This is a genomic window from Streptomyces globisporus C-1027 (genome assembly GCF_000261345.2).
GTDB classification, from domain to species: domain Bacteria; phylum Actinomycetota; class Actinomycetes; order Streptomycetales; family Streptomycetaceae; genus Streptomyces; species Streptomyces pakalii.
The window spans coordinates 3,651,839-3,709,509 of sequence record NZ_CP013738.1; the positions used below are offsets into that span (position 1 = coordinate 3,651,839).

Below are 57,671 nucleotides of genomic sequence, written 5' to 3' on the forward strand. Positions count from 1 at the left end.
GGGCGGCGATGAGTTCACTGCTGCTTCTGACGAACGCACTCCAGCCGTCGACGGAGGTGCTCCCCGCCCTCGGTCTTCTGCTCCACAGCGTGCGGGTGGCCCCCGCCGAGGGCCCGGCCCTCGTGGACACCCCGGGCGCCGACGTGATCCTCGTCGACGGGCGGCGCGACCTTCCGCAGGTCCGCTCGCTCTGTCAGCTCCTGCGGTCCACGGGCCCCGGCTGTCCGCTGATCCTCGTCGTCACCGAGGGCGGTCTCGCGGCCGTCACCGCCGACTGGGGCGTGGACGACGTCCTGCTGGACACGGCGGGACCGGCGGAGGTGGAGGCGCGGCTGCGCCTCGCCATGGGCCGCCAGCAGATCACCTCGGACGACTCCCCGATGGAGATCCGCAACGGTGATCTCTCCGTCGACGAGGCGACGTACAGCGCGAAACTCAAGGGCCGGGTCCTGGACCTGACCTTCAAGGAATTCGAACTGCTGAAATACCTGGCCCAGCACCCGGGCCGGGTATTCACCCGCGCCCAGCTCCTGCAGGAGGTCTGGGGGTACGACTACTTCGGCGGTACGCGGACGGTCGACGTCCATGTACGGCGGCTGCGCGCCAAGCTCGGCCCCGAGCACGAGTCGCTGATCGGGACCGTCCGCAACGTCGGCTACCGCTTCGTCGTGCCGGAGAAGGTCGAGCGCGCGGCGGAGGAGGCGAAGGAGCGCGCGGGCGGACGGCAGAAGGCGGACGGCCCCGAAGCGCGGCCCGTCGCCCGATCGGAGCAGTCCTCTTCGGCCACGGCAGAGGAAGAAGCCCCGGTGGAGGCTGCCAAGAGGTAGGTCCATCCGCGTAGACTGCCGCGCGTGGCCAAGGTGACGCGGGACGATGTGGCGAGACTGGCGGGGACGTCGACCGCGGTCGTCAGCTACGTCATCAACAACGGACCCCGGCCGGTCGCCCCGGCCACGCGCGAGCGGGTGCTCGCCGCGATCAAGCAGTTGGGCTACCGGCCCGACCGGGTCGCCCAGGCCATGGCCTCGCGCCGCACGGACCTCATAGGCATGATCGTGCCGGACGCCCGGCAGCCGTTCTTCGCGGAGATGGCGCACGCGGTCGAACAGGCCGCCGCCGAGCGCGGGAAAATGGTGCTCGTCGGCAATTCCGACTACCGCGACGAGCGCGAGGTCCACTATCTGCGGGCCTTCCTCGGCATGCGGGTCTCCGGTCTGATCCTGGTCAGCCAGGGCCCCAGCGAGCGCGCCGCCGCCGAGATCGAGGCCTGGGACGCCCGGGTCGTCCTGCTGCACGAGCGCCCCGAGGCGATCGACGACGTCGCCGTCGTCACCGACGACGTGGGCGGCGCCCAGCTCGCCACCCGGCATCTGCTGGAGCACGGCCACCCGTACGTGGCCTGCCTCGGCGGTACGGAGGAGACCCCGTCGGTCGGCGACCCGGTCGCCGACCACGTCGAGGGCTGGCGGCGGGCGATGCACGAGTCGGGCCGCTCCACGGAGGGCCGGCTGTTCCAGGCCCCGTACAACCGTTACGACGCCTATCAGGTCGCCCTCGGTCTGTTGTCGGGCCCCGACCGGCCGCCGGCGATCTTCTGCGCCACCGACGACCAGGCCTTCGGTGTGCTGCGGGCCGCGCGTGAGCTGCGCATCGACGTGCCGGGCGAGCTGGCGGTGGCGGGCTTCGACGACGTGAAGGAGGCGGGTCTCACCGATCCGCCGCTGACCACGGTGTACTCCGACCGTCCGGCGATGGCCCGGGCGGCCGTGGACCTGGTGCTGGACGACGCGCTGCGGGTCTCCGGATCGCGGCGGGAGCGGCTGAAGCAGTTCCCCTCCGCGCTGGTGGTCCGGCGCTCCTGCGGCTGCGGGGAGCCCTCCGCGTCCGCCTGACCCGCTTGCCCGTATGCCCGCTGTGGTCTTTACAGCGGGCATACGCGGTTCTTCCGGGCTTCTCAGGACGTACTCAGGCCGTTCTCATCTTCGCCGACCAGCCTGATGGACATGACGGAGAACCTTCGCCCGAGCGGCGCGCACTCGACGGACCAGGACCCGACCTCGTACCCGTACTCCTCCCCGTCCGCGTATGACGGCACGGCGTACAACAGCGCTGCGGGCGGTTACCCGCCGCCCCCCGCGTACGCCCCCACCACCGGCCGGCGCAAGGCGAAGCGGCCGGTGGCGCTGCTGGCGGCGGTGGCGATCGCGGCGGGCGTGATCGGCGGCGGCACCGCCACCCTCGTCGGCCGGCTGAACGGCCAGGACGCCGCCGCCACCGGTTCGGGCGGCGCGGTCAACGGCACCACCGTCTCGCAGAGCAGCAAGGGCACCGTGGCGGGCGTCGCGGAGGCCGTCTCGCCCGCGATCGTGGAGATCGGCGCGGCCTCCTCGGCGGGCAAGTCCACCGGATCGGGTGTGGTGATCACCGAGGACGGCGAGATCGTCACCAACAACCACGTCATCTCGGGCGCCCAGCAGATCCAGGTCACCCTCTCCACCGGCAAGACCTACACCGCCGACGTCGTGGGCACCGACCCCGACAAGGATCTGGCGCTCATCAAGCTCCAGGGCGCGAGCGGCCTGAAGACGGCGTCGCTGGGCGACTCCTCCAAGGTCAAGGTCGGCGAGGAGGTCGTGGCGATCGGCTCGCCCGAGGGCCTCACCGGCACCGTCACCAGCGGCATCGTCTCCGCGCTCGACCGGGATGTGACCGTCGCCAAGGACGACTCCGGCAGCTCCGGCCAGGGACAGGGCCAGGGCCGGCAGGGCGGCGGCCAGGAGTGGCCGTTCGAGTTCGGCGGTCAGCAGTTCAACGGCGACACGGGCGAGGAGACCACCACCTACAAGGCGCTCCAGACCGACGCGTCACTCAACCCCGGCAACTCCGGTGGCGCGCTGATCAACATGGACGGCGAGATCATCGGCATCAACTCCGCGATGTACGCGCCGAGTTCCCCGGCCGCGGGCAGCGGCTCCTCGGCGGGCAGCGTGGGCCTCGGCTTCGCGATCCCGGTGAACACGCTCAAGGCCGACCTGGACACCCTGCGCGCGGGGAACGGCTCCTGACCGTGCAAGGCTGAGAGCGCCCCCGCAGGGCGGACGGACCCCGGTCGACACGAGAAGAGGACGAGACAGCGATGAGCCCCGCCGAAGACGATCCCCAGCGCATCCTGATCGTCGACGACGAGCCGGCCGTGCTCGAGGCACTGCGGCGCAGCCTCGCCTTCGAGGGGTACGGGACGCAGGTCGCGGTCGACGGGTACGACGCCCTGGCGATGGCCGAGGCGTACGCCCCCGACCTCATCGTCCTGGACATCCAGATGCCCCGGATGGACGGGCTCACCGCCGCCCGCCGCATCCGGGCCACCGGCTCGACCACGCCCATCCTGATGCTCACCGCCCGCGACACCGTCGGGGACCGGGTCACCGGACTCGACGCCGGGGCGGACGACTACCTGGTCAAGCCGTTCGAGCTGGACGAGTTGTTCGCCCGAATCCGCGCCCTGCTGCGCCGCAGCAGTTACGCGTCGGCAGCGGCGGCGGGCGCGGAGGCCCCCGACGACGACGTCCTGTCCTTCGCCGACCTGCGGATGGACCTGGCGACCCGCGAGGTCACGAGGGGCGAGCGCCGGGTCGAGCTGACCCGCACCGAGTTCACCCTGCTGGAGATGTTCCTCTCCCACCCCCGCCAGGTGCTGACCCGGGAGCAGATCCTCAAGGCCGTCTGGGGCTTCGACTTCGAGCCGAGCTCCAACTCCCTGGACGTGTACGTGATGTACCTGCGCCGCAAGACGGAGGCGGGCGGCGAGCCGCGCCTCGTCCACACGGTGCGCGGGGTGGGCTACGCGCTGCGCACGGGCGGGAGCGGGGAGGCGTGAGCGGGGATACGCCCGTCGCGGACGGGCGGGAGCAGGGTGGCGTCGGCGGGTCGACGGCGGTCACGGGCGGGCGGGGCCGGCGGGGCAGGGGTCCGCTGCGCCGGTTCCGGGCGCTGCCGCTGCGCTCCCGGCTGGCCCTGCTGGTGGCCACGGCGGTGGCGGTGGCAGTCGCGGCGGTCGCGGTCGCGTGCTGGTTCGTGACCCGGGAGCAACTGGAGGACCAGCTCGACGACTCGCTGCGCAACGCGAAGATGGACAACGCGCCGATGCGCGATCTGCTGTCCTCGTGCCTGAGCGGCGGGCAGTTGCCGGCCCAGGAGTTCCCCGGCCAGTACACCGTGCAGATCGTCGCGGCGAACGGCGACTACTGCACGGCCCCGAACACGACGCCCGTCCCCGCCCAGGCCAGCGACATCGCGGTGGCGGCGGGGCGGAAGGCGGACGCCCTGCACACGACGGAGAACGACCGCGGAGAGGACATGCGGGTCTACACCCGCAAACTGCCGCCGGTGGTCAGCTCCGGCCAGGCCAACAACGAGCTGGCCGTCTCGGTGGCCCGCCCGCTCAGCGAGATCGACGCACCGCTGTCCACGCTCGCCTGGGTGCTGGCCCTGGTCGGCGGCATCGGCGTCGTCGGCGCGGGCGCGGCCGGGCTGTGGGTGGCGCGGGCGGGGCTGCGCCCGGTGGACGAGCTGACGGAGGCGGTCGAACACGTGGCGCGCACGGAGGACTTGACCGTGCGCATCCCGGTCGACGGCGAGGACGAGATCGCCCGGCTGTCGCACTCCTTCAACTCGATGGCCGCCCAGCTCGCCTCCTCCCGCGACCGCCAGTCCCAGTTGATCGCGGACGCGGGCCATGAGCTGCGCACCCCGCTGACCTCGCTGCGGACGAACGTGGAGCTGCTGGCCCGCAGCGACGAGACGGGCCGGGTGATCCCGCCGGAGGACCGCAAGGCGCTGATGGCGTCGGTGAAGGCGCAGATGACGGAGCTGGCCGCGCTGATCGGCGACCTCCAGGAACTGGCCCGCCCGGATGCGGCCGAGCCGGGCCCGCTCCAGGTGGTGGCCCTGCACGAGATCACCCGCTCCGCCCTGCGCCGCGCCCGCCTGCGCGGCCCGGAGCTGACGATCACGGAGGACCTGGCCCCCTGGTACGTACGGGCGGAGCCGGCGGCGCTGGAGCGGGCGATCGTCAACGTCCTGGACAACGCGGTGAAGTTCAGCCCGTCGCGCGCCACGATCGACGTGCGGCTGCACCGGGGCGAGCTGACCGTACGGGACCGGGGCCCCGGCATCCCCGCCGAGGAACTCCCCCACGTCTTCGAACGCTTCTGGCGCTCCCCGACCGCCCGTCAGCTCCCCGGCTCGGGCCTGGGCCTCTCGATCGTGGCCCGTACGGTGCACCAGGCGGGCGGCACGATCGCTCTGCGCCCGGCCCCGGACGGGGGCCCCGGCACGGTGGCGGCGCTGACGCTGCCGGGAGCGCCGACGCCGCCGCCGGAGATGTGAGGGGCGGGGCTTCCGCCCTCGGGGCCGTTCCGCCCGCAGGCCCGCCCCGGCCACCGTGCGTGCGCCCCTGCCCCTTCGGGCGGTGGTCTCTGCCCCTGGGGACCTCGCCGTTCGGGGGGCCGTCCCTGTATCCAGAAAGGTACGTCGCTGATCGAGGGAAGGGCTCTTTGTGCGGGCACAGGGCAAGGACAGGGCAGGTCACTCCGACGACGGGCCGGAGCGGGCCGCCGTCGCCACCCCCGCGAAGGAGTCGGCGACGGCCCGGCAGGGGGCGGCCCCCTCGGGGGCTCAGCCGCTCCTCGCCCTCCAGTCCACCGTGGGCAACGCCGTCGCCGTCCAGATGCTGCGCCGGGCCGCGGTCCAGCAGCGGGAGCAGAGCCAGGAACAGGACCAGGAGCGGCAGCAGGGACAGGACCAGCAGCGGCATCGGCACGGCGCGGGCTGCGGTCACGAGGAGGCCCGGCGGTCCGCCGTGCAGCGCTCCGCCGTCCACGACGTCCTGCGGACCTCGGGCCGTCCCCTGGAGGACGCCGTCCGCACGGACATGGAGTCGCGTCTCGGCGCCGACTTCTCCGACGTACGCGTCCACGACGACAGCGCCGCGAAGGCCTCCGCGGCCGAGGTCGGCGCCCGCGCCTACACGTCCGGCAGCCATGTCGTCATCGGCGACGGCGGCGGGGACCGGCACACCCTCGCCCATGAGCTCACCCACGTCATCCAGCAGCGCCAGGGACAGGTAGCGGGCACCGACAACGGCGGCGGGCTGAGGGTCTCCGACCCCTCCGACCGGTTCGAGCGGGCCGCCGAGGCCAACGCGCGCCGGGTGATGGCCGCCCCGGCCCGTACGGACGTGCAGCGGGCGCCGGCCACGTCCGGCCGCCCCGCTCCGGCGACGGCGTCGGTGACGGCGTCGGTGACGGCGGTGCAGCGGGTGGGTAATCCTCAGGAGATGCTCGGGGCAGGTCACTGGAAGGGCGAGATGGAAACAGCGGGCCATCAGCTGCTTCCGCCGAAACAGAAGGGCAAGAAGAAGAAGGCGAAGGCGCCCGTTCGGAAGCTGGAGGACATCCTGGCCTCGGTGGGCCCCGGGCTCCTGGCGGAGCTGAAGGCACTCGCCGAGAAGGGCGAGACCGGCCGCCTGAAGCTCTACCGCACGATGATGGCGGAAGAAGCGAACGCCATCATGGAGTGGAAGGGCCTGGCCGCGCTCACCGAGGAGTGGATCACCTCCCAGGAGGACACCGCCGGAATCTCCAAACGCTTCCGGGGGGCCGTGGAGAAGGGCGAGGCCGGCATCATGCCGATCAGCAACCACCTGGGCGACGCGGGCCAGGCCGACGAGTACTTCACCAACGAGGACACCCAGGTGACCGTGGAGTTCACGCTCAAGCCCGGCGCCCACGAGCTCCTCTTCTCGCCGGACTACATGGCCATCTCCGGGGACAAGGGAACCCCGTACCACATCAGGAAGACGCGGGAGAGCGCCGACAACCCGTTCCCGGAGGCAGCCGGCGGCGAGGGCGCACTCGCGGGGTACATCGGCCTGAAGCCCGAGGAGAAGGAGCCGTTCAGCCTCTCCATCGGCAAGACCGACATCACGCGACTCCTCTTCCAGTTGTTCGTCGAGGACATGCGCGCGGTGCGGGGTGAGAAGAACCTGACGTCCGGCACCGCCTGACATTCCGCCCGGTGCGGCCGATGGGGACGGGCGCGCCGGGGCTCCGGCCCGCCCGCCCCGCACCTCACCCCACCGGGTTGTGCCGGATCAGCGACTCGACGAGCCCGGACCGCTGGTTCGGGTAGTCCAGCGGGACGATGCCGAGCCCGGTCCATCCGGCGGTCTCCGCGCGCTCCAGGAAGGAGTGCACCTGCGGGTTGAGCCGGTCGGCGTTCCAGCGGGGCGGCATCAGGGCGGCGGTGGAGACGTAGTTCATGTAGAACTTCCCCGGCTGCGCGGCCGCCTTGCGGAACTGGGCCTCGATCTTGGGGTACTTGGCGAACGGCTCCGCCATGTAGTCGTCCTGGATGTCGAAGAGCGCCGGGTCCGCGTACCGCACCCCGGGCAGACCGCCGTTGTCAGCGAGCAGCACCACTTTGCCCCGGGCTCCGCCGAGGTCGGGGAGGGTGGAGTCGAGACGGAACAGGGACCGCCAGCCCCGCCGGTCCAGGTAGTCGTCGAAGACCGCCCGGAACGCGGCGTCGCTCTCGGAGGAGTGCTCCTGCTTGACCCGCATCAGCACGGTCTCGGTCGGGCGGGTGGCGAGGAAGTCCCGGCAGGCGATGAGGACATCGCCGAACATCATGTTCTGGAACGACGCCCCGTGGTGGATCGCGAACGAGCCGTCGATGAGCCGGCACCGTACGTCGAGGAAGCGGATACCACTCGTCAACTGCTGGGCGATCGTGGTGTTCTGGCACTCCGACCAAGGCCCTCCGAACCGGGCCCCCGAGTCGTGCGTCCCCGGGATCGTCAGCCGCTGGAGCGCGGTGCCGTCGGGCAGGGCGGCCATCCAGTCCTGCGTCCCCCGGACCGCCCGGGCCTTCTCCCGGGTGGCGGCGACGGCGGGTGCCGTACCGACGATCGCGGTGGCGGACACGGCGAGGGCACCGGCCAGAAAGCCTCTGCGTGAGGGCCGGGACGGGGACGCAAACTCGGGCGTGCGCGCGGGGGTGGACATGCGGGTGCCTCCAAGGGCCGTGGGGGGGGGCCGGACCGGGCCGGGCCTGACCGGGCGGTAACCCTTGGATTCTGTCGGGTGCACGTCATCCAGAAAAGGGGGCGCCCGGGTCGTCCCACGGGACCACCCGGGCGCCGCCCCGGAGAACGCGCGCGCGGCCCCACCCCGGGTGCCGCCTCAGGCCGCCGCCCCCGCGAGCGCCCCCACCCCCGGCCCGTCCAGGTCGTCGAGCGCCACCCGGCGGCCGGAGACGGCCAGGAGCAGGGACAGGGCGGGGCCCGCCACCTCCGGCCCCTCCCCGATGGACAGGTCGGCGTCCGTCGCCGTCAGCCGGACGGACGCCACCGCCTCTCTCGCCCCGCCGAACGACGCCGGAGTCCGCACCTGGAGGCGCAGCGCCCGGACCACGGCCTCCTGCGGATAGGAGCGGACGAGGCCCACCGCCCGCCGGATGTCCTCGCCGTGCACGACCTCCTCGACCAGCCGGGTGTCGAGCGAGGCCGGGGGCGTGGTCGTCCGCGACACCACCCGGCGCAGCCGCTCCAGCGTCTCCGCGGGCGAGGCCCCGCGCCGGAGCTCCACACCGCGCGCGTTCTGCCGGTCGAAGTCGAACCGCGCCCGCACGAGCCCGGCGACGAAGCCGGTACGGGTCGTGAGCGCGGTGTCCACGAGATGGGCGGCCACATCGTGCACGGTCCACCCCGCACAGAGCGACGGCGTCGCCCACCGGTCGGCCTCCAGCCCCGCGAGGTCATCGACCAGCGCTGCGCGCTCGGCGTGCACCATGCGCCAGATCCCGCGCTTCTCGTCGCTCTTCACGGCTGCCTCCACTCGACTGCGTCCTGACCGGGTCTGCCGTATGAGACCCCGGACGCGCCCGGAACTCATCGCCACCGGCCACCGGGCGTCGGCCACCGGGCAACCGATCAATAAAGGTGATCTTGCCCCCCTGTGTCATGAATTCGTAACAGCGCGCAAACAGCACAACTCCTCCGCGTCACGACCTGTCCGACAGGGTGTGACTCACACCACTTCGCGGCGTGAGGAGCCGGGCGCCCGACCAGGCGTCACGCAGGGAACGCATCGAGAAACCGGGGAAACGACATGATCGACATCCGACGCGCGGCAGCCATCGGCGCCGCTGTCACCGCCACCGCCTGCGCAGCGGTCGCGCTCGCTCCGGTCGCCGTCGCGGCCGAGCCGGCCGCCCAGCGGGCCACCGCGGCACCGAAGGCCGCCGCCGCGCAGTACAACGGGGTCTGCGGCGGCGGCTACGCCGTGGTGAACTCCGCGCAGATCGGCACCAAGGGCACGGTCTTCCTCACGTACAACTCCGCCACCGGCAAGAACTGCGTGGTGACCATCCGCAACAAGCCCGGAAAGGCCGTGCACATGACGGCCTCGCTCGGCTTCGCCTCGCCCACCACGACGGTCACGGACACGGGGTACTTCACCACGTACGCGGGCCCGGTCTACCTCGACGCACGCGGCCTGTGCGTGACCTGGCGCGGCGAGATCTCCGGCGAGGTGGCGGGCAAGAACGGCACCAACTGCGGCTCCCGAGCCGCTGGCCGGTGACCATCCCGCACTGAACGTCAGCGGCCCGACGTGTGGTGTGCGCACACCACACGTCGGGCCGCAGCGCGTCACTCCCGGGACCGGAGCCGGGACCGGGTCGCCGTGGATGACGGACGAGGGGGCGACCGCGGCACGTCGTGAGGCCTCGTGGGCGACCCCGTCGGGACGCATGCTCCGGGAAGGTCCGGCGTGGCACAGCGGGGCGGGAGATCGGGGGTGAGCAGTTGGCGTGCGGTCATGGGTCCCACCTGCCGTACGAGGGGAGCCGGTCGTTCTCTCACCAGTGATTCGTAGCCGTACGGCAGGAGGATTGGGCCCGCCCCGCCCGTCCGGTCCCCTGTTCCGGACGGGCGGGGCGGGCCGGGCTCGGGCAACAGCCAGGCGCTGGGGCCCGGCGGCCTCAGGCGCTCATCAGCGAGATCCCCAGCATCCGCGCCCCCTTCTCCGTACGCGGGCGGTGTGCGCTGCCCGGCGCGAACACGACGTACGCCCCCGGCCCATGGCGCTCGCCGCCGTCGATGACCTCGCCGCTCAGGACGAAGTACCGCTCCTCCGTGGCGTGTTCGTCGACCTCGGGCCACTCCGTGCCCGCCGCGAAGTCGATCAGCCAGCCCCGGGCGTACGCAGTCGCCGGCAGTCTTCGGCGCACGATGCCCGGGACCACCTCCTGCGCCTCGACGTCGTCGACCTGGACCACGGTCTTCAGGTGACCGGCCTCGTCCGTCCGCGTGTCCTCGCTCATGACCCCACCGTCGCGCGGGGCGATCACCCGGGACGAGTGTCTGCACTGACATCCTCAGGTACTTTCCTGCCATGTCCGTATCCCGGCATCACCATGTGGTGGCACTGCTGAACGATCCGCAGTCGCCTTTCGAACTCGCCTGCGCGGCCGAGGTGTTCGGCTTCCACGCGGAAGTGCCCGCGCGCTACACCTTCGAGGTCTGCGCGCGGCGGCCCGGCCCCCTGCCGACCACCGCCGGTTACCCGCTGCTCGTCGAGAGCGGCCTCGAAGCCCTGCGGAGGGCGGACACCGTCGTCGTACCGGGCTGGCAGCCGCCCGGCGGGCCCGTGCCGGACGACGTCCTCGACGCGCTGCGGGCCGCCCACCGGCGCGGGGCGCGGACCGTGTCGATCTGCACGGGCGCGTTCGTCCTCGCCCGGGCCGGGCTGCTGGACGGGAGGCGCGCGACCACGCACTGGCGGCGGACCGGACAACTGGCCGACGCCTTCCCCGAGGTGAGCGTCGCCGAGGACGTGCTGTACGTCGACCACGGCGATGTGGCGACCAGCGCGGGAAGCGGCGCGGGCATCGACCTCTGCCTCCACCTCGTACGGTCCGACCTGGGCTCCTCCTACGCCGCCCAGGTGGCCCGGAGCATGGTGCTGCCGCCTCACCGGGACGGCAGCCAGCTCCAGTACGCGCCCCCGCCCGCCCCGACGGGGCCGGGCACCGACGCGTCGCTGGCCCCCGTCCTGGAGTGGGCCCTGACCCGGCTGGCGGCGGACCTCTCCGTCAGCCGGCTGGCCGCGTACGCCGGACTCTCCCCCCGCACCTTCGCCCGCCGATTCGTCCGCCAGGTCGGCGTCAGCCCCGGGCAGTGGCTGCTCCAGCAGCGCATCGACGCGGCCCGGTCCCTGCTGGAGCGGACCGATCTGCCCGTCGAGACGGTCGCGGCCCGGGTGGGCCTGTCGTCGGCGGTCAACCTGCGGCGGCGGTTCCGTACCGCTGTCGGGACGACGCCCGGGGCGTACCGCCGCCTCTTCGGCGAAGCGGGGACAGCCTGACTCCTGACGGAACGCCAGGCTCCGCCCGGCCCGCAGGGTCAGCCGCCGGGCGGAACGCAACGCTCCCGCATGGCCTTCGTCACAGCGAAAACACACAAAGCGTGGGCAACTGCACGCTTTGACGACGTCTGTCCGCTCCGCGTGACACCGTCCCGCCCCCGGCCCTCCGGATATTCACCCGTCACCATCACAGAATCCCCATACGATCAACGCAGGCAGCCCGCGTGATCCGTACCGCCGTGGCAGCCGCTCTTTTCCGTGCTCACGCACCCGACGCCTCACCCTCCGCACCGCCGGAACGCCGCTCGCCGCACCGCCGCTCCACCTCCGTCCGGAGCCGACCCAAGGGAACCTGTGAAGATTCGCCGCGTACTCGCCACCGCTGTCGCCCTCGCCGTGACCACCCCCGCCGCGCTGCTCTCCGTGAGCCCCGCGTACGCCGACGCCAAGCCGGCTGCGCAGACGCAGGACCAGCAGAAGAGCAAGCCGACCATCGAGGAGCTGGAGGAGGCGGCCGCCGAAGCGCAGAAGGCGTACGACAAGGCGGTCCAGGCGAAGACCGCCGGCCATGTCGAGCTGGAGAAGACGCTCGACGCTCTCAGCGTCGGCGGCACCCACCCCCTCGCGGTGGCCGCGGCCACCGCCGAGCAGGCCGCGAAGGACGCCGCCGCCGCGAAGACCACCGCCGACCAGGCCGTGACCGACGCGAAGGCCGCACTCGACGCCCTGCCCGAGAACGCCACGGAGGAGGAGAAGGCCGCCGCTGCGACCGCCCTCTCCGAGGCCGAGGCGACCGCGGCGACGGCCGCCACCGCCAAGACCACCGCCGATGCGGCCGCCACCGAGGCCGGGAAGAAGGTCGACGGCGCACGGGTCGCGGCGACCAGCGCCTACGGCGTGCTCGTCAAGGCGGCCGAGGACGCGCTCGCCGTGAAAGCCGCGGCCGACGCCGCGCTGGCCAAGGCCATCGAGGAGGCCGAAGAGGGCGAGGAGGGTGAGGGCGGCGAGGACTGCGAGCCCGAGCTCGACCTCACCTCCAAGGTCACCGGCCTGCCGGACAAGCTCGTCGCGGGGACGTCCACCGACTTCTCCCTCCGGGTGACCAACGGCTCCGACCGGCACATGGACGAGGTCCTCACGTTCGTCTCGATCCACGCGACCGACAAGAGCGGCCTCAAGGACACGGAGAAGTTCTTCCGCCTCCAGTGGTCCACCAAGTCCGCCCCGAAGTGGCAGAACGCCGACGCGGACGACTACATCGACGGCGTGGGCGCCCTGAAGCCCGGCGCACACGCCGATGTGAAGCTGCGCCTCACCCTCGACAAGGCCACCCCGGCCGGCAACGGCGTCGCGTTCTTCGCGGCCGACTTCTTCAACGAGGACGGCAGCTGCGGCGGAGCGCCCGACCTCGACATGTACGAGTTCGACGTCAAGGCGGCCGGCAGCAAGCCCGGCAAGACGGAGGACGTCAAGCCCTCCACGACCCCGAGGCCCGGCAACACCGGCACCACCCCGCAGGGTTCGGCGTCGGGCACCCCCGCGAGCACCGGCACGAACGGCAGCCTCGCCGCCACGGGTTCGTCCTCCGCCACCACGCCGATCGCCCTCGCGGGCGGTGCGGCCGTGCTGCTCGGCGCGGCGGCGGTGTTCGTCGTACGCCGCCGGAAGACGGGCTCGGACGCCTGATCGCGAGAGCCGTAGGAGGATGGTGAAGGGGCGGGGTCCTGCGGTACGGACCCCGCCCCCTCCCCCTGTCAGCGGGAGGCCCGGAACCGGCAGCGGTACTCCGTAGGCGTCGCGTTCAACCGTCGTCGGAACGCCCGTACCAGCGTGTCCACGGTGCCGAACCCGCAGACTGACGCGATGCGTTCGAGGGTGGCGTCGGAGGACTCCAGCTCGTTACGGGCCTTCTCGACCCGTACGGACTCGATGTAGGCGTGCGGAGTCGTCCCGAGCTCGGTCTTGAAGATCCGGGTCAGGTGGCGGTCGCTGACGTGCGCGTACTCCGCGAGGTCCACGACGGTGAGCCGGCGCCCGATGTTGCGCAGGATGTGGTGCCGGAGATCCTCGATGCGCCGCGTCGCCGAGATCTGCTCCAGCGGAACGCTGAACTGGCTCTGCCCGCTCTGCCGCTTCAGGTACATCACGAGCTGCCGGGCGACGCGCAGCGCGACGGCCTCGCCGAGGTCGTCGGCGATCAGGGCGAGCGAGAGATCGAGGCAGGCGCTGATCCCGGCCCCCGTCCACACATCGCCCTCGCGGATGAAGATCGGGTCGGCGTCGACCTCGATCTCCGGGTGCTCGTCGGCCAGTTGCCGCGCGGTCGACCAGTGCGTGGTGGCGCGCTTGCCGTCGAGCAGCCCGGCGGCGGCCAGCAGATGGGCCCCGACGCAGACGGAGGTGGTCCGCCGCGTCCGCGCGGTGAGCGTCTTGACCCGTTCCACCAGCCCGGGATCGACGAGGGCGTGCACGCGCCGATCACTGTCGACCTCCACCGAACCGGGCACGATGAGGGTGTCGATGCTCCGCCCGGCGGCCTCGTCGAAGGTGAGATCCGGCAGGATGCGCACCCCGGCCCCGGTGGTGACGGGCTCCAACGTCTCGGCAGCCAGGACGACTTCGTAACCGGCGGCGTCGTCGGTCTCGCGCCGGGCGAGCGAGAAGACCTCCGGGGGCCCGGTGACGTCGAGCAGGTCGACGCCGTCGAAGAGCACGATGACGACGAGCCGTCGGACGGTATCCATGGTTGCTCTCCTGACTTCGCTCCCCCCGCCCCCATGTCGGTATCTGCATGTTAGACGTCATTGTGGACATGCGGGCCGGCTCCTAGCGTGGAGAACAGCTCGCCGCACGGAACGGGGCGAGCACGTCCCCGATGTACGACGACTCCCGAGGCGGCACACCCATGTCCCGAACCACCCTGCGCGAACTCAACGGCTTCGACGCGACCCCGGCCCCGCTGACCGGCTCGACGCTGATCCTCGTGGACTTCCAGAACACCTACACCCGTGGCGTGATGGAACTCGACGGCTGGCAGCCCTCGTTGGAAGCGGCCGCGGACTTGCTGGCCCGGGCCCGTGAGGCCGGGACGAAGGTGGTCCACGTCATCAACGACGACGGCGAGGGGACCCCGTACGACATCCGGTCCGAGATCGGACAGATCCACCCGGCGGTCGCCCCGGCCGACGGAGAGCCCGTCGTCGTCAAGCAGGCCCCGAACGCCTTCCACGGCACGGACCTCGGCGAGCACGTGCCCGCCGGCCAGGACGTGATCATCGCGGGCTGGATGACGCACATGTGCGTGGCGTTCACCGCGCAGGGCGCGTTCCTGCGGGGCAACCGCCCCACGGTCGTCGCCGACGCCTGCGCGACGAGATCCCTGCCGGTCCTCGGGTCCGTCCTCGACGCCGCCCAGGTGCACCTCGGGGCACTGGCCACCATCGGCGACCTGTACGGGGTGGTCGTCGCGGGGCACAAGTCCCTGAAGTAGCTGGGGCCTTCACCCACTCCGCGCCGCAGGGTGGCCCCCCGAAATCCACGCGCACCCTGCCCGGACCGCGTGATACACCTCCCTGCCATGGACAACCTGGTGACCGAGCGGCTCGTGCTGCGTCCGATGTCCGTGGACGAGGCCGAGCAGACCGTGACGGGCGAGCCGGACGCCGACGTCCGTTGGGAGCAGGGGTACCCCACCGAGGGGGACGTGACGGTGGCCCGGCGCTTCCTGGAGCGCTGCGCGAGCACGGGCGATCCGCAGCCGTTCGGCCCGTACGTGATCCGCCGCCGCTCGGACCACCGGGCGATCGGCGGCATGGGCTTCCACGGCCCGCCGGACGAACACGGCAGCGTCACGATCGGCTACGGCCTCGTCCCGTCCGCCCAGGGCAAGGGGTACGCCTCCGAAGCGCTCCGCGCCCTGCTGCCGTTCGCGCGGGACCAGGGGGTCACCTCGGTGAAGGGCGACGCCGACCACGACAACACGGCGTCCCAGCACGTGATGACAGCGGCCGGGATGCGGCAGATCGGCGAGGACGAACGCGTCAAGTACTACGTGATCTCCTGGAGTCGGTGAGACCCTGGATCCCGTGGCACTACGTTCTTGGCGCGTGCGGCCCCGCGGGAGCTGGAAGCGATCTGCATCCGATCCAGGAGCTCACGGACGGCCCCGATGCGGACCGCCCCCGAACCCGTACCCGGTCAGCAGACTCCGTACGTCCGGCAGCGACGCCACGCACACACGCGCCTGCCTCAGCGCCTCCTCCGTGTGCGTCGTCGTCAGGCCGACGGCGACGCAGCCCGCCGCCACCGCCGCCTGGATGCCCGCCGGCGCGTCCTCCACGACCAGGCACTCCGATGCGGGGACCCCGAGGCGGGACGCGGCCAGGGCGAAGCAGTCCGGGGCGGGCTTCGCGTGGTGTACGTCGCTGCCGTAGACCTGTACGGCGGGGAGAGCCAGGCCCGTCGCGGCGAACCTGGCCTCCACGAAGTCCCGGGCGCCGGAGGTCACGATGGCCCACGGGGTGCCGGACAGCGACTCCAGCAGGTCGGGTGCTCCCTCGACCGGCTGGATGTCGTCCATCTCCTGGGCCAGCAGGCGCAGCCAGGCGCCCGTAGCTGCCCGGGCACAGGCACCGATCCCGGCCCCGGCGCGGTCCCTGACCCACGTGCCGGACCCGGACCCGGACCCCGCGCCTGTGCCGCCCGTTCCGCCGGTGCCTCCCGTACCCGTACCTCCCGGAACGTCCGCGCAGGAAACTCCCGTACCGCCCCCGCCCCCACCCTTCGTACCGCTCGTACCGCCCCCGACCGCGCCCAAGCCGCCGCGCCCGCCCCTCCCCCAGCCCGGCACCCTCACCCCCGAGCTCGACCGCGCCGCCACCGCGCTCCTCAGCGATCTACGCCGCCACGCACCCCAGTTCACCCTCTCCGAGGGCGACATCCGCCACCTCGCGCCCGCAGTCGCCACCTGGCTCGAACGCGACGCGCACCCCGACACCATCCGCCGTACTCTCACCGACGATCTGCCGCAGCCCCTCCGCCACCCCGTCAAACTGCTCAAGCACCGGCTGACCGCCTTGCTGCCCCCGCCGCTCCCCGGCGCATGCGACCTCGCAGCTCCCGCCCGGCCCCGCATCGTGGTCACGCCCTTCCAGACCTGCGACGACTGCGACCGCGCCTTCCGCTCACCCGACCCCGGCCACTGCCGCGACTGCCGCGAAACCCACGAGCACCGAGGCGAGGACGTACGCGTCGCCGCCTGATCCGCGGACCCGCCCTAGCGCTGCTGCTCCCGCACCCGTCGCCGCATGCGCGCGGCGGGGATCGCGAGGGCCAGCAGGACCGGGACCGCGGCGGCGATACCGACCCAGAGGACGAGGGCGAGGTAGCCGTAGGCCGCGTTCCCCCGTCCTGGTGCGCGTACCCAGGAGGGGCAAGCGAGAAGGGGCGGCCGGCCCGCAGGCCCGCCGCCCCTCCCTCATCCCACAACCTGCTACTGGATGACCGTGATCCGGTCCGTCGCCGGCGGGGCCAGCGGGGCGGTGGCCGTGGAGTGGGCCGCCAGGTAGGCGTTGAACAGGTCCAGGTCGGACGCGCCGACCAGCTTGTTCGTGCCCTGGCCGAGGGCCGGGAAGCCGTCGCCGCCGCCCGCGAGGAACTCGTTCATCGCGACGCGGTAGGTACGCGCCGGGTCGATCGCCTCGCCGTTCAGCTTGATGGTACCGGCGACCACGCGGTCCGCGCCGCTCTTCGTCAGGTCGAGCGTGTAGGTGAGGCCCTTGGAGACCTGGAGGATCTTCGGGCTGGCCTCGTTGGGCCCGCTGACCTGCTGCTGGAGCGCGGTGACCAACTGGGCGCCGGTCAGGTCGACGACGTTCATCATGTTGGTGAACGGCTGCACGGTGAACGCCTCGCCGTAGGTGACGACCCCGTCGCCCTCACTGCCGGACGCCTTGTGCACCAGGTCCGCGCGGATACCGCCCGGGTTCATGAACGCGACTTCCGCGCCGCCCTTGTCGGCCGGGGCGAGGCCTTCGAGCTGGGCGTCGGCGATGACGTTGCCGAGCGGCTTCTCGGGGGCCGTGGAGCCGCGGCCGTTGATGTCGGCGCTGATCCAGCCCTGCGGCTTGTTCGCGATCGGGGCCGCGAGCTTGTTCCAGCGGTCGATGAGGCGGGTCATGTCGGGGGCCTTGGGCTGGTCCCGGGTCACGACGTGGTTCGCGGACTTCACCGACGTACGGACGATGTCGTTCGTGCGGCGGTCGTAGGTCAGCGTGGTGTCCGTGTACAGCTTGCCGAACGACGAGGCCGAGGTGACCATGCGCGGCTTGCCGGACGGGTCCGGGACCGTGCACACGTACGCCTGGTGGGTGTGGCCCGTCACCAGGGCGTCGACCTTCGGCGTGATGCCCTTGGCGATGTCGACGATCGGGCCGGAGATGCCGTCGCCCGCGCCGGGGCTGTCGCAGTCGTAGTTGTACGAGGTGGAGGCCGGGGCCCCGCCCTCGTGGATCAGCGCCACGATCGACTTGACGCCCTTGCGGTCCAGCTCGCGGGCGTACTTGTTGATCGTCTCGACCTCGTCGTGGAACTTCAGGCCCTTGACGCCGTTGGCCGTGACGATGTCCGGGGTGCCCTCCAGGGTCACGCCGATGAAGCCGATCTTGACGCCGTTCTTCTTCCAGACGGTGTACGGCTTCAGCAGGGGCTTACCGGTCTTCTCCTTGGTCACGTTGGCCGCGAGGTAGGGGAAGTCCGCTCCCTTGAACTTCTTGCCCTTCTCGTAACACCCCTCGACCGGGTGGCAGCCGCCGTTCTGGAGGCGGGCCAGCTCGGTGGCGCCCTCGTCGAACTCGTGGTTGCCGACCGCCGTGACGTCCAGGTCGAGACCGTTCAGCGCCTCGATCGTCGGCTCGTCGTGGAAGAGGCCCGACAGCAGCGGACTCGCGCCGACCATGTCACCGCCGGCCGCCGTGACGGAGTACGGGTTGCCCTTGCGCGCGGTGCGCAGCGAGGTCGCCAGGTACTCGACGCCACCGGCCGGGATCGCCTTCACCGTGCCGTCGGGCTGCGTCTCGGAGACGTTGCCCGCCGAACCGGCCGGCGGCTCCAGGTTGCCGTGCAGGTCGTTGAACGACAGCAACTGCACGTCGACGATACGGGGCTTGTGGCCGTGCCCGTGTCCCCCGCCGTGCCCGTGGCCCCGGTCATGGGCCCCGGCCGGCATCGCGGCGACGAGCGCGCCCACGGTGGCCAGACCGGCCGCGGCGGCGAGCACCCGCCGGGAAGCGCGGTTCTTCTGTGGAGTCGCTGACATCGGTCCCCTTGTGTGTCAGTTCAGTGGTGTCAGTACTGCATCCTGCGAGCCGCAGCCTAGAGTCAACGCGCGTAGCGCAACAGGTGTTCGGGGTTACGGACTGGTTGCCATCCGGCCACATGGCTCTTTTGCGTGCCGTGAACCGCCCTCCTCCCGTGCCGCAGACGGTCCGACTCCCTGCCGCGGACGGCCCGACGCCCTGCCGCGGGCGCCCCGGCCGCGCTCCCGCCCCGCCGCGCCGCCACCGGGCGCGCCCTCGCCGTACGCTCGGAGGCATGACGACTGACGCACCCCTCCCCGCTCCCGGACGCGAGATTCAGGCCCTCGACGCACTCGACCCCGCACAGGCCGAGGCCGTCCTCGCCCTGCTCGCCGAGGCGGCCGCGTCCGACGGCCGGCAGGCGGTCTCCGAGCAGGGCAGGCTCCGGATCCGGGGCGGACACCGCGACGGCGTACGGCACTTCCTGCTCACCGTCGACGGCACGCTCGCCGGCTATGCCCAGCTGGAGGACACCGACCCGGTCGAGGCCCCGGCCGCCGAGCTGGTCGTCCACCCCGACCGGCGCGGCAACGGACACGGTCGGGCGCTCGGCGCCGCCCTCCTCGCCGCGACCGGCAAACGGCTGCGGGTCTGGGCGCACGGCGGCACCTCCGCGGCCCGCCACCTCGCCCAGGTCCTCGGCCTCTCCCTCTTCCGCGAACTGCGCCAGCTGCGGCGGAGCCTGATCCCGCTCGACCTCGCCGAGCCGGTCCTGCCCGAGGGCGTCACCGTACGGACCTTCGAGCCGGGGCGGGACGACGCCGCCTGGCTCGCCGTGAACCGCGCCGCCTTTGCGCATCACCCGGAGCAGGGGTCGCTGACCCAGCAGGACCTGGACGACCGCAAGGCCGAGCCCTGGTTCGACCCGAAGGGCTTCTTCCTGGCCGAGCGGGACGGGGAGATCGTCGGCTTCCACTGGACGAAGGTGCACGCCGAGGAGCAGGTCGGCGAGGTGTACGTCGTCGGGGTGCTGCCCGAGGCCCAGGGCGGCGGCCTCGGCAAGGCGCTGACCTCGATCGGCCTGCACCACCTGGCCGCCCAGGCGCTGCCCACCGCGATGCTCTACGTGGACGCGGACAACACGGCGGCCGTGACGGTGTACGAGCGCATCGGCTTCACCACGCACGAGGTGGACCTGATGTACCGCACGGAGTCCTGAACCCTCCGTCAGACACCCCAGGGGCGGCGTCACTTGACGCCGCCCCTTCTTTGCACCACCCTTTCACTACTCAATTAGTGAAAGGGTGGTTCTGCGCATGGCAGCCGAGTCCGCAGCGGTCGAGTTCCGTATCGACCGGCGCAGCGGCGTCGCCACCTACCTCCAGATCGTCCAGCAGACGAAGCAGGCCCTGCGCCTGGGCGTGCTCGAACCGGGCGACCGGCTGCCGACCGCCCGCGAGGTCGTGGAAGCCACCGCGATCAACCCGAACACCGTCCTCAAGGCCTACCGGGAGCTGGAGCGCGAAGGGCTCGTCGAGGCCCGCCGGGGGCTCGGCACCTTCGTCCGCCGGACGCTGGGCGGCGCGCCCGACGCGACCGCCGCCGACGCGCCCCTGCGCACCGAACTCGCCGACTGGGCCCGCCGGGCCCGGGCGGCCGGGCTGGAGAAGGACGACGTCGGCGCGCTCTTCACCGCCGTACTGGACAGCACGTACAGCACGAACGGCACCGATTCCGCGGGCCGTTCACACAAGGGGCACCAGGAACGATGACCGGCGTCGCGATCGAGGCACACGGCCTCGGAAAGACCTACGGGCGCAGAGGCGGCGGCCACCGCGCCCTGCACGACTGCTCGTTCCGGCTGCCCGCCGGACGCGTCTGCGCCCTTGTCGGCCCCAACGGCGCGGGCAAGTCGACCCTGTTGAACCTGGCGGCCGGTCTGGACCGCCCCGACGCCGGATCCCTCGCCGTCCTCGGTTCCACCGAGCCCGCCGCCGTACGCGACCGCATCGCGTTCGTCGCCCAGGACAAGCCGCTGTACCCGCAGCTCACCGTCGCCGACACGCTCTGGGCCGGCGCCGAGCTGAACCCCGGGCGCTGGGACCGCGCCACCGCCGACCGGATCGCCGGAGCGCTGCCGCGCACCGCCCGCGTCCGTACGCTCTCCGGCGGGCAGCGCACCCGGCTCGCGCTGGCCCTCGCGCTCGGCAAGCGGCCCGAACTGATGCTGCTGGACGAGCCGATGGCCGATCTCGATCCTCTCGCCCGGCACGAGCTGATGGGCGTGCTGATGGCGGAGACCGCCGAGCACGGCACCACGATCGTGATGTCCTCGCACATCCTCACCGAGCTGGAGGGCGCCTGCGACTACCTCCTGTTCGTCGACGGCGGACGCGTCCGGCTCGGCGGTGAGGCCGAGGACATCGTCGACGCCCACGCCCTCCTCACCGGCCAGGCCCGCGATCTGGCCCCGCACACCGTCGTCGAATCCCGTACGACGGGGCGTCAGCTCACCGCGCTCGTCAGAAAGGAGGGCCCCGTGGACACCGCCGCCTGGGCCGTCACCCAGCCCTCCCTGGAGGAGCTGCTGCTCGCCCACCTCCGCTCCCCGGAGGCTCCGCCGCTGCTGACGCCGAGCGCTTCGGCGGCCGGGACGCGTGCGGAGGGGGTGTCGGCATGAGCACGCTGACGACGAACGCCCTCACGTTGCGGGGGCCTTCCCGCGTGCTGCTGCGCGTACACCGGAGGACCTTGTGGGGCGCCGGGGCCGTCGCCGCCGCCGCGGTCGTCGGCATGATCGCCGTGGCGCTCCTCGCGGACCGGTTCACCACGGACTTCGCAGGCACCGGATGCGGCCTGGACAGCTCCGTGCAAACCTGCTTCCAGCCGTCGCGCGACTACTCCGACCAGATGCTCGACCTCGGCCGACTGCTGACGTACATGGGGCTGGCCCTCATCGCACTGCCCGCCGTCATCGGCGCGTTCGTCGCGGGCCCGATGGTCGCCCGGGAGTGGGAGAGCAACACCGCCAAGCTCTCCTGGACCCAGTCGTACCCGCCCTCCGCGTGGCTGACCGCGCGGCTCGCTCTGCCCGCCGTGGCGGTCGTCTGCGGGATCACCGTGCTGTCCACCGTCCTCACCTGGTCCAGGCACCGGCTCGGAGGCCCGTACCCGACCTTCTGGTACGAGGTGTCGGTCTTCGGGGCCTCGGGGACGGTACCGGCCGCCAGTGCTCTGCTGGGCCTCTCGATCGGCACCCTCGCCGGCCTGACACTGCGGCGCACGGTTCCCGCGATGGCGGCCGGCCTGTTCGTCTCCGGACTGGTGACCGTCGTCCTGGGCGTGCTGCGCGACAGCTTGTGGCCGGCCGTGAGGGACACCTTCGCTCCGGGTGACGACTACGTCTGGCCGGACCGGGCCGCGATCATCGGGCGGGGCTGGGAGACGGAGGGGGCGACGTGCTGCCTGCCAACATCTGCGCCGACTCCGCCCTCGACCGCGAAGTCTGCCTGTCGGAGAGCGGCGTGACCCACGGCTACCTCGACCACCACCCCGCCTCCCACTACTGGCCCCTCCAACTCGTCGAGACCGGCATCCTCCTCGCCCTCGCCGCCCTCGCCGTGTTCGCCGCCTTCCGGGTCCTGCGCCGCCTGCACAGCTGAGCGCACCCGCCCGGTGCAAGCCGTCGTCCGGGCCCCACGAGGGGTGGGCCCGGACGACGAGCACGTACAGCGGCCCGGCGCCCGCCCCGAGGCAGCGAACACGTACAGCGGCCCGGCGCCCGCCCCGAGGCGACGAACACGTACAGTGACCGCGAGACCCACCCGCAGGCACACCGCTTCCTGTACGTCATGTCGCCGTTACCGGCCATTCAGACGCTCTTGCGACCCTCACGGGATGCAGCCAGCTGTGCCCGCCCCCCGCCGCAACGGGAGAGCCCGTGACCCGGGGTTTCCCGGGCCTTCCGCGATCTTTCCGGGCTCCGACGCGCCTGAGGAGCGTTCCGCGCGGAACAATAGGCCCATGAGCCAGCAGCCCAGCTCCGAGGTCCCCGTCCAGCCCGCCGCCCAGCCGTCGGTCGGCTCGCTCGCCGCGCACCGGCCGCACGCCACCCCGGCGTCCAACGGGGTCAGCTTCTCCACCGCCGCCGACCTGGATCCCGACCTCGACGCCGACGCGGACGCCTACGAGCCCGACCGGGACGGCGACGAGCTGCCCCAGGGGCGTTTCCTGGACCGCGAACGCAGCTGGCTCGCGTTCAACGAACGGGTCCTGGAGCTGGCCGAGGACCCGGCCACGCCCATCCTGGAGCGGGCCAACTTCCTCGCCATCTTCGCCTCGAACCTGGACGAGTTCTTCATGGTCCGGGTGGCCGGCCTCAAGCGCCGCATCGCCACCGGCGTCGCCACCCGCTCCGCCTCCGGCCTCCAGCCCCGCGAGGTCCTGGACCTCATCTGGACCCGCTCGCGCGAGCTCATGGCCCGGCACGCCGCCTGCTTCCAGCAGGACATCGCCCCGGACCTGTCCGACGAGGGCATCCAGCTGATCCGCTGGCCGGACCTGACCGAGAAGGAGCAGGCCCGCCTGTTCACCTTCTTCCGGCAGCGCGTCTTCCCGGTCCTGACCCCGCTGGCCGTCGACCCCGCGCACCCCTTCCCGTACATCTCCGGGCTCTCCCTCAACCTCGCCGTCGTCGTCCGCAACCCGGTCAGCGGCCACCGCCACTTCGCCCGGGTCAAGGTCCCGCCGCTGCTGACCCGCTTCCTGGAGGCCTCGCCCCAGCGGTACGTGCCCATCGAGGACGTCATCGCGGCGCACCTGGAGGAGCTGTTCCCGGGGATGGAGGTGCTGGCGCACCACATGTTCCGGGTCACCAGGAACGAGGACCTGGAGGTCGAGGAGGACGACGCGGAGAACCTGCTCCAGGCGCTGGAGAAGGAGCTCATGCGCCGCCGCTTCGGCCCGCCGGTGCGTCTTGAGGTCGAGGAGTCCATCGACCCGTACGTGCTGGACCTGCTGGTCCGCGAGCTGAAGGTGTCCGACGCGGAGGTCTACCCGCTGCCCGGCCCGCTCGACCTGACCGGGCTGTTCGCGATCGCCTCGCTGGACCGGCCCGAGCTGAAGTACCCGAAGTTCGTCGCGGGCACCCACCGGGACCTGGCCGAGGTGGAGTCCGCCTCGGCGCCCGACATCTTCGCCGCCCTGCGCGAGCGGGACGTGCTGCTCCACCACCCGTACGACTCGTTCTCCACCTCCGTCCAGGCGTTCCTGGAGCAGGCGGCGGGCGACCCGGACGTGCTGGCCATCAAGCAGACGCTGTACCGCACCTCCGGCGACTCCCCGATAGTGGACGCCCTGATCGACGCGGCCGAGTCCGGCAAGCAGGTCCTCGTCCTCGTCGAGATCAAGGCCCGATTCGACGAGCAGGCCAACATCAAGTGGGCCCGCAAGCTGGAGGAGGCGGGCTGCCACGTCGTCTACGGCCTCGTCGGGCTGAAGACCCACTGCAAGCTCTCCCTCGTCGTCCGCCAGGAGGGCGACACCCTGCGCCGCTACTCCCACGTCGGCACGGGCAACTACCACCCCAAGACCGCCCGGCTGTACGAGGACCTCGGCCTGCTCACGGCGGACCCGCAGGTCGGGGCGGACCTCTCCGACCTGTTCAACCGGCTCTCCGGCTACTCCCGCCGCGAGACCTACCGCCGCCTCCTGGTCGCGCCGAAGTCCCTGCGCGACGGGCTGATCGCCCGGATCAACAAGGAGATCGCCCACCACCGGGCCGGCCGCCCCGCCTATGTCCGGTTCAAGGTCAACTCGATGGTCGACGAAGCGATCATCGACGCCTGCTACCGGGCGGCCCAGGCGGGCGTCCCCGTCGACATCTGGGTGCGCGGGATCTGCGCGATCCGCCCCGGGGTCGCCGGGCTCTCCGAGAACATCCGGGTCCGCTCCATACTCGGCCGCTTCCTCGAACACTCCCGGATCTTCGCCTTCGGCAACGGCGGCGAGCCCGAGGTGTGGTTCGGCAGCGCCGACATGATGCACCGCAACCTCGACCGCCGGATCGAAGCCCTGGTCCGGGTCACCGACCCCGCCCACCGCGCCGCACTCAGCCGACTCCTGGAGACCGGTATGGCCGACACCACCTCCTCCTGGCACCTGGGCCCCGACGGGAACTGGACCCGGCATGCCACGGACGCGGACGGCCAGCCGCTGCGGCACGTCCAGGAAATGCTCATCGACGCCCGGAGGCGCAGGCGTGCGACGCCCTGACCAGCAGACGACGACCCGGCCCACGACGGATGCCGCCCCCGGGACCGGCACCGGCGCCGACGCCGACGCCACGGTGGACACGCCGCCGGACGGAGGCACGGGGGCGGGAAGCCTTCCCGACGGAACCACGGGGTCGGGCCACCCCGCCGGACCCGGGCCTTCCGGAACCGGCCCCACGGCACCCCGCACCGCCGAAGGCCACCCCGGGGACCTGACCACGGAGGCCGTCCTCGCGCCCTACCTCCGCGGGCAGGCCGCGGACTTCCTGCGCAGCCTGCGCCTGCACCACGAACACAGCGCCCCCGCCGACGCCGGCGGCCACGACGCCGCGGCCGCCACCCGCGCCCTGCGCCGCGCGGCCCGCCGGATCAGCGGCTCCCTGCACACCTTCCGGGCCGCCCTCGACCCGCACTGGGCCGACCAGCTCCGCGCCGAGCTGGCCTGGCTCTCCGGCGTACTCGCCCGGGAACACGCCTACGCGAACCGGCTCACCCGGCTCGTCGAGGCCCTGCACCAGCTCTCCGGCCCCGCCCTCCCCGCCGCCCGGGGGGCCAGAGCCGCCGGGGAGTCCGCCGCGTCCGACGCCCAGGGCCGCGCCGCCCTCGGGGTCGGGGCCGCGCGCGCCGGGGCGCTGCTGGAACGCCGCCTCACCCTCGCCCGGACCCGGTCGCACTCCGCGGCCCTCCAGGCGCTCGGCTCCTCCCGGTTCCACGGGGTCGCCGACGCCGTCGCGCTCCTGGCCTCCGAAGTACCGCTGGCCCCCGGCACCACGGGCCGGACCACCGAGGCCCTCCTGGAGCCCGCCGAACGCGCCGAGCAACGCCTCCTCGCCGCGGTGGCCGCCCTCCCGCCAGCCGACTCCGAGCCGTACAACGAGGCGCAGGACGCGGCGTGGCACCAGGCCCGCCTGCTGCTGCGGCTCCACCGGTACGCCCACGAGGTCGTGCTCGGCGCCGCAGCCCCGGCCCTCGCCTCCTGCGGGCACGCCCTCGACCTCCACCGGGACGCGGTGGAGGCGGCCACGGCGGCGGCAGCGGCGGCTCGCACCCCCCGGATCGCCCCGGCCACGGCGTACGCGCTGGGCGTGCTCCACGCGGACCAGCGCCACGAGGTGGAGGCGGCGCGGGCGGTGTTCCGCGAGACCTGGCCGTACGCCACGGCCCTGACGGCGCCATGAGCGGCGACCCGCACGGTCCCGGGAACGGGGACCCCCGCGGCCCGGTGATCCGCGCCGCGGGATGCGTGCTGTGGCGCCGCGGCCCGGGCGGCGGCAGCGTGGAGGTGTGCCTGGTGCACCGCCCGAAGTACGGCGACTTCTCCTTCCCGAAGGGCAAGCTCAAGCGCGACGAGGAGCCGCTGGCCGCCGCCGTACGGGAGGTGCTGGAGGAGACCGGGCACCACTGCGCCCCCGGAGCCCGCCTCCCCACCTCCCATTACGTGGTGGACGGCCGCCCCAAGGTCGTCGACTACTGGGCGGCCGAGGCGACCGGCGGCGCGTTCACCGCCAACGACGAGGTGGACCGCATCCTGTGGCTGGCCCCCGACGCCGCCCGCGCCCGGCTCACCCAGCCCCGTGACGTCCGGCAGCTGACCGCGTTCCTGGACGTCCTGCGCGCGTCCTGATCAGCACTCCGGACCGGCCCCGCACCCGCCTGCCCGACACGGTTCACCTGCCGTTCACTCTCCCCCGTCGACGGCTTCACCTGTTCTGCCTAATTTCGGACGTACAAGGTGCGCGGCGGCAAGCCACAGCACCCCTCCTCATCGCACGCCGTCGTAGAACGAGACGACCACGGCGGCTCCTGGAAGGAACACCCGAAAGTGAAGCTTCAGCGCAAGAACCGGCTTCGTGCCACCGCGCTCGGTGCCCTCGCCGTCTCCGGCGCCCTGGTCCTCACGGCGTGCGGTTCGGATGACAACACGGGCGGCGCGTCCGGCACCGGCGAGAAGACGACCGCCGCGTCGAACGTCGACTGCGGCAAGGCCAAGGGCCAGCTGCGCGCTTCGGGCTCCAGCGCGCAGAAGAACGCGATGGACCTCTGGGTCAAGAACTACATGGCCGCCTGTTCCGGTGTGGAGATCAACTACAACTCGTCCTCCTCCGGCGAGGGCATCGTCGCCTTCAACCAGGGCACCGTGGGCTTCGCGGGCTCCGACTCGGCGCTGAAGCCCGAGGAGGTCGCCGACTCCAAGAAGATGTGCAAGACCGGCCAGGGCATCAACCTGCCGATGGTCGGCGGCCCGGTCGCGATCGGCTTCAAGCTGGAGGGTGTCGACAAGCTCACGCTGGACGCCCCGACCCTCGCGAAGATCTTCGACAGCAAGATCAAGAAGTGGAACGACCCGGCGATCGCCAAGCTGAACGACGGCGTCGACCTGCCGGACAAGGCGATCCAGGCCTTCCACCGCTCGGAGGACTCCGGCACCACGCAGAACCTCGGCAAGTACCTCGGCGCCGCGGCTCCGGACGACTGGAAGTACGAGGCCGAGAAGAAGTGGCCGGCCCCCGGTGGCCAGGCCGCGTCCGGCTCCTCCGGCGTCGCCGCCCAGGTGAAGCAGGTCGACGGCGCGATCGGCTACTTCGAGCTCTCCTACGCCAAGTCCCAGTCCATCCCGACCGTGGACATCAACACCGGTGGCGCCGCCCCGGTCCAGGCCACCTCGGAGAACGCCTCCAAGGCCATCGCCGCCGCCAAGATCAAGGGCACCGGCAAGGACCTGGCGCTCGACCTCGACTACACCACCAAGGCCGAGGGCGCCTACCCGCTGGTCCTGGTGACGTACGAGGTCGTCTGCGACAGCGGCAACAAGCCCGAGACGCTCGACACCGTCAAGTCCTTCCTCTCCTACGCCGCCTCCGACGACGGCCAGAAGATCCTGACCGACGCGGGCTACGCCCCGATCCCGGCCGAGATCAACGCCAAGGTCCGCGAGACCATCGGCTCCCTCTCGTAACACCCCGGGGCGGCCGGGTCCCCACCAGGACCCGGCCGCCCCGGCCCATCCGGTGCACCGCCGCCAGGGGAGCCACGGCTCCCCCACACAGACCGGAAAGACCATGGCTTCCACCACACCCATAGACATGCCACCGGCCCCGCCGGCCCCGCCCGAACGGGCCGGGCGCCCCAAGTCCACGGGGCAGCTGGGCGACAAGATCTTCCTGGGCCTCTCCCGCGGCTCGGGCATCCTGCTGCTCGTGATCATGGCGTCGATCGCCGTGTTCCTCACCTACCGCTCGGTGCTCGCCATCTCGAAGGACGAGGGCAACTTCCTCACCACCTTCGACTGGAACCCGGCCGGGGACCCCCCGGTCTTCGGCATCGCGGTCCTGCTCTTCGGCACGGTCGTCAGCTCGATCATCGCGATGGTCATCGCGGTTCCGATCGCTGTCGGCATCGCCCTGTTCATCTCGCACTACGCGCCGCGCAAGCTGGCCGCCCCGATCGCGTACGTGGTCGACCTGCTGGCCGCCGTGCCCAGCATCGTCTACGGCATCTGGGGCGCCCTCGTCCTCGTGCCGTACCTGGAGGGCCTCAACCTCTGGCTCGACCAGTTCTTCGGCTGGACGTACATCTTCGAGAAGACCGAGGTCGGCGTCGCCCGCTCGCTCTTCACCGTCGGCATCCTGCTCGCGATCATGATCCTGCCGATCGTGACCAGCGTCAGCCGCGAGGTCTTCCTCCAGGTCCCGAAGATGAACGAGGAGGCCGCGCTCGCGCTCGGCGCCACCCGCTGGGAGGTCATCCGCCTCTCCGTGCTGCCCTTCGGCCGCTCCGGCATCATCTCCGCCTCGATGCTGGGCCTCGGCCGCGCGCTCGGCGAGACGATGGCCGTCGCCACGGTCCTCTCCCCGAACTTCCTCATCTCGCTGCACCTGCTCAACCCGGGCGGCGGCACGTTCGCCCAGAACATCGCGGCCAAGTTCGGCGAGGCCGACGCGTTCGGGCGGGACGCCCTGATCGCCTCCGGTCTCGTCCTCTTCGTCCTCACCCTGCTGGTCAACGGCGCGGCCCGGCTCATCATCGCCCGCCGCAAGGAGTACTCGGGGGCCAACGCATGAGCCACGCACCCACCGGCGTCATGGAACGCCCGTCGCCCGCCTCGCCCTCCCCGAAGAGCAGCCTCGGCAGCCGCTCCCTGCCCCGCCTCGCGCCGCTCGGCTTCGCCGTCGTCTCGATCGCGCTCGGCGTCGGCCTCTCGCTGGCCGCCGGCTGGGAGAGCCGCATCCAGTGGGGCATGATCTCGGCCCTGTTCTTCCTGGCCATCTCCTACGTCGCCACGACGGTCGTGGAGAACCAGCGCCAGGCCAAGGACCGCCTCGCCACCAGCGTGATGTGGGTCTGCTTCCTGATCGCCGTCGTCCCGCTCGCCTCGCTGCTCTGGACGACGATCGTCCGCGGCGCCGAGCGCCTCGACGGCTACTTCCTCACCCACTCGATGGCCGGTGTGCTCGGCTCCGAGGCCAGCGGCGGCGTCTACCACGCGCTGATCGGCACCCTGGAGCAGGTCGGTATCGCCACGGTGATCTCCGCCCCGCTCGGCCTGCTGACCGCCGTCTACCTCGTCGAGTACGGCAAGGGCTCGCTGGCCCGGGCCGTCACCTTCTTCGTCGACGTGATGACGGGCATCCCGTCCATCGTGGCCGGTCTCTTCATCCTGTCGATCATGCTGATCGCCAACCTGGAGCCCTCCGGCCTGATGGGCGCGCTCGCCCTGACGATCCTGATGATCCCCGTCGTGGTCCGCTCCACCGAGGAGATGCTCAAGCTCGTCCCCAACGAGCTGCGCGAGGCCTCCCTCGCCCTCGGCATCCCGAAGTGGCGCACCATCCTCAAGGTGGTCCTGCCGACCGCGATCGGCGGCATCACCACGGGCGTCATGCTCGCCATCGCCCGTATCGCCGGTGAGACGGCCCCGATCATCCTGCTGGTCTTCGGCAGCCAGCTGATCAACACGAACCCCTTCGAAGGCGCCCAGTCCTCGCTGCCGTTCTACATCTACGAGCAGTACAAGATCGGCGAGGCCGCGTCCTACGACCGCGCCTGGGCGGCGGCCCTGGTGCTGATCGCCTTCGTCATGATCCTCAACCTCGTGGCCCGCGGCATCGCCCGCTGGAAGGCCCCGAAGACCGGTCGCTGACGCGGCCATCAGCGACCTCCCGAAAGAAGCAGTGATTCCCATGGCCAAGCGCATCGACATCAGCGGCCTCACCGCCTACTACGGCAGCCACAAGGCCATCGAGGACATCTCGATGACCGTGGAGCCCCGCTCCGTGACGGCCTTCATCGGCCCGTCCGGCTGCGGCAAGTCCACCTTCCTGCGCACCCTGAACCGGATGCACGAGGTCACCCCCGGCGGCCGCGTCGAGGGCAAGGTGCTGCTGGACGACGAGAACCTGTACGCCTCCAACGTCGACCCGGTCACCGTGCGCCGCACGGTCGGCATGGTCTTCCAGCGCCCCAACCCCTTCCCCACCATGTCGATCTTCGACAACGTGGCGGCGGGCCTCCGGCTGAACGGCAGCTACCGCAAGAGCGAGCTGAACGACATCGTCGAGAAGTCCCTGCGCGGCGCGAACCTCTGGAACGAGGTCAAGGACCGCCTGAACAAGCCCGGCTCCGGCCTCTCCGGCGGCCAGCAGCAGCGCCTGTGCATCGCCCGCGCCATCGCGGTCGAGCCGCAGGTCCTGCTGATGGACGAGCCGTGCTCGGCGCTCGACCCGATCTCGACCCTCGCCATCGAGGACCTGATCGGCGAGCTGAAGGAGCGCTTCACGATCGTCATCGTGACGCACAACATGCAGCAGGCGGCCCGCGTCTCGGACCGCACCGCGTTCTTCAACCTCGCGGCGGTCGGCAAGCCCGGCAAGCTCATCGAGATCGACGAGACGGAGCGGATCTTCTCCAACCCGTCGGTCCAGGCCACGGAGGACTACATCTCCGGCCGCTTCGGCTGAGCCGTACGCCGTCTCCCCCATACGGCCTTGCGGTGCTGCATGGCGGTGCCACCACAAGGCGAAAGGGTCCGCCCCCGTACTCGTACGAGTACGGGGGCGGACCCACACGTGTCACCGTCCCGAGCCGTTCAGCCGAAGAGCAGCAGGACCGCCCCGTAGCTCAGCGCGGCGACCAGGGCCGCGGCGGGCATGGTGATGAACCAGCCCAGGATGATGTTCTTCGCGACACCCCAGCGCACGGCGTTCACACGCTTGGTGGCGCCGACGCCCATGATCGCGGAGGTGATGACGTGGGTGGTCGAGATCGGCGCGTGGAACAGGAACGCCGAACCGAACATGATCGAGGCGCCGGTGGTCTCCGCCGCGAAACCCTGCGGCGGGTCCAGCTCGATGATCTTGCGCCCGAGGGTCCGCATGATGCGCCAGCCACCCGCGTACGTACCCAGCGAGAGCATCACCGCACAGGCGACCTTGACCCAGACCGGGATCTCGTCGTTCGGGCCCTCGACGTCGGCGATGACCAGGGCCATCACCACGATGCCCATGGTCTTCTGCGCGTCCTGGAGGCCGTGGCCGAGCGCCATGCCCGCCGCCGAGACCGTCTGCGCGATCCGGAAGCCGCGCTTGGCCTTGTGCGGGTTGGCGTTCCGGAACATCCACATGATGCCGACCATCACCAGATAGCCGACGACCAGACCGATGACCGGGGAGAGGAACATCGGGATGACGATCTTCTCCAGGACGCCGGTCCAGATGACGTCCGTCCCGCCGGCCAGCGCCGCCCCGACCATGCCGCCGAACAGGGCGTGCGAGGACGAGGAGGGGAGGCCGTAGTACCAGGTGATCAGGTTCCAGATGATCGCGCCGACCAGCGCCGCGAACAGGATCCCCATCCCCTTCTGCCCCACGGGCGTGGCGATGAGGCCCTCGCTGACGGTCTTGGCGACCCCCTGGCCCAGGAAGGCGCCGGCCAGGTTCATCACCGCCGCCATCGCCAGAGCCGCACGCGGGGTCAGCGCCCGGGTGGAGACCGAGGTGGCGATGGCGTTCGCGGAGTCGTGGAAGCCGTTCGTATACGTGAAGCCGAGCGCGACGCCGATGGTCACGATCAGCGCAAAGGTGTCCACGAGGTTCAGGACTCCTTGACCGCGATGGTCTCCACGGTGTTCGCGACGTGCTCGAACGCGTCAGCCGCCTCTTCCAGCACATCCACGATCTGCTTGAGCTTCAGCACCTCCATGGCGTCGTACTTGCCGTTGAAGAGGTGGGCCAGCAGCTTGCGGTGGATCTGGTCGGCCTGGTTCTCCAGACGGTTGACCTCGATCCAGTACTCGGTGAGGTTGTCCATGGTCCGCAGCCCCGGCATGGCCTCGGCGGTCAGTTCCGCCGCCCGGGCCAGCACCTCGATCTGCTGCTCGACGCCCTTGGGGAGCTCCTGGACCTGGTAGAGGACGACCAGGTCGACGGCCTCCTCCATGAAGTCCATGATGTCGTCGAGCGAGGACGCCAGGTTGTAGATGTCCTCGCGGTCGAACGGCGTGATGAAGGAGGAGTTCAGCTGGTGGAAGATCGCGTGGGTCGCATCGTCCCCCGCGTGCTCCGCTGCCCGCATACGCTCCGCGATCTCGACTCGGGAGGCAGAATCCGCCCCGAGCAGTTCCATCAGGAGTTTCGAGCCCGTGACAATGTTGTCCGCGGAGGCGGAGAACATGTCGTAGAAGCTCGTCTCCCTGGGGGTCAGACGAAAGCGCACGTGGGGTCCTCGGGATGCTTTGGATTCGGTCAGGCTGATGCTAGGCGCATCATCCGGCCACGGCTAACCGGCGTTCTTCAGTGTCGCCCATCGAACAGGGCGATCGACACGGACCCCCGGTCACGTTTCGGCAGGATTCGTTACGATATACCCGGCAGGGGTATATCAGGACAACGGGAGGACGCAGATGACCACGACCGGAACCGGGGCCGGGGCCGGAATCACGGGGGCGGAAGCGGCGGCGGATGTGACCGCTCCGGACCCGGCGGCGACCGCACCTGTGGACATCGTCACGGACCACGACCGCGGCATCCACGGCTACCACCACCAGAAGGACGAGCACCTCAAACGCCTGCGCCGGATCGAGGGCCAGATCCGCGGCCTGCAGCGCATGGTCGACGAGGACGTCTACTGCATCGACATACTCACCCAGGTGTCGGCGTCCACGAAGGCCCTGCAGTCCTTCGCCCTCCAGCTGCTGGAGGAGCACCTGCGCCACTGCGTCGCCGACGCGGCCGTCAAGGGCGGCGAGGAGATCGACGCGAAGGTCGAGGAGGCCACGAAGGCGATCGCCCGGCTGCTCCGCACGTGATGCGCGGCCGCGCGGGCGTCACCCCCGGCGGGCGGCCTGCCGGGGGACCGTCGCCCAGGACCCGGCACCCCGGACGTCGAGGACCTCGTCGATACGGTCGGGACTGAGGCGTTCCTCGTCCACGGCCGACGCGGCGATCATCAGCTCGCCGCACAGCTCGATCTCGGCGAGAGCCACACAGTCCTGAGCGTTCGGAGCGCTGAGCGTCACCACGTGCGTCACCTCTCTCTGCCGTCCTCCCGGCCGTCACCGGCCTCTGGCAACACCGACATCCCAGCCTAGGGAGCGCGATACCTGCCGCGCATGGCACGGACGGACCATTTTGAGCCCCCTCCCAACCGGCCACCCCCCCCCCGGCCCGTCCCGGTACCCGCGCCTCACCCACCCCGTCCGACTCCCGCTCCCCCGCTCAGCCCTGCCGGATCTCACCGGTGTAGATGGCGTCCTCGTCCGGCAGGGTCACCGTGACCGGCAGCCCGAACCCGTACAGCAGCAGCGTCGAGACCACCGACACCTCCGGGCCGCGGGCGTCGGAGGAGAAGGTGAAGCGGTGCCGGACCTTCCGCAGCCGGCCGTCCTCGTCGAGGTAGGCGTCGAAGGGCACGGCGTCCTTGCTGAACCCTTTCGCTGCCGCGCTCAGCGCCCCGCGCGACTGCGGCGAGGCGGCCCGGGCCGCCCGGCCCAGGTCGGCGACGCCCCGGTAGTGGTGCACGGTCACCCCGGCCAGCTCGGTCTTCCCCGCGTACGTCACATCGGCCGCGCCGCGCAGCAGCTCGGCCGCCGCCATCGGGTCGGTGACCCCGCCGGTGACGAGGTTGCCGTCCTTCAGCCCGGTCGTGTCGATCCTGACCCACTTGTCGTCGGGCACCCCGGCGCCGCGGTTCTTCATGTACAGCGCCCCGGGGGCCAGCAGCTCGGTGATCGGCCGGTGGCCCTCCGCCCCCGCGGCGTCCTTGCCCGCCGGATCCTTGGGCAGCACCACCCGGAGCCGCCCCATCTGCTTGCGGAAGTCGTAGGCGCCCTGCCCCCGGATCGTCACCCGTGTGCCGCCTGCCGCCGTCTCCATCGACGTACGGGTCTCCGCACCGCCCGCCTCGACGAGGACGCCCGCCGCCTGCCCGAGCAGATCGAGCGGCCGGTCGGCGGCCACGGAACGCTGACCTGATCCGTCGGCCGCGCCGCCACCCCCCTCCACGCCGAGGCACCCGGCGGTGACCGCGATCACCCCGGCCGCGGCGAGGGCACGGACAGCACGGGCCCCGCCTCTGTCCCTGTACTGCTGCACCACCATCGCCTGCCAACCCCCAACGACTGCCGCCCGGCCGAGCCCTGACCCGCTCCGCATAACGAGTGCCGCCGTCCCCCGTCACGCCACGGGGGCGCTGCGGCCAGTACCGTGGACGGGTGCATGAGGATTCCCCCGCCGCGGAGCACACCACCGCCGCGCCGCGCACCCCCGCCCGGACCACCCCCGCCCTCACGGAATCGCTGCCGGAACCGCTGTCCGCATCCCTGCCGGAGGCTCCCCCTCCGGGCCCGCCCGCCGGGCACAGCGCCACGACGATCGAACGGGGCTCGTTCTGCCTGGCCCGCTGCAGCTGCGGCTGGTCGGGCCCGGCGCGCAGATCCCGGGACCGGGCCCGCACCGACGCCACCGAACACCTCGCCGCCCCCTGATCCACCGCACGGCTGCGGGGTCACCCGGCCTCGGCCCCGTACAGCACGAACCCCCAGGCGCAAGGAGCACCTGGGGGTTCGTGGCCATCATTCGTGGCAAACAGGAGTCAGGAACCAGGGACAGACCCGGGGCCGTCAGGCGGCCGGGCGCCGGTCCTCGACGAGAAGCCGGGCCGACCGTCAGGCGGCCAGGTCCTTCTCCCCCGGATCGCCCCGCCGCGAACCGGGCCGCGGCTCGGGGATGCCGACCGCCTCGCCGCGCTCGTCCGCGTACGCGACGGCCGCGCTCTTCGACCGGACGAACCAGCCGACGCGCGGCGAGCGGGCGACCGCCGCCATCAGCGGGGTCAGCAGCGCCATGGCGAGCGGGGCCAGCAGCAGGGTGACGGCCGTACCGAGGGCGAAGCCGCCGATCACGTCGGTCGGGTAGTGGACGCCCATGTAGATCCGGCTGAACCCGGCGAAGAGCGCGAGGCCGATCGCGTAGAGGCCGAACTTCCGGTTCGCCACGAAGATGCCGACGGCGATGCCCATGGCCAGGGTGGAGTGGTCACTGACGAACGAGAAGTCCGTCTTGCCGTGGATCAGGACCTCAAGACCCTCGTGGTCGTTGAAGGGACGCGGCCGTTCGACGAAGCCGCGGATGGGGACGTTGATGAGGATCGCGATGGCGGCGGCGAGCGGCGCCCAGACGATGGCGGCGGCAGCAGTCACGGCGTCCTCGGCCGTCCCGCGCCCCCGCATGCTCCACCAGCACCACAGGCCCACCAGAACGAGGCCGACCATGATCCCGTACTCGCCGACGTACTCCATGACCCGGTCGAACCAGGTGGGAGCGGCCTTCGCGAGGCCGTTGATGTCGTAGAGCAGACTGACGTCCGGGTTCGACCCGTCGAGTTCGAGTCCAGCCATCTGCTGCGGCCCCTTGCCTTGTCTGCTTCTCTGCCGCGACGCGCGTCCTTGCGCGCCGCCCTGGTCGAACCCCCGTATCCGGTGCGATCCGTTGCCGCACTGCACCGCACAGCTTCACTGCGACGCATGGTCAGTGCGTATGGCGCTCCGTTCCCTGTCCAGGGAACGGCCCCGACGTCGCCTGCGTTCCGTTCTCCACCGAATGATCACTATGACGTTATCGAAGAGTGACTCGTCGTCGCAGCTCAGGGCCCAGGCTTCACGGAGAGTTCCCGCCAGGGCCGACTGCCCGTCAGCACCCTTCGCCACTCCCGGAGCCCGTCGAGACGTACGTCACCCCGTGGGCAGATCGGTCGGAAGGGCGGCGGCACCGTCCTTGGTGACCCGGGTCGCACCGAAGTAGTCCGGCGTATCGATCTTGTCGAACCGAATGACCGCCCCGGTGAACGGCGCATTGATCATATAGCCGCCCCCGACGTACAACCCGACGTGCCGGATGGCCCGCGAATTGGTGAGGTCGTCGGAGAAGAACACCAGATCCCCCGGGAGCAGCTCGTCCCGCGAGGGATGCGGCCCCGCGTTGTACTGGTCGTTGGCAACGCGCGGCAGCTCGATCCCGACCGTCCGGTACGCGGCCTGGGTCAGCCCGGAACAGTCGAACCGCCCCTGCTGCTCGGGCGTACCGTTGCCGCCCCACAGGTAGGGCGTGCCGAGCTTCTTCTGGGCGAAGTAGATGGCCCCGGCGGCCTGCCGGGAGGGCGCGACCCGCCCGACGGGCCGGGCGAAGCTCTTCTCCAGAGAACGGATGATCTTGACGTAGTTCTGCGTCTCTTTATAAGGAGGCACGCCGCCGTACTTGATCACCGCGTAGGCGCCGGCGTTGTACGCGGCGAGCATGTTGCTCGTCGGGTCGCCCGGCACCTTCTTCACATACCCGGCGATCTCGCAGTCGTACGAAGCGGCCGAGGGGATCGCGTCGGCCGGGTCCCACACGTCCCGCTTGCCGTCGCCGTTGCCGTCGATCCCGTGCGTGGCCCAGGTGCCGGGGATGAACTGGGCGATGCCCTGCGCGGCGGCAGGGCTCTGCGCCCTCGGGTTCCAGCCGCTCTCCTGGTACAACTGCGCAGCCAGCAGCGCCGGGTTGATGGCGGGACAGAGGTTGCCCCACTTCTGCACCAGCGGCTGGAAGCGCGCGGGCACCGCCCCCTTGGCCAACGCGACGGCGCCGCCGCCCCCCGACCCGGCGAGCCCGGCGGCGGCGGAGTACGTACCGACGACGAGCAGCGCCAGGAAGCACATGACCATGCCGACGCCGATGCCACCGAACACCCAGAATTTCCGCACCCCTCAACCATCCCCCATCAAGGCGCGCTTCAGAGGTGTTTTCGACGGTGTGTACGAGTCATCCGCGGCACACCACCGGCGCACCCGAAGCACACGGGGGCGCCGACGGCTCACGAGCACCAGAGCTGACGCCGTCTCATCACCCTTCGCCCGACCAGAAGTCGGACCGCACATTGGGCCGGGGCAACGGATAGACGTCCTTATAGGCAGGCCCGTTGGGCTCGGTGGTGGGATCGGCGACCTCCGACTCCTTCACACAGGGGCTGTCGGCTTCCAGAAAGGCCTGCCCCTTCCCCCGGAAGGAGACGCTGACACCGAATCCGCTCCGGGTGACCGCGTAGACCGCGGGGAACTTCTCGTCCTTGTTGACCGCCTTGATCCGGTAGTCGTTCTTCCGCCAGAAGTTCTCCGCCCGGTCGAGGAAGGTCTGCCGACGCTCGGGGGAGACGATGGTCATGACGGTACGCCGACGGGTCACCCCGCAGGCCCGGGTGGTGGTGGGCCCATGGGCCCACTGCACATCAGGATCGATACCCGCGAGGACGGCATCGAGCATGGCGTCGGACTGCTCGGCGGCTTCCTGCATGTCCATCGTCGCCTCGCTCTCCTTCCCCGCGCTCGTGGCCTTCTCCCCCCGCGAGCCGCTCTCACTCCCGCACCCGGCCAGCGGAACCCCGAGGGCCAGGACCAGGACCACCGCGACGGGGGGCAGGGCCCGCTTCGCTCGCCTCACTTCGGTTCCTCCATCTTGAGCCGGTCGGCGTTGCCCGACACGATCAGGGCGATGCTGTCCGCGGACACGGCGTCGCGTTCCGGGCTGAAGTAGTTCGAGTGCGAGTCCAGACTGATGCCGCTCCCGCTGACGAGGGGCGGCCCGTCGGCCACCGGGAAGCGCCGGGCCCCGAACGCCTTGCTCGCGGGATCCTTCCCGAACCAGAGGTCGTCGTCACCCGGATCCGCGAGATCGCCGGCGACGTACGCCCCGCCGGGCCCGCCCAGGGCCAGCCCGAGCCCGCCCACCACGACCTGGGTCTTCGAGGGCAGTTTCGTCACGGGGTCGTTGGCGGCGGCCCCCACGAAGACGTGCTCGCTGCCGACGCCGAGGTCCACGGCGTGGTCGACGCCGACCCCCGGGCTGCCGACGAGGATGATGTCGTCGACCCCGGGAATCCCCCCGGGCCGGGCGGCGGCCGCACCCACGGTCCGGGACCCGTAGGAGTGCCCGATGGCGGTCAGATGCGGGTCCTTGTTCTGGTTGGTGACGGAGATCCCGCCCATGAAGTCGCGGTAGGCCGCCCCGCCCTTCTCGGCCCGCCCGGTGCCCATGACGGCGAAGTAGCCCGCCACCCCGTCCTTGTCCGGCAGCTGCGGGGCGTCGTACCCGAGCCAGACGATGGACGCCGTCGACTCGTCGTACCCCTGCGCCCCGATCGCGGTGTCGCGGGCCCGCCCGAGGTCGTTCTTGGCGAACTCCTCGTCGAGGGAGGTGTTGAGCCCCGGCACATAAGCGGACACATGCTGCGAGGCATCAGGATTCCCGAACGACACGATCGCCCGCCCGTTCCCCTCGTCCCCGATCCCGATGAGATACATGGGCGGCTTCCCGTTCTCGTTCAGCTGCCGTTCGATCTCGCGCAGCCCGGCCAGCTGGTCGCGGGCCTTGTCGGTGTCGACGCCCTCCAGCTTGTCGATGAGCGCCGGAAGATTACGGCGGTTGGCGGCGTCGCGCGCGAGGAGCGGAATGCCGTCGAGGTTGCCGATCCGCTCCGGGACGAGCTCGATGTACCGCTCCCGCTCCTCCGGCGAGAGCCCGTCCCACCAGGTCTTGCGCTGGGCGGGCGTGGCGTTCTGCGGGATCCGCTCACCGAGGTGCGCCCGCTCGGCGTCCCGCACCTCGGCGTCGACCCGCGCCCCGGACCCGGGTATCGCCAGCCCGGCACCGGCCCCGCCGACGGCCTTGTTCCAGTCCCAGGCCGCGCCGATGTAGTCGCCCCGTGCCCACTTCTGCTCCGCGCCGCGGGTGTCGCGCCCCCACTGATCGACGATGCGCTGCCCGATCTCCCCGGGCCGCAGAACGGCACCGACGACCCCTCGGACGTCACCCCCGACCCCGTCCCCGACAAACCCCCCGATGAACCCGCCGCCGTGGGGACCTGGGGGTCTACCCGCGTCGACCGGTGCGATGAAGTCGCTCTGGGGGAAGGGGGTGGTGCCTTGGGGGGTGTTGGGGGCTCCGGTGGTGGCGGTGTCATCGGGGCGGCCGGTGGTGGCGGTGTCATCGGGGCGGCCGGTGTCATCGGGGCGGCCGGTGTCGCCGGGCTGGCTGGTGCTGCCGGTGCCGTTCTCGCCCCTGGTACCGGTGCTGCCGGTACCACCGGTAAGGCTGGACTCACCCTCCCCACCCCCTCCGTCGGCACCAGCGCCCGGGGTGTCATGGCCCCCGCTGCCGCCACCGTCGGCGCCCCCGCCGCTGCTCCCGCCCGTGCCTCCACCGTCGCCTCCACCGCCGGCCACGACGTCGCGTCCCGGCGCCGGGCACGAGCTGCCGGTCAGTTCACAGATCGCGCTGCGGATCTCCGCGGTGAGCTGCTGCCCGGTCCCCGTGGCCATGAGCCCGCCGACGAGAGCGACGACGACCAGGACGAGGCCGAGGTACTCCAGCGCGGTCTGCCCACCGTCGCGGCGGAGCCTCATCATCCGGGCGAAGCTGAAGAGCCGTTGCTCGGCCCGTTGCTCCAGGCCGCTGCGGAACCACCGACGGCTCTCCGGCCGGCACAGCAGGACGATGACGACCACCGGTACGGCCAACCGCGCGACGCCTTGCCCCTCGGCCCCGCCGCCCAACTCGGCGAGGCCGCCGAGGACGATCCAGGCCAGCACGGCGAGGAGCCCGTACCAGACGCGAACCCCGCCATGCCGGACGTACAGCGACAGCACGAAGACGGCGACCCCGGGTAACGACGCGTAGAGCAGCAGCCCGAGGAGGTACCCGTCGACCGCGTCCACGGAAGAGGCGGTCGACAGGGCCCGGATCGCGCCCACCAGCGTGGCCACGAAGAGAACGTGAAGCAGGATCAGGGCCGCCTGCAACGGCCGTGGCATCAACCGCCCACCCGAACCCGATACGGCAGCGCTTACATCGACGCCAACAGGGACCGCGCTTCTTCGTATGCCGGACAAGAGCAGTCCCCTACCTCGTGAGTGGGCGGAACGGGCGACAGGTCAGTCACTCCGCGTATGCGACCACACGGGCGGGGGGCACGACATGGGCCCCAGGACCCAATACAGGGCTCAAAGCCGTTGCGCGTCAGTCGAGTTGGGCCACCATGGTCCGATCACGGCCCGGTTGCCGACCAGAAGTCGGAGTGGATGTTGGGGCGGGGGATGAACTCCAGACCCTCGTACAGGGGCGCGGTCGCCTGGCTGGCGGAGTCCAGCACTTCCGACTTCTGAGCACAGGGCGTATCCACCTGGAAGAATGCCTGCCTTCGCCACCAATGCTCAGACTCATTCGGTACCCGTCGTTGGTGCGCGCATAGATGGCGGGAAACTCGGCACTATTGTTCACCGCGGTCATCTGGTATCCACTTTTGCGCCAGAACCTATCGACCACCCCTAGAAAACTCCCCCTCCGCTCTGCTGAGATCCTGGTCATGATGACGCGCCTCCGCGTCACCTCGCACATCCCTGTTGAAGTGAAACCGTGCGTCCAACGCACCTCCGGGCGAATTCCCCGAAGAACCGCATCAAGAATCGCATCCGAGCGCATCGCAGCCTCCTGCATGTCCAATCGACTCTCCTCGTTCTTGGTACACCCCATCGACACAATTCCAGCAGTGAGGGCCAGCGCCAGTACTCGCAAGTGCAGCTTCACCGCGGCTGCTCCGGTTTAACTTCCTCTCCGCGCCCGGCAGCAATCAGTGCAATACTCCTGGAAGAAGTGGAGTCCAACTCTGGATCGAAGTACTGCGAATGCGCGTCGGAAGTAACACGCCCGAGGCCAATCAACGGAGGCCCGTCATCCGCACCGAAGCGCCGCCCGCCGAACTCTTCGCTAGCCGGATCCGTGCCGAACCACAGGTCGGCATCACCTCCGTTCGCCAGGTCCACCAGAGAACCAACCGGCCCTAGAGCTCGCCCCATTCCCGAAATCACCGCGTGCTCACTCGCTGGAAGTTTGGTCACCACGTCGTTCTTTGCTGCCCCCACGTACACATGGTCCCTTCCCACCCCCAGGTCCTCGGCCCGATCCACACCCACGCCAGGACTGCCGACCAGGACGATATCCGTCACACCGGGGATTCCACCCTCCTGTTGCGTCGCAGCGCCGACCGTTCGTGACCCGTAGGAATGACCGATAGCCGTCAGGTTCGGATCAGCGTGATCATTCGACGCCACCAACCCGGCCATGAACCCGTTGAATGCGCGACCACCAGCCTCGGCCCTCCCTGTACCTGCAACGGCCAGACTGCTCCAGCCGTCCGGACTCTGCGGTGCGTCATATCCCAGCCAAGTAATCACGGCACTCGACTGATCAATATCCCGCGCAGCGGCAGCAGTGTCCCGCGCCCGCTTCAAATCCCCCTCCGCAAACTCCTTGTCCAACGACGTATTCAACCCCGGCACATAAGCCGCCACATTCCGCGCAGTATCCGGATTCCCGTACGACACGATCGCCCGACCATTCCCCTGATCCCCGATCCCGAGCAGATACATCGGCGGCTCCCCCACCTTCGGTCCCGCCCGCAGCTGCCGGTCGATCTCCCGCAGCGCCGCAAGCTTGGTCGCCGAATCGTCGTCGTCCCGACCCTCCAGCTTTCCCATCAGCAGCTGCAGGTTGTCCCGGTTCGCCGCGTCCCGCACCAGGGCCGGAATCCCGTCCAGGTCGCCGATCCGGTCCGGGTACACCGCGAGGTACTCCTCGCGCTGTTCGTCCGTCAGGCCGGCCCACCACGCCTTCCGCTCCGCCGGACTCGCATCGTGCGGGATCGCGTCCCTCAGGTATCCGCGCGCCGCACCCCGCACCCCCGCCGCATCGGCCGCCGCGTCCGTCCACGTCGCCACGGGAACGCCCAGCCCCTCGTGCGCCTTCAACGACCGCAGGATCCTGGCGTACCGCCAGTCCGCATCGGCCGCCGCCCGCACCGCCTGCGCCACCCGGTCCGCGATGTCCTGGGCCTTGCCCGCGTTCGGGTTCGGCGCGACGAGACCCGAGGGCGGGACCATGCCCGGGTTCGGCACCCCGGACGCCGTCCCGCCCGCCAACGGCTTCCCGCCGACCAAGCCCTCGCCCGCCGCCGGATACGTCACCGAACCGTCCGCGTGCACCGTGAACTTCAACACCGCCGCGTCGTCCAGCGCCCCCTGCAACACCCGCTGCTGGGCCTTGATCTCGTGGGCCAGGCTGTTCAGCGTGGTCCGCAGCAGCCCGCACTCGGTGTAGATGTACTGGAAGTTCGTCCCCAGCCGCCGCAACCCCCGCACGGCCGCGTCCGGCGCCTCTCCCCTCTGCGTATCGCGCAGACCCGGCAGGAGCTGTCCCTCGATACGGTCCCGGGCCGCGTCCGCCCGGTTGCTGACGCGCCCCCAGCCGTCCGCCGCCTGTTCCAGTTCGGCGCACTTCACCTCACGTAACACCGACCAGGTCAGGCCGGAACCCGCGCCACCGCTCCGCCCGCTCACCGCGCACCACCGACGCTCGGCGTCTTCACCCCTTCGAAGCCGCTCTTCACCGCCTCGTTGGCCTGCGTCTGGCCCTGGACGACCGCCCGCATCTTCCCGCCGAGGCTCCCGCTCTCCTTACGGGCATCCTCGAACCGGCGCTCCCACGACGCCCGCACGGCACCCAGTTCCGCCAGCGCGGAGAGCGCCCCGGCCCCTGCGGTCACGCCCTGGTGCGCCACCTCCAGTTCGCTCTTCACCGGGCCGAGGAGCGTGACCAACTGGTCGGCCCCACCGGCGGCCCGCAACCACGGACCACGGCTGTGCCGGAGATCCCCTCCCCCGCCCGCCCCCGCCGATCCGGCAGCACCCGCCGGTCCGGCCGACGCCCCCACCCGCTCCCGGCCTTCGCCCGGCTGCCCGACCACGGTCACTCCGCCCACACCGCTCACCCCGTTCTCTTGATCGTGGAGCGGCACTGTGCCAAATCGGCGATACACGACATGCCGTACGTCAGCACGCGGGGCCCCAGCGCCCTCCGCACCCGGCCCCGGTGATTCCCGGCCGGGCGAGGAGGACGCCCCGTTCCCGTGCGCCCGCCCGGTTCACCCGAACGAAGGGGGAGGCGGACGTGGGCGCACACACCGGCGCACGGCGGCGGTCGCCCGCACGGTGACCCGGGCGGAGGCCCTCTCCGCCGCACGGCGGAGCTCGGCGCCCCGGGCCTCGTACCGCAGAACCGCCGACTCGGGAACAGAAGCTGACGCCCCGCCACAGTGCACGAACCACGATGGAACGCATGCGAACCCGAAAGGAACACCCCACCGGCTCCACCCCCACCCCCACTCCCATCTCCGTACCGTCCAGCCCCCCACCCCGATGGGCGGTTCGCGCCGCGCAACTGATCACGCTGCTCGCGCTGCCGACCGGACTGTGGCGGCTGGCGATGGTGTGCGGGTTCCCGTCCGGGTACACCGAGGCCGGCTTCGTTCCGTTCGACACCCCGGGCTCCAAGCTGTGGATGCTGATGCTGAGCGTCGCCTGCGAGCTGCTCGCCCTGCTCTCCCTCGGTCTGGTCCGGCCCTGGGGCGAAAGGGTGCCCCGCTGGATACCCGTCATCGGCGGCCGCCCCGTTCGCCCCCTGGCCGCCGTCGTACCGGCCGCAGCCGGGGCCCTCGCGCTGACGGCGATCTGGGCCGCCATGCCCCTGTGGTGGACGTACCCGCACACGGACATGACCCCCACCGGCCGTCTGCTGGTCGGTGTCATCTATCAGCCGCTCGTCCTCTGGGGACCGCTCCTGGGGGCCGTCACCGTCTCCTACTACCGGCGCACCAAGGGCTCTCGAACGGCGCATACGAACACGCCGTGCCCCGCGAACGCTGCGACCGCATCAGAACCCATGGCCACCGTCGTTGCTCCTGGTCACAGTGCGTGATACACAGAGTAACCAGTCGTATGCGCGAGGAGCGGACGAGCCGCAGGTCAGGGCGGCCGCCCCGGTCAAACGTGCGAGATCCGGGTAAAGAGACCCGGGAAGGCGTCGTGCGAGCGCGGTTTCATCAGCGAAGATAGAAGGCGACCCATGCCGGACGGCACGGGCAGCGAACTACCCAACAGGGGCGGTGACTTACATGATCCTGGCAGCAGAGAAGGGCGACATCACCACCATCATCGGCGGAATCGCTCCGGACTGGGGGCCGTTCGGGACGCTGGGCAACGAGGCGCGCATCATGATCGAGGTGGTGATGGCCATCGCCATCCTGCTCTGCCTCGGCATCGCGATCTGGGGTGCTGCGAAGCAGCGCATCGGAGCGACGGCACTGCGCGACACGTTCAGCGCTGAACAGGGCAAGGGCCTGATCGTGGCAGGGCTGACAGGGGTCTTCATCATCGGCTCCCTGGGGACCCTGTTCACCATCGTGTACGGAATGGCCGTCTGACCCACCACCGGCCGACTCCCAGCGGGCCGTCCCAGCCCGCTCCCCACCATCCGCCCGTCGCGCCCACCGGCTGAGGTTGCGTTTCCCTGATGTCGAGTCACCACACCGCGCTCAAGCGGCAACCAGCAGAGCTACCGTCGTCCTGCGCGGATCCGCACACGACCGAGGGAGCGAACGCGGCATGAGTCCCGGTGACGAGCACGACTACCGCGGCAAGGACCAGGGGGGCCGCGCGGACGACCCGTACAGCACGCTCGGCGGCACCCGTCAGACCCGTACCCGTCTCCCCGACGGCGACCCGGGCAACCCCACCGCGCGCCGCCCCGTCCGCAACTCCCGCTCCCTCGTGACGATCACCGGCATCGTCGTCCTCCTCGTCGCCGCCATCGCCTTCGCCAACCGGGGCGGTGGCAGCGACGACGACGCTTCCCCGGGCGCCAAGAGCTCCGGAGCCGCGGGAAGCGCCCCCACGGCGGCCACCGGCACCAAGCCCGTCGAGGGCAGAAACAGCACGATCCCTTCCGGCTTCGCTCGTGACGAGCAGGGGGCGCAGAGTGCGGCGGCGAACTATGCGGTGGCGCTGGGGTCGGCGGAGATGTTCAATTCCGACACGCGTCGCGACATCGTCCAGTCCATCGCGGACAGCAGTACAGCCACGAAACTCCAGTCCGGATTCGATGCCGACTACTCGCAGGGCTTCCTGGAGCAGATCGGCCTCGACACCGACGGCAGCGCCCCAGCCGGCTCCAGCTTTGTCAACCGCACACTCCCGGCCGGGACGAAGGTGAAGTCCTACTCATCGAGCACGGCGGAGATCGAAGTCTGGTGCTCCGGCCTGTTCGGCCTGACCGGCGAAAAGTCGACGAAGCCGGTCACCAGTGGATGGTTCACCGTGACCATGCAGCTGAAGTGGAACGGTTCCGACTGGAAGATCCTCGAGACCAGCCAGCGGAGCGGTCCTTCTCCTGTTACCGGCGACAACCCCGTGTCCGGATCGGATGAGATCGCGGACGCGGTCAACCAGTTCGGGGGGTTCACCTATGCCCGATAGCCGTCGCCGCTGGTCGCTCGGCTTCAGCGTGGCAGCCGCGCAAGCCTCGGTACTTGTATTCGCCACTCGGGCGGCAGCTGACCCGACTCCCACTCCAACGCCCAGTGGCAGCAGTGACCCTTGCGAGTTGATCGCCGGCCCGGCTCGCGACTACTGCCAAGGGGATGACTCTCCGCGCACCCAGGACGTCCCCTCCACCGACGCCCTCGACCCCCTCTCCTCCCTCGCCCGAGGCTGCGCCGACGCCGCCTCCTGGATCGTCGGCAAGCTCAGCGAGGCCGTCGACTCCACGGCCAACGTCGACTTCACCAACCCCAAGTTCCTCCAGCAGTACGCCGTGATCTTCGCGGCCTCCACCATCCTCACCCTCGTCCTCTGGCTCCTCGCCGTCGCCAAGCGCGCCATCCGCGGCGTCCCCCTCACCACCGCGATCTCCGAGGCCGTCGGCTTCCTCTGGCTCACCGTCCTCGCCTCGGCCTTCACCCCGCTGATCCTCTACACGATCGTCTCCGCCACCGACGGCGTCACCGAGATCATCGCCTCCGCCACCGGCGGCCAGACGGACGTCTTCTTCGGCTCGTTCGCCGAAGCGCTCAAGAAGGGCGAGGACATCGGCGGCGGCCCGATCATGCTGATCGTCGTCTCGCTCGTCTCGATCCTCGCCGCCGGCATCCTGTGGCTGGAGCTCGTCATCCGCGCCGCCCTGCTCTACGTCGGCGCACTCCTCGGGATCGTCGTCTACGCCGGTCTCGTCGACAAGAACATGTGGGGCCACGTCCGCCGCTGGGCCGGCATCATGATCGCGGTGATCATGGTCAAGCCGGTCATCGTCATCGTCCTCGGCCTCGCCGGCGCACTCTCCTCGGGCGACGGACCCGACGCCTTCTCCGCCGTCGTCTCCGGCCTCTCCATCATCCTCCTGGCCATCTTCGCCTCCGCCATGATCTACCGCTTCGTCCCCGGCTTCGGCGACGAGATCCAGGGCGCCCGCACCAACCGCAAGCAGGCCACCGACGGCTCCCAGGCCGCCGCCCTCATCAGCTCCCCGGCCGCCCTCGTCTCCCAGGGCATCAAGACCCACAGCGGCCGCAACGACCAGACCAGCGGCGGAGGCGGCGCCCGCCCCGCCAACCCGGCCAGCGGCGGCGTCGCCGCCCACAGCTCCCGCACCTCCGGCGGAAGCGGAGTCGGCGGCGGGGTCGGCGGCGGATCTGTCCCCTCCGCCGCACCCTCGCCCCGCAGCGGCTCCGCGCCCACCTCCGCCACCCCCCACAGCAGCCGCTCCCCCCGAGGCGGCGGCTTCGGCACCACAGGTAACTCGAGCACAGGAGGTGGAGGGCGTTGACGACCCAGTCCCACACGATGACGCCCCGCCGCACGTATCTCATCGGCCGCGCCCGGCCGAACGCGATCGTCGGCAAGAACCGCGAGACCGGCGAGATCGCCCTGATCATCGTCGGCGCGTTCCTCGGCATGATGAGCGGACTCCTCGTCCCCGTCCTCTCCCTCCGCATCGTCTGCCTCGTCGGCTTCCCGATGCTGGCCCTCGCCGTCGTGTACGTCCCCTACAAGGGCCGCACCTTCTACAAGTGGTTCGAGATCAACCGCACCTTCAAGCGCTCCCTGCGCCGCGGCACCGCCTACCGCTCGGGTGCCATGGAAGCCGGCGTCAGCGCCGACGGCCGCGAGGTCGAGATCGGCCCGCCCCCCGGCATCGGCCGCATCAGCTGGCTCGCCGCCCCCTTCGGCCCCGACGAGATCGCCGTCCTCCTCCACGCCGACCGGCGCACCGTCACCGCCGCCATCGAGATCGAGGGCCCCGGTGTCGGCCTCCGCGACAGCGAGGACCAGGAAGCCCTCGTCGACCGCTTCGGCACCCTCCTCAAGCACGTGGCCAACGGCGACGGCTTCGTCACCCGCCTCCAGATGCTCGCCCGCACCCTCCCCGCCGACCCCGACGCCCACGCCAAGGACGTCGCCCAGCGCGGCGACAAGGCGTCCCCGGCCTGGCTCCAGGACTCCTACGACCAGCTGCAGTCCATGGTCTCCACCTCCAGCGAGCAGCACCGCGCCTACCTCGTCGCCTGTATGCACTACAGCCGTGAACTGGCCGCCGAGGCCAACGCCATGGCCCGCGCCGCCCGCCCCCACGGCGGCCGCAAGCTCGACCGCGACGCCGGCCTCGCCGTCGTCATGGCCCGCGAGCTCACCGACATCTGCGCCCGCCTCGCCGAGGCCGACATCCGGGTACGCCAGCCGCTCGGCCAGAGCCGCGTCGCCTCCCTCGTGCACTCCATGTACGACCCCGACCACCCCATCGACCACATCCAGGCGATGACCAAGCGCAACGCCTGGCCCGCCGAACTGGACGCGGTCGAGCCCACGTTCCTCCAGGCCAAGACCCGCGAGTCCACCACCCGCGCCCCCTGGTGCCACGCCACCGCCTGGGTGAAGGAGTGGCCGATGACCCCCGTCGGCGTCAACTTCCTCGCCCCGCTCCTCGTCCACACCCCCGACGTCATCCGCACCGTCGCCGTCTGCATGGACCTCGAACCCACCGAGGTCGCCATCGAACGCATGCTGACCGAGAAGACCAACGACGACGCCGAGGCCAGCCGCCAGGCCAAGATGAACCGCACCGTCGACCCCCGCGACATCGCCGCCCACGGCCGGCTCGACCAGCGGGGTGAAGATCTCGCCAGCGGCGCGGCCGGAGTGAACCTGGTGGGGTACATCACGGTGTCGTCCCGCTCACCCGAGGCACTCGCCCGCGACAAGCGCACGATCCGCGCCTCGGCCGGCAAGTCGTACCTCAAGCTGGAATGGTGCGACCGCGAACACCACCGCGCCTTCGTGAACACGCTCCCGTTCGCCACCGGCATCCGCCGCTGACCACCCCTCACCGGCCGCAGCAGCACCGCAACACCGCCACCCGCACGAAGAACCCCGACCAGAGAGGGCACCCCCACCATGCGAGACCCCCTGTCCGCATTGTCGGATGCCTTCACCTCCTTCCTCTTCGGCAAGGTGGAGACGACCCGCCTCCCCGTCCGTACGTCCACGGGCCAGGCCCAGGCCGTCTACCTCCCCACCGCCGCCCCCGGCCTCGGCGACTCCGGCGTGATCATCGGCCGCGAGGTCTACAGCGGCAAGGGCTACATCTACGACCCCTTCCAGCTGTACGGGCAACAGCTCCCCGCCCCCCACTGGCTGGTCCTCGGCGAGTCCGGCAACGGCAAGTCGGCCCTGGAGAAGACCTACGTCCTGCGCCAGCTCCGCTTCCGCGACCGCCAGGTCGTCGTCCTCGACGCCCAGGGCGAGGACGGCGTCGGCGAGTGGAACCTCATCGCCCAGGAGCTGGGCATAACCCCCATCCGCCTGGACCCGACCGCAGCCCTCAACGGCGGTATCCGGCTCAACCCCCTCGACCCGTCCATCACCACCACCGGCCAGCTCGCCCTGCTCCGTACGATCATCGAAGTCGCGATGGGCCACGGCCTCGACGAGCGTTCCGGCTTCGCGCTCAAGGTCGCCCACGCCTACGTCACCGCGACCATCACCGACCGCCAGCCGGTCCTGATGGACATCGTCGAGCAGCTGCGCCACCCCGAGCCCGAGTCCGCCGAGGCGATGAACGTCGACATAGACGATGTACGGGCCTGGGGCCTGGACGTCGCCCTCGTCCTGGACCGCCTCGTCGACGGTGACCTGCGCGGCATGTTCGACGGGCCGACCACCGTCGGCATCGACCTCGACGCGCCCCTCATCGTCTTCGACCTCTCGCACATCGACCGCAACTCGATCGCGATGCCGATCCTGATGGCGATCGTCGGCGTCTGGCTGGAACACACCTGGATCCGGCCCGACCGCAAGAAGCGCATCTTCCTGGTCGAGGAGGCGTGGCACATCATCAACTCGCCCTTCGTCGCCCAGCTCTTCCAGCGCCTGCTGAAGTTCGGACGCCGCCTCGGCCTCTCGTTCGTCGCCGTCGTCCACCACCTCAGCGACGTGGTGGACGGAGCAGCGGCGAAGGAAGCGGCCGCGATCCTCAAGATGGCCTCCACCCGCACGATCTACGCCCAGAAGACGGACGAGGCCAGAGCGACCGGCCGGGTCATCGGCCTGCCCCGCTGGGCCGTCGAGATCATCCCGACCCTCACCCCCGGCATCGCCGTCTGGGACGTCAACGGCAACGTCCAGGTCGTCAAACACCTGATCACCGAGGCCGAACGCCCCCTGGTCTTCACCGACCGCGCCATGACCGAGGGCTCGGCCATGGACCCGGACGACCTGCTCCCCGAGGACATCCGCGCCGCCGAACTGGAGGCGGAGCAAAGGGCGGCCCGGATCGAGCACCAGCAACGGATGAACGAGTCGTCAGAGTCCACGGTGGCCTGACATGGCACGCCAGGCACCGCGCGGCCGGGGCAACGGCCGCGCCCATCACGACGGTCACGACGGCCGGCCCCAGGGCAGCGGCGGCATTCCGGACGGCCTGCTGATCGGCCTCCTGGCCCTCTTCCTCGCGGCCACCCTGGTCGCCTGGACGGCCACCGGCCTGGCCGGGCTGTTCACCCACGGGGCCTGGCCGGACGCTGTCACGTTCACCCGCGCCCCGCTCGCCCTGCGCGAACTGGCCACCGCACCCCAGGATCTCCCCGCGGCCTGGCCGGGGACGCCCGCGGCCCAGCTCTCCGGATACGGCCTGTTCTGGGGCCTGTTCATCGGCGAACTGATGGTGCTGCTGGTCCTCACGGTGTTCACGCTCGGGGTGGTGTCCCGCGCTCGTGCCGTACGGGAACGGCGCCGCGAGGAACGGGCCTCCACGGCATACGAGCCACAGCTCCCGACGGACAAGCCGGCACCGACACCACCCCACGAGCAACCACAGGCACAGCCGCCGCAGCCGCAGGCAGAGGCGCTGGCACGGGCACAGGCAGCACCCCGAACACACACCATCACCCCACCACCCCCCGCCGAGGAGACGCCCCCTCCCCCCGAAACGGGCACCGCACTGCTCCCCTCCCCCCGCACCCCCCTCCTCGTCTACGCCCCCGCCCCCGCCCGGCGCCCCACCGTCGTCCAGGCGATCCACGACGCCGAAGGCCCCGCCCTGGTCGTCACATCGGACCCCACGGTCTGGGCCGAGACGAAGGACGCCCGGGCCAAACTCGGCCCGGTCCTCGTCTACGACCCGGGCCACCTCTGCGACACCCCCGCCCGCCTCCACTGGTCGCCCACCGCAGGCTGCGAGCTGCCCGACACCGCCGCCGCACGGGCCGCCGCCCTGCTCGCCCCGGTCCGCCCGCAGGCCAGGATCGACGCGGCGGTGGCCGACACCGCGCAGACGCTCCTCCGGTGCTGGCTGCACGCCGCGGCGGTGGACGGCCGCCCGTTCCGCCAGGTCGCCCGCTGGGCCTCGGGGTCAGCCGCCCACGAACCGGTACGCCTTCTCCGTACGCACCCCAAGGCCGCTTCCGGACTCGCCGGGCTCCTGGAGTCCGCGCTCACGGCCTATCCGGAACGGCGCGAGATGGCCCAGGAGTTGACCGTACGAGCCTTCTCGGCACTCTCCTCGGTGCACATCCGCGAGGCCTGCACGCCCAACCGATCGGATGCGGCCGCGCTGGAATCTTTTGCCCGCGAGGGGGGAACGCTCTACCTGGTGGGCGAACCCATCGAGGATCCCCGCTCACGCCCGGGCGCGATGCCCCTCCTCACCGCGCTCGCCGCAGACGTGGTCGAGCACGGCCGCCGCATGGCCGCACGGTCAACCGACGGTCGGCTCGACCCACCAATGACGCTCGTCCTGGACGACGTCGCGGCCGTGGCGCCCCTTCCCCAACTCCCGGAACTGCTGGCGACCGGCGAGATGCGGGGCATGCCCGCCCTGGTGCTGCTCCGCTCCCAGGAACAGGGCCGAGCCCGCTGGCGGGAAACCCTGCACACACCTGCCCCGGGCATCGGCTAGCCAGGACAAGCAATCAGCCAGTCCGCCCGAGGACGTACTCGAGCTCCTGCTCACCCCGGTCGCCCGGAGCCGGAATCCGCCGGCCGGAGGGCACGAAACCGAACTTCCGGTAGAACCCGGCGGCCCGCGGGTTCTTCTCGTGCACGTAGAGGCGCACCCGCTCCATCCGGGGCGCGGACAGCGACCACGCCCACGCGACGGCCTCGCGGAACAACGCCTCGGTCACCCCGGTCCCCCGCACCTCGGGCCGGACGAACACACCGACCAGGTGCGCCTGCTCCACCGGCGATGCCTCCCCGAACCGCACCTCGTCGTCCGGGCTCTCGACGAGCACGGTGACCGACCCCACCCACTCCCCGTCGGGCGACTCCGCGACGAACTGGCGGACCCGGCCGGGTCCGTCCTCGGCGGCATCGGCGGCACGCTGCTGCCAGAACACGTCCGGCTTCGCCTCAGCGTCCTCGTACGACTCCAGGAACGCCACCGGGGCCGCCGGATCCCGCAGAGCGTCCAGCCGCAACTGCCTGACCTGCGGCCATTCGTCGGCCCGCACCACGCGCATCACATAGTCCATACCGCGATCCTCGCCCCCACCCCGCCCCCCCGTTCAACCGAATACTCACCGCATCAGCCCCGACACCCGGCACCCGGCACCAAGCACCGGACAACGAACTGCCACCCCCACACCCCGTCGTACCCCGGTACTACGCCCGCCCCCACGTCCCGCCCCCGGTCGGACGACCGGCCGCCGCCGGCTCCGTAGCGTCGACCGCATGATCACGGCACAGGGACTCACCAAGCGGTACGGCGACAGAACCGTCGTCCAGGACCTCGACTTCACCGTCCGCCCCGGCACGGTCACCGGCTTCCTCGGCCCCAACGGCGCGGGCAAGTCCACGACGATGCGCATGCTCCTCGGCCTCGACACCCCGACGCAGGGCCGCTCCACCGTCAACGGGCGCTCCTACGCCACCCACCCCGCGCCCCTCACCCAGGTCGGCGCCCTGCTGGAGGCCCGGTCCGTCCACCCCGGCCGCTCCGCCTTCAACCACCTGATGGCCCTAGCCCACACCCACGGCATCCCACGCCGACGCGTCGAGGAGGTCATCGACCTCGCCGGGCTGACGGACGCCGCCCACCGCCGGGTGAAGGGCTTCTCCCTCGGCATGGGCCAACGGCTCGGCGTCGCCGCCGCACTCCTCGGCGACCCCGCGACCGTCATCCTGGACGAACCGGTCAACGGCCTGGACCCGGAAGGCGTCCTGTGGATCCGTACCCTCCTGACCTCCCTCGCCGCCGAAGGCCGTACGGTCCTCGTCTCCTCCCACCTGATGAGCGAGATGGCCCTCACCGCCGACCACCTGATCGTCATCGGCCGCGGCAGACTCCTCGCCGACACCACGGTGGCCGAACTGATCCGGTCGGCAGGCGGAGCATCCGTCAGAGTCGTCACCCCGCAACCGGAAGAGCTGAAAGCCCACCTCACGGCCCCGGACGTGACCGTCACAGTCACCCGCACCCCCGTGCCCACCCTCACGCCCGGATCCCACGAACTCCGGATCCGAGGAGTGGACGCGGCGCACATCGGACACGTGGCCGCCACGCACGCGATCACCCTCCACGAACTCTCGCCGCAGACCGTGTCGTTGGAGCAAGCCTTCATGGACCTCACGCAGGAATCGGTGGACCACCGCCCGCACCGACAGCACCAGCCGACAGCAGCAGCCACGGGAGCAGCAGCATGACCACCACCCACCCCACGGCCTCGCCGCCGTACCGCATCACCCCGCCCCGCATCCTGCGCGCGGAGTGGCACAAGCTCCGTTCTCTGCGCTCCACCTGGGTCACCGTCATCTCGGCGGTCGTCATGGTGCTCGGCATCGGCCTCATCATGGGCGCGACCTACACCTCCGGCGGCGGGGACTCCGACGTCGACACGGTCGTCCTGTCGCTGTACGGCAGCATGCTCGCCCAGATCTTCCTGGGCGTCCTGGGCATCCTGATGACCGCCGGCGAGTACGCGACCGGCATGATCCGCTCCTCGCTCACCGCCGTACCCACCCGGCTCCCCGTCCTGTGGGCGAAGGCCGTGGTCTTCGCCGCCACCGTCTTCACGGTCATGCTCGCGACGTCGGTGGTCACGTTCGCCGCGGCCCAGGCCTTCCTCCACGACACCGACCAGGCCGCCTCGTTCACCGACCCGGGCATCCTGCGCGCCCTGGTGGGCAACGCCGCGGCACTCACCTTGATGGGCCTGCTCGCCCTCGGCCTCGGCGCACTGCTGCGCTCGGTGCCGGGCGCGATCGGGGCGTTCATCGGCGGGGTGATGATCCTGCCGGAGATCCTCGGAATGCTCCCGTACGACGCCGTCGAGCGCGCCATCATGTACTTCCCCACCCAGGCCGCCGGCGCCCTCGGCTCCGCCACCCCCATCCCGGGCACCATCTCCCCCGGTCCCGCGCTGCTCGCCCTGTCCCTGTGGGCGGGTACGACACTGGCCGCGGCAGCGCTGGCACTCAAGCGCCGCGACGTCTGACCCCATGAGGAGCGACGAGGTGAGCACCCCACCGAGGGAACGCGACCGGGACCGGGACACCGAGGGCACGGTTCCTCCCCTCACCCGGATCATCCGCGACGCCCTGGACCGGCTCCGCGCCTTCGACCGGCGCCGGCCACGGTTCTGGGACGCGGCGGTGACCGGGTTCTGGACCGTGGCCGCGGTACTCGACTACACCTCCGGCGGCTGGCGGCACACCGCCCACGAGGACGTCACGGCGCCCGAGTTCCTGGTGCTCCTGATGAGCCTCGGGTTCTCGCTGCCGCTGCTGTGGCGCCGCACGCACCCCCTGGCCGTAGTCCTGCTCATGACACCGATATCCCTCGTCAACGTCTGGACGGGGGCCGTGGTGCAGGCCTCCCTCCTCCAGCTGATCCCGGTCTTCCAGATCGTGCTGCGCTCCTCGTTCCGTACGGTCGGGGCAGCGGCTCTGCTGTTCGTCGCCCCGGTCCTGTCGGGCGGCTTCCGTATCCCCTCCGGTTGGGGTCAGGAAGTGGTCTCGTACGTCTGGGGCCTGGTCTTCGTCGTCCTGCTGGGGATCGCGGTACGTACGCGGCGCGAGTACACCGAGGCCCTGGTCGAGCGGGCCCACCGGCTGGAACACGAACGCGACCAGCAGGCCCGGCTCGCGGCCGCCGCCGAACGCACCCGTATCGCACGGGAGATGCACGACATCATCGGCCACAACCTGTCCGTCATCACGGGCCTCGCGGACGGCGGCGCGTACGCGGCCCGGAAGAACCCGGAGCGCGCGGGCCAGGCCCTGGAAGCCATCGGCACGACCAGCAGGCAGGCCCTGTCCGAACTCCGCCGTCTCCTGGGTGTCCTGCGCGACGACCACCCCGACGCCGAGCGCACCCCTCAGCCGACGCTGGACGAACTGGCCCCCCTCATCGAACGCGTACGCAGGGCGGGCCTGCCCGTCCACCTGGAGCTGAACGGCGAACGCACCCCTCAGTCCCTCACGCCGGGCCGCCAACTCACCGTGTACCGGGTGATCCAGGAGGCCCTGACCAACACCCTCAAGCACGCCACCGGCCCCACGTCCGCGACGGTCACCCTCACCTACTCACCAACGCACCTGGACGCCCGCATCACCGATACGGGCACCGGAGCCGGCAGAACCGCGGAGACAACGGAAGCACCCCTGGCAGCCCAGGGCATCATGGGCATGCGGGAACGCGCCGCACTGTACGACGGCACCCTCGAAGCGGGCCCGCTGCCGGAACACCCCGGGTGGCAGGTACAGCTCCGCCTTCCCCTGGAGGACACGCACCAGTGACGACCGTACTCATCGCCGACGACCAGCCCATGCAGCGCTTCGGGTTCCGCATGCTGCTGGAGAGCCAGGACGACATGACGGTGGTCGGCGAGGCGGGCAACGGCACCGAGGCCGTCCATCTGGTCGCCCGGCACCATCCGGACGTCGTGCTGATGGACATCCGCATGCCGGGGCTCGACGGCATCGAGGCGACCCGGCGCATCATCGCGTCGGGCGCCCGCACCCGCATCCTGATCGTCACGACGTTCGACCTCGACGAGTACGCGTACGACGGCCTGCGCGCCGGCGCCAGCGGCTTCCTGGTCAAGGACGCCCTGCCCGAGGAACTCCTCGCCGGTATCCGCGCCGTGGCCGCCGGCGACGCGGTGGTCGCCCCGACGCTGACCCGCCGGCTCCTCGACGCGTACGTCCACCATCTCCCCGTCGTACCCGGCGCCCGGGCCATCTCGGACCCGCGCATCACCGCCCTGACGGAACGAGAACGCGAGATCCTCACGGTGATAGGGCAGGGCTGGTCCAACACCGAGATCGCCGCCCGCCTCCACCTCGCCGAGTCCACCGTGAAGACGCACGTGACCCGCATCCTGGCGAAGACCGGCGCAAGGGACCGCGTCCAGGCAGTCATCCTGGCCTACGACACCCGCCTGGTCACCCCGATGTAGAACGCAGAAAAGCCCCGCACCAGAAGGTGCGGGGCTTTCCCCAAAGATTGTTCGGCGGCGTCCTACTCTCCCACAGGGTCCCCCCTGCAGTACCATCGGCGCTGAAAGGCTTAGCTTCCGGGTTCGGAATGTAACCGGGCGTTTCCCTAACGCAATGACCACCGAAACACTATGAAACTATGAACACCGGATGTTTACACGGCTGTTCGTTATTTCAGAACTAACACAGTGGACGCGAGCAACTGAGGACAAGCCCTCGGCCTATTAGTACCAGTCAGCTCCACCCGTTACCGGGCTTCCACATCTGGCCTATCAACCCAGTCGTCTACTGGGAGCCTTAACCCCTCAAGAGGGTGGGAATACTCATCTCGAAGCAGGCTTCCCGCTTAGATGCTTTCAGCGGTTATCCTTTCCGAACGTAGCCAACCAGCCATGCCCTTGGCAGGACAACTGGCACACCAGAGGTTCGTCCGTCCCGGTCCTCTCGTACTAGGGACAGCCCTTCTCAATATTCCTACGCGCACAGCGGATAGGGACCGAACTGTCTCACGACGTTCTAAACCCAGCTCGCGTACCGCTTTAATGGGCGAACAGCCCAACCCTTGGGACCGACTCCAGCCCCAGGATGCGACGAGCCGACATCGAGGTGCCAAACCATCCCGTCGATATGGACTCTTGGGGAAGATCAGCCTGTTATCCCCGGGGTACCTTTTATCCGTTGAGCGACAGCGCTTCCACAAGCCACTGCCGGATCACTAGTCCCGACTTTCGTCCCTGCTCGACCCGTCGGTCTCACAGTCAAGCTCCCTTGTGCACTTACACTCAACACCTGATTACCAACCAGGCTGAGGGAACCTTTGGGCGCCTCCGTTACTCTTTAGGAGGCAACCGCCCCAGTTAAACTACCCATCAGACACTGTCCCTGATCCGGATCACGGACCCAGGTTAGACATCCAGCACGACCAGAGTGGTATTTCAACGACGACTCCACAACCACTGGCGTGGCCGCTTCAAAGTCTCCCACCTATCCTACACAAGCCGAACCGAACACCAATATCAAACTATAGTAAAGGTCCCGGGGTCTTTCCGTCCTGCTGCGCGAAACGAGCATCTTTACTCGTAGTGCAATTTCACCGGGCCTATGGTTGAGACAGTCGAGAAGTCGTTACGCCATTCGTGCAGGTCGGAACTTACCCGACAAGGAATTTCGCTACCTTAGGATGGTTATAGTTACCACCGCCGTTTACTGGCGCTTAAGTTCTCAGCTTCGCCACCCCGAAAGGCAGCTAACCGGTCCCCTTAACGTTCCAGCA

The 57,671-nt window shown here is 70.8% G+C and carries 54 protein-coding genes, 2 rRNA genes and 1 pseudogene (1 of these 57 cut by a window edge); 37 read left to right on the top strand and 20 right to left on the bottom strand.

The annotated features are described in order from the left end of the window. Positions 1–8: 8 nt before the first annotated feature. From WQO_RS15810 to WQO_RS15835, 6 genes are all read left to right on the top strand, one after another. Positions 9–827, top strand: coding sequence for a response regulator transcription factor (locus WQO_RS15810; RefSeq protein ID WP_010063607.1), 819 nt, complete (start codon positions 9–11; stop codon positions 825–827). A gap of 24 nt (positions 828–851) precedes the next feature. Beyond that, entirely contained in the window at positions 852–1,892 is a 1,041-nt protein-coding gene (locus WQO_RS15815; protein ID WP_010063608.1) for a LacI family DNA-binding transcriptional regulator, read from the top strand. Between the two features lie 105 nt (positions 1,893–1,997). Next, positions 1,998–3,065 (top strand): S1C family serine protease, encoded by a 1,068-nt coding sequence (locus WQO_RS15820; protein ID WP_010063609.1) that lies wholly within the window; start codon positions 1,998–2,000, stop codon positions 3,063–3,065. A gap of 71 nt (positions 3,066–3,136) precedes the next feature. Next, positions 3,137–3,877: a response regulator transcription factor gene (locus tag WQO_RS15825; protein ID WP_010063610.1), complete on the top strand. Its 741-nt coding sequence runs from the start codon at positions 3,137–3,139 to the stop codon at positions 3,875–3,877. Positions 3,878–3,972: 95 nt separating this feature from the next. Continuing rightward, positions 3,973–5,388 carry a HAMP domain-containing sensor histidine kinase gene (locus WQO_RS15830; protein WP_029182623.1) on the top strand — a complete coding sequence of 472 codons (1,416 nt, stop codon included), beginning with the start codon at positions 3,973–3,975 and terminating at the stop codon, positions 5,386–5,388. Positions 5,389–5,557: 169 nt separating this feature from the next. Further along, positions 5,558–7,066 carry an eCIS core domain-containing protein gene (locus tag WQO_RS15835; protein WP_058954002.1) on the top strand — a complete coding sequence of 503 codons (1,509 nt, stop codon included), beginning with the start codon at positions 5,558–5,560 and terminating at the stop codon, positions 7,064–7,066. Positions 7,067–7,130: 64 nt separating this feature from the next. Here the strand turns inward: WQO_RS15835 and WQO_RS15840 are convergent, their stop codons facing one another. Beyond that, positions 7,131–8,066, bottom strand: coding sequence for a phosphatidylinositol-specific phospholipase C (locus tag WQO_RS15840; RefSeq protein ID WP_029182624.1), 936 nt, complete (start codon positions 8,064–8,066; stop codon positions 7,131–7,133). 177 nt (positions 8,067–8,243) lie between these two features. Further along, positions 8,244–8,885 (bottom strand): maleylpyruvate isomerase family mycothiol-dependent enzyme, encoded by a 642-nt coding sequence (locus tag WQO_RS15845; RefSeq protein ID WP_029182625.1) that lies wholly within the window; start codon positions 8,883–8,885, stop codon positions 8,244–8,246. Positions 8,886–9,170: 285 nt separating this feature from the next. Here WQO_RS15845 and WQO_RS15850 point away from each other — a divergent pair, with 285 nt between their 5' ends. Beyond that, complete coding sequence (locus WQO_RS15850; RefSeq protein ID WP_010063616.1) at positions 9,171–9,644, top strand: hypothetical protein; 474 nt, start codon at positions 9,171–9,173, stop codon at positions 9,642–9,644. Between the two features lie 400 nt (positions 9,645–10,044). Here the strand turns inward: WQO_RS15850 and WQO_RS15855 are convergent, their stop codons facing one another. Continuing rightward, positions 10,045–10,386 carry a cupin domain-containing protein gene (locus WQO_RS15855; protein ID WP_029182626.1) on the bottom strand — a complete coding sequence of 114 codons (342 nt, stop codon included), beginning with the start codon at positions 10,384–10,386 and terminating at the stop codon, positions 10,045–10,047. A gap of 71 nt (positions 10,387–10,457) precedes the next feature. Here WQO_RS15855 and WQO_RS15860 point away from each other — a divergent pair, with 71 nt between their 5' ends. Both WQO_RS15860 and WQO_RS15865 read left to right on the top strand, forming a co-directional pair. Then, positions 10,458–11,429: a GlxA family transcriptional regulator gene (locus WQO_RS15860; protein WP_010063618.1), complete on the top strand. Its 972-nt coding sequence runs from the start codon at positions 10,458–10,460 to the stop codon at positions 11,427–11,429. A gap of 354 nt (positions 11,430–11,783) precedes the next feature. After that, the gene (locus WQO_RS15865) at positions 11,784–13,115 is read left to right on the top strand and encodes an LAETG motif-containing sortase-dependent surface protein (protein WP_010063619.1); all 1,332 of its coding nucleotides are present in this window, start codon (positions 11,784–11,786) and stop codon (positions 13,113–13,115) included. 68 nt (positions 13,116–13,183) lie between these two features. On the opposite strand, the gene WQO_RS15870 is transcribed toward WQO_RS15865, so the two are convergent. Then, positions 13,184–14,173: a GlxA family transcriptional regulator gene (locus WQO_RS15870; protein ID WP_010063620.1), complete on the bottom strand. Its 990-nt coding sequence runs from the start codon at positions 14,171–14,173 to the stop codon at positions 13,184–13,186. 161 nt (positions 14,174–14,334) lie between these two features. Here WQO_RS15870 and WQO_RS15875 point away from each other — a divergent pair, with 161 nt between their 5' ends. Together WQO_RS15875 and WQO_RS15880 are read left to right on the top strand one after the other, a co-directional pair. Beyond that, positions 14,335–14,919 (top strand): isochorismatase family protein, encoded by a 585-nt coding sequence (locus WQO_RS15875; protein WP_010063622.1) that lies wholly within the window; start codon positions 14,335–14,337, stop codon positions 14,917–14,919. Positions 14,920–15,006: 87 nt separating this feature from the next. Continuing rightward, positions 15,007–15,501, top strand: a complete 495-nt coding sequence (locus WQO_RS15880) for a GNAT family N-acetyltransferase (protein WP_010063623.1) — start codon at positions 15,007–15,009, stop codon at positions 15,499–15,501. Between the two features lie 81 nt (positions 15,502–15,582). Here WQO_RS15880 and WQO_RS37275 read toward each other — a convergent pair whose 3' ends face one another. Beyond that, positions 15,583–16,008: an HAD family hydrolase gene (locus tag WQO_RS37275; protein WP_010063624.1), complete on the bottom strand. Its 426-nt coding sequence runs from the start codon at positions 16,006–16,008 to the stop codon at positions 15,583–15,585. 133 nt (positions 16,009–16,141) lie between these two features. Between WQO_RS37275 and WQO_RS15890 the strand changes: the two genes are divergently transcribed. After that, positions 16,142–16,690 carry a hypothetical protein gene (locus WQO_RS15890; protein ID WP_418082110.1) on the top strand — a complete coding sequence of 183 codons (549 nt, stop codon included), beginning with the start codon at positions 16,142–16,144 and terminating at the stop codon, positions 16,688–16,690. Positions 16,691–16,920: 230 nt separating this feature from the next. Here the strand turns inward: WQO_RS15890 and WQO_RS15895 are convergent, their stop codons facing one another. Continuing rightward, complete coding sequence (locus WQO_RS15895) at positions 16,921–18,744, bottom strand: bifunctional metallophosphatase/5'-nucleotidase (RefSeq protein WP_058954003.1); 1,824 nt, start codon at positions 18,742–18,744, stop codon at positions 16,921–16,923. Between the two features lie 275 nt (positions 18,745–19,019). Between WQO_RS15895 and mshD the strand changes: the two genes are divergently transcribed. The 12 genes from mshD (at position 19,020) to pstB (ending at position 30,953) form a co-directional block, all read left to right on the top strand. Then, entirely contained in the window at positions 19,020–19,943 is a 924-nt protein-coding gene (mshD, locus tag WQO_RS15900) for a mycothiol synthase (RefSeq protein ID WP_010063627.1), read from the top strand. A gap of 97 nt (positions 19,944–20,040) precedes the next feature. Further along, positions 20,041–20,496, top strand: coding sequence for a GntR family transcriptional regulator (locus WQO_RS15905; protein ID WP_010063628.1), 456 nt, complete (start codon positions 20,041–20,043; stop codon positions 20,494–20,496). Next, positions 20,493–21,404 (top strand): ABC transporter ATP-binding protein, encoded by a 912-nt coding sequence (locus WQO_RS15910; RefSeq protein WP_010063629.1) that lies wholly within the window; start codon positions 20,493–20,495, stop codon positions 21,402–21,404. The genes WQO_RS15905 and WQO_RS15910 overlap by 4 nt, the downstream gene beginning before the upstream one ends. Then, positions 21,401–22,252: an ABC-2 transporter permease gene (locus tag WQO_RS15915; RefSeq protein WP_050992362.1), complete on the top strand. Its 852-nt coding sequence runs from the start codon at positions 21,401–21,403 to the stop codon at positions 22,250–22,252. Before WQO_RS15910 ends, WQO_RS15915 begins: the two co-directional genes overlap by 4 nt. After that, complete coding sequence (locus WQO_RS35755; RefSeq protein WP_193407200.1) at positions 22,249–22,386, top strand: hypothetical protein; 138 nt, start codon at positions 22,249–22,251, stop codon at positions 22,384–22,386. The genes WQO_RS15915 and WQO_RS35755 overlap by 4 nt, the downstream gene beginning before the upstream one ends. 361 nt (positions 22,387–22,747) lie before the next feature. Next, positions 22,748–24,997, top strand: a complete 2,250-nt coding sequence (locus WQO_RS15920) for an RNA degradosome polyphosphate kinase (RefSeq protein WP_010063630.1) — start codon at positions 22,748–22,750, stop codon at positions 24,995–24,997. Beyond that, a complete protein-coding gene (locus WQO_RS15925) occupies positions 24,984–26,174 on the top strand; it encodes a CHAD domain-containing protein (protein ID WP_010063631.1) in 1,191 nt (396 codons plus the stop codon). The genes WQO_RS15920 and WQO_RS15925 overlap by 14 nt, the downstream gene beginning before the upstream one ends. Next, positions 26,171–26,620: an NUDIX hydrolase gene (locus WQO_RS15930; protein WP_010063633.1), complete on the top strand. Its 450-nt coding sequence runs from the start codon at positions 26,171–26,173 to the stop codon at positions 26,618–26,620. Before WQO_RS15925 ends, WQO_RS15930 begins: the two co-directional genes overlap by 4 nt. A gap of 198 nt (positions 26,621–26,818) precedes the next feature. Continuing rightward, on the top strand, positions 26,819–27,952 hold the full coding sequence (gene pstS / locus WQO_RS15935; protein ID WP_010063634.1) for a phosphate ABC transporter substrate-binding protein PstS: 1,134 nt from the start codon (positions 26,819–26,821) through the stop codon (positions 27,950–27,952). A gap of 103 nt (positions 27,953–28,055) precedes the next feature. Next, positions 28,056–29,057, top strand: coding sequence for a phosphate ABC transporter permease subunit PstC (gene pstC, locus WQO_RS15940; protein WP_029182628.1), 1,002 nt, complete (start codon positions 28,056–28,058; stop codon positions 29,055–29,057). Beyond that, a complete protein-coding gene (gene pstA / locus WQO_RS15945) occupies positions 29,054–30,136 on the top strand; it encodes a phosphate ABC transporter permease PstA (protein WP_010063636.1) in 1,083 nt (360 codons plus the stop codon). Before pstC ends, pstA begins: the two co-directional genes overlap by 4 nt. 40 nt (positions 30,137–30,176) lie before the next feature. Further along, positions 30,177–30,953, top strand: coding sequence for a phosphate ABC transporter ATP-binding protein PstB (gene pstB / locus WQO_RS15950; RefSeq protein ID WP_010063637.1), 777 nt, complete (start codon positions 30,177–30,179; stop codon positions 30,951–30,953). A gap of 128 nt (positions 30,954–31,081) precedes the next feature. Here pstB and WQO_RS15955 read toward each other — a convergent pair whose 3' ends face one another. Together WQO_RS15955 and WQO_RS15960 are read right to left on the bottom strand one after the other, a co-directional pair. Beyond that, complete coding sequence (locus WQO_RS15955) at positions 31,082–32,080, bottom strand: inorganic phosphate transporter (RefSeq protein ID WP_010063638.1); 999 nt, start codon at positions 32,078–32,080, stop codon at positions 31,082–31,084. 5 nt (positions 32,081–32,085) lie between these two features. Continuing rightward, positions 32,086–32,706 (bottom strand): DUF47 domain-containing protein, encoded by a 621-nt coding sequence (locus WQO_RS15960; protein ID WP_003968094.1) that lies wholly within the window; start codon positions 32,704–32,706, stop codon positions 32,086–32,088. A 187-nt stretch (positions 32,707–32,893) separates the two neighbouring features. Here WQO_RS15960 and WQO_RS15965 point away from each other — a divergent pair, with 187 nt between their 5' ends. Then, on the top strand, positions 32,894–33,298 hold the full coding sequence (locus WQO_RS15965; protein WP_010063640.1) for a metal-sensitive transcriptional regulator: 405 nt from the start codon (positions 32,894–32,896) through the stop codon (positions 33,296–33,298). A gap of 18 nt (positions 33,299–33,316) precedes the next feature. On the opposite strand, the gene WQO_RS15970 is transcribed toward WQO_RS15965, so the two are convergent. Continuing rightward, positions 33,317–33,520 carry a hypothetical protein gene (locus tag WQO_RS15970; protein WP_010063641.1) on the bottom strand — a complete coding sequence of 68 codons (204 nt, stop codon included), beginning with the start codon at positions 33,518–33,520 and terminating at the stop codon, positions 33,317–33,319. Positions 33,521–33,707: 187 nt separating this feature from the next. Next, positions 33,708–34,589, bottom strand: a complete 882-nt coding sequence (locus tag WQO_RS15975; RefSeq protein ID WP_010063642.1) for an SCO4651 family lipoprotein — start codon at positions 34,587–34,589, stop codon at positions 33,708–33,710. 113 nt (positions 34,590–34,702) lie between these two features. Here WQO_RS15975 and WQO_RS15980 point away from each other — a divergent pair, with 113 nt between their 5' ends. After that, complete coding sequence (locus WQO_RS15980) at positions 34,703–34,975, top strand: hypothetical protein (protein WP_010063643.1); 273 nt, start codon at positions 34,703–34,705, stop codon at positions 34,973–34,975. Between the two features lie 180 nt (positions 34,976–35,155). Here WQO_RS15980 and WQO_RS15985 read toward each other — a convergent pair whose 3' ends face one another. From WQO_RS15985 to WQO_RS16015, 7 genes and pseudogenes are all read right to left on the bottom strand, one after another. Then, positions 35,156–35,887, bottom strand: coding sequence for a phosphatase PAP2 family protein (locus WQO_RS15985; protein ID WP_010063645.1), 732 nt, complete (start codon positions 35,885–35,887; stop codon positions 35,156–35,158). 333 nt (positions 35,888–36,220) lie between these two features. Then, complete coding sequence (locus WQO_RS15990; protein WP_010063647.1) at positions 36,221–37,216, bottom strand: C40 family peptidase; 996 nt, start codon at positions 37,214–37,216, stop codon at positions 36,221–36,223. Positions 37,217–37,370: 154 nt separating this feature from the next. Next, on the bottom strand, positions 37,371–37,964 hold the full coding sequence (locus tag WQO_RS15995) for a hypothetical protein (protein ID WP_010063649.1): 594 nt from the start codon (positions 37,962–37,964) through the stop codon (positions 37,371–37,373). Then, positions 37,961–40,333 (bottom strand): alpha/beta hydrolase, encoded by a 2,373-nt coding sequence (locus WQO_RS16000; RefSeq protein ID WP_058954004.1) that lies wholly within the window; start codon positions 40,331–40,333, stop codon positions 37,961–37,963. Before WQO_RS16000 ends, WQO_RS15995 begins: the two co-directional genes overlap by 4 nt. Positions 40,334–40,566: 233 nt before the next feature. Then, positions 40,567–41,051: pseudogene (locus WQO_RS16005) on the bottom strand (hypothetical protein). A gap of 50 nt (positions 41,052–41,101) precedes the next feature. Then, entirely contained in the window at positions 41,102–42,913 is a 1,812-nt protein-coding gene (locus WQO_RS16010) for an alpha/beta hydrolase (RefSeq protein WP_010063652.1), read from the bottom strand. Next, a complete protein-coding gene (locus WQO_RS16015; protein WP_237274136.1) occupies positions 42,910–43,344 on the bottom strand; it encodes a hypothetical protein in 435 nt (144 codons plus the stop codon). Before WQO_RS16015 ends, WQO_RS16010 begins: the two co-directional genes overlap by 4 nt. Before the next feature lie 338 nt (positions 43,345–43,682). On the opposite strand from WQO_RS16015, the gene WQO_RS16020 reads away from it, so the two are divergent. The 7 genes from WQO_RS16020 (at position 43,683) to WQO_RS16050 (ending at position 51,857) form a co-directional block, all read left to right on the top strand. Next, a complete protein-coding gene (locus WQO_RS16020; protein ID WP_029182632.1) occupies positions 43,683–44,330 on the top strand; it encodes a hypothetical protein in 648 nt (215 codons plus the stop codon). 196 nt (positions 44,331–44,526) lie between these two features. Continuing rightward, a complete protein-coding gene (locus WQO_RS16025; protein ID WP_003968086.1) occupies positions 44,527–44,835 on the top strand; it encodes a hypothetical protein in 309 nt (102 codons plus the stop codon). A 181-nt stretch (positions 44,836–45,016) separates the two neighbouring features. Beyond that, positions 45,017–45,886, top strand: coding sequence for a DUF8175 domain-containg protein (locus WQO_RS16030; protein ID WP_010063656.1), 870 nt, complete (start codon positions 45,017–45,019; stop codon positions 45,884–45,886). Beyond that, entirely contained in the window at positions 45,876–47,231 is a 1,356-nt protein-coding gene (locus WQO_RS16035; protein ID WP_029182633.1) for a membrane protein, read from the top strand. Before WQO_RS16030 ends, WQO_RS16035 begins: the two co-directional genes overlap by 11 nt. Continuing rightward, positions 47,228–48,778, top strand: coding sequence for an SCO6880 family protein (locus WQO_RS16040; RefSeq protein WP_010063659.1), 1,551 nt, complete (start codon positions 47,228–47,230; stop codon positions 48,776–48,778). The genes WQO_RS16035 and WQO_RS16040 overlap by 4 nt, the downstream gene beginning before the upstream one ends. A gap of 78 nt (positions 48,779–48,856) precedes the next feature. Further along, entirely contained in the window at positions 48,857–50,284 is a 1,428-nt protein-coding gene (locus WQO_RS16045; RefSeq protein WP_029182634.1) for an ATP-binding protein, read from the top strand. Between the two features lies 1 nt (position 50,285). Beyond that, complete coding sequence (locus tag WQO_RS16050) at positions 50,286–51,857, top strand: type IV secretory system conjugative DNA transfer family protein (protein ID WP_010063661.1); 1,572 nt, start codon at positions 50,286–50,288, stop codon at positions 51,855–51,857. A 13-nt stretch (positions 51,858–51,870) separates the two neighbouring features. Here the strand turns inward: WQO_RS16050 and WQO_RS16055 are convergent, their stop codons facing one another. Then, positions 51,871–52,431: a GNAT family N-acetyltransferase gene (locus WQO_RS16055; RefSeq protein WP_010063662.1), complete on the bottom strand. Its 561-nt coding sequence runs from the start codon at positions 52,429–52,431 to the stop codon at positions 51,871–51,873. A gap of 199 nt (positions 52,432–52,630) precedes the next feature. On the opposite strand from WQO_RS16055, the gene WQO_RS16060 reads away from it, so the two are divergent. From WQO_RS16060 to WQO_RS16075, 4 genes are read left to right on the top strand one after another with little or no spacing between them, the layout of a single operon-like run. Then, positions 52,631–53,602, top strand: coding sequence for an ABC transporter ATP-binding protein (locus WQO_RS16060; protein ID WP_010063663.1), 972 nt, complete (start codon positions 52,631–52,633; stop codon positions 53,600–53,602). Further along, a complete protein-coding gene (locus WQO_RS16065) occupies positions 53,599–54,393 on the top strand; it encodes an ABC transporter permease (protein WP_010063665.1) in 795 nt (264 codons plus the stop codon). The genes WQO_RS16060 and WQO_RS16065 overlap by 4 nt, the downstream gene beginning before the upstream one ends. Before the next feature lie 4 nt (positions 54,394–54,397). Then, a complete protein-coding gene (locus WQO_RS16070) occupies positions 54,398–55,696 on the top strand; it encodes a sensor histidine kinase (RefSeq protein WP_418082111.1) in 1,299 nt (432 codons plus the stop codon). Continuing rightward, a complete protein-coding gene (locus WQO_RS16075; RefSeq protein WP_010063668.1) occupies positions 55,693–56,358 on the top strand; it encodes a response regulator in 666 nt (221 codons plus the stop codon). The genes WQO_RS16070 and WQO_RS16075 overlap by 4 nt, the downstream gene beginning before the upstream one ends. Positions 56,359–56,407: 49 nt before the next feature. Here WQO_RS16075 and rrf read toward each other — a convergent pair. Continuing rightward, positions 56,408–56,524: ribosomal RNA gene (rrf, locus tag WQO_RS16080) — 5S ribosomal RNA — on the bottom strand. 78 nt (positions 56,525–56,602) lie between these two features. Then, positions 56,603–57,671 (bottom strand): 23S ribosomal RNA (locus WQO_RS16085); it runs 2,056 nt beyond the window's last position.

Bases quoted from the DNA above. Each gene is read 5' to 3' on its own strand.
- WQO_RS15810 (WP_010063607.1), top strand. From the start codon at position 9: ATGAGTTCACTGCTGCTTCTGACGAACGCACTCCAGCCGTCGACGGAG.
- WQO_RS15820 (WP_010063609.1), top strand. From the start codon at position 1,998: ATGGACATGACGGAGAACCTTCGCCCGAGCGGCGCGCACTCGACGGAC.
- WQO_RS15825 (WP_010063610.1), top strand. From the start codon at position 3,137: ATGAGCCCCGCCGAAGACGATCCCCAGCGCATCCTGATCGTCGACGAC.
- WQO_RS15840 (WP_029182624.1), bottom strand. From the start codon at position 8,066: ATGTCCACCCCCGCGCGCACGCCCGAGTTTGCGTCCCCGTCCCGGCCC.
- WQO_RS15850 (WP_010063616.1), top strand. From the start codon at position 9,171: ATGATCGACATCCGACGCGCGGCAGCCATCGGCGCCGCTGTCACCGCC.
- WQO_RS15855 (WP_029182626.1), bottom strand. From the start codon at position 10,386: ATGAGCGAGGACACGCGGACGGACGAGGCCGGTCACCTGAAGACCGTG.
- WQO_RS15860 (WP_010063618.1), top strand. From the start codon at position 10,458: ATGTCCGTATCCCGGCATCACCATGTGGTGGCACTGCTGAACGATCCG.
- WQO_RS15870 (WP_010063620.1), bottom strand. From the start codon at position 14,173: ATGGATACCGTCCGACGGCTCGTCGTCATCGTGCTCTTCGACGGCGTC.
- WQO_RS15875 (WP_010063622.1), top strand. From the start codon at position 14,335: ATGTCCCGAACCACCCTGCGCGAACTCAACGGCTTCGACGCGACCCCG.
- WQO_RS15880 (WP_010063623.1), top strand. From the start codon at position 15,007: ATGGACAACCTGGTGACCGAGCGGCTCGTGCTGCGTCCGATGTCCGTG.
- WQO_RS37275 (WP_010063624.1), bottom strand. From the start codon at position 16,008: ATGGACGACATCCAGCCGGTCGAGGGAGCACCCGACCTGCTGGAGTCG.
- WQO_RS15895 (WP_058954003.1), bottom strand. From the start codon at position 18,744: ATGTCAGCGACTCCACAGAAGAACCGCGCTTCCCGGCGGGTGCTCGCC.
- mshD (WP_010063627.1), top strand. From the start codon at position 19,020: ATGACGACTGACGCACCCCTCCCCGCTCCCGGACGCGAGATTCAGGCC.
- WQO_RS15905 (WP_010063628.1), top strand. From the start codon at position 20,041: ATGGCAGCCGAGTCCGCAGCGGTCGAGTTCCGTATCGACCGGCGCAGC.
- WQO_RS15910 (WP_010063629.1), top strand. From the start codon at position 20,493: ATGACCGGCGTCGCGATCGAGGCACACGGCCTCGGAAAGACCTACGGG.
- WQO_RS15915 (WP_050992362.1), top strand. From the start codon at position 21,401: ATGAGCACGCTGACGACGAACGCCCTCACGTTGCGGGGGCCTTCCCGC.
- WQO_RS15920 (WP_010063630.1), top strand. From the start codon at position 22,748: ATGAGCCAGCAGCCCAGCTCCGAGGTCCCCGTCCAGCCCGCCGCCCAG.
- WQO_RS15930 (WP_010063633.1), top strand. From the start codon at position 26,171: ATGAGCGGCGACCCGCACGGTCCCGGGAACGGGGACCCCCGCGGCCCG.
- pstC (WP_029182628.1), top strand. From the start codon at position 28,056: ATGGCTTCCACCACACCCATAGACATGCCACCGGCCCCGCCGGCCCCG.
- pstA (WP_010063636.1), top strand. From the start codon at position 29,054: ATGAGCCACGCACCCACCGGCGTCATGGAACGCCCGTCGCCCGCCTCG.
- pstB (WP_010063637.1), top strand. From the start codon at position 30,177: ATGGCCAAGCGCATCGACATCAGCGGCCTCACCGCCTACTACGGCAGC.
- WQO_RS15965 (WP_010063640.1), top strand. From the start codon at position 32,894: ATGACCACGACCGGAACCGGGGCCGGGGCCGGAATCACGGGGGCGGAA.
- WQO_RS15975 (WP_010063642.1), bottom strand. From the start codon at position 34,589: ATGGTGGTGCAGCAGTACAGGGACAGAGGCGGGGCCCGTGCTGTCCGT.
- WQO_RS15985 (WP_010063645.1), bottom strand. From the start codon at position 35,887: ATGGCTGGACTCGAACTCGACGGGTCGAACCCGGACGTCAGTCTGCTC.
- WQO_RS16000 (WP_058954004.1), bottom strand. From the start codon at position 40,333: ATGCCACGGCCGTTGCAGGCGGCCCTGATCCTGCTTCACGTTCTCTTC.
- WQO_RS16020 (WP_029182632.1), top strand. From the start codon at position 43,683: ATGGAACGCATGCGAACCCGAAAGGAACACCCCACCGGCTCCACCCCC.
- WQO_RS16025 (WP_003968086.1), top strand. From the start codon at position 44,527: ATGATCCTGGCAGCAGAGAAGGGCGACATCACCACCATCATCGGCGGA.
- WQO_RS16030 (WP_010063656.1), top strand. From the start codon at position 45,017: ATGAGTCCCGGTGACGAGCACGACTACCGCGGCAAGGACCAGGGGGGC.
- WQO_RS16035 (WP_029182633.1), top strand. From the start codon at position 45,876: ATGCCCGATAGCCGTCGCCGCTGGTCGCTCGGCTTCAGCGTGGCAGCC.
- WQO_RS16045 (WP_029182634.1), top strand. From the start codon at position 48,857: ATGCGAGACCCCCTGTCCGCATTGTCGGATGCCTTCACCTCCTTCCTC.
- WQO_RS16050 (WP_010063661.1), top strand. From the start codon at position 50,286: ATGGCACGCCAGGCACCGCGCGGCCGGGGCAACGGCCGCGCCCATCAC.
- WQO_RS16055 (WP_010063662.1), bottom strand. From the start codon at position 52,431: ATGGACTATGTGATGCGCGTGGTGCGGGCCGACGAATGGCCGCAGGTC.
- WQO_RS16060 (WP_010063663.1), top strand. From the start codon at position 52,631: ATGATCACGGCACAGGGACTCACCAAGCGGTACGGCGACAGAACCGTC.
- WQO_RS16065 (WP_010063665.1), top strand. From the start codon at position 53,599: ATGACCACCACCCACCCCACGGCCTCGCCGCCGTACCGCATCACCCCG.
- WQO_RS16070 (WP_418082111.1), top strand. From the start codon at position 54,398: ATGAGGAGCGACGAGGTGAGCACCCCACCGAGGGAACGCGACCGGGAC.